The organism is Streptomyces sp. NPDC031497 (assembly GCF_055580905.1).
On record NZ_JBVIKO010000005.1, the window covers coordinates 114,578 to 170,993 of the forward strand.

The window sequence follows — 56,416 nt, forward strand, 5'->3', positions numbered from 1 at the left end:
TCGCTCCTGGTCGGCAACGCGGACGCGGCGGCGGCCGACGCGGACACCCTGTGGGAGGCGCTGGACGGACTGCCCCTGATCGCCGTCCCGACCACCTCCGGCACCGGCGCGGAGACCAACGGCTTCGGTGTCATCGAGGACACCGGAGCACGCCGCAAGGTGTACATCGGCCACCCCTCGGTCAAGCCGCGGATCGCACTGCTCGACCCGGAGCTGACGCTCGGACTGCCGGCCCGGATCACGGCCGCCACCGGCATCGACGCCCTGGTGCACGGCATCGAGTCGCTGGCCTCGCGCGGCGCGAACCCGGTCTCGGTGGCGTACGCGACGCAGGCGGTGGCCATGGTCGGCCGCTGGCTGCCGGCCGCCCACCGGAACGGCTCCGATCTGGAGGCGCGTGCCCAGCTGATGCTCGGCGCCCATCTGGCGGGCCAGGCGCTGACCATCTCCGGGCTGGGTCTCGTGCACGGCATCGGGCACGCGCTGACCGCCCACACCGGTACCCCGCACGGTATCGCGCTCGCCGCCGTCCTGGAGGAGGTCCTGGAGTTCAGTGCCCCGGCGGCCGGCGACGCCTACGAGCAGACGGCCCGCGCACTGCGCCTGGACCCGCCCGCCGACGGCGACTGGGCCCGCGCCACGGTCGGCGCCGTCCGCGAGATCTCAGGCGCCCTCGGTATCAAGCAGCCCCTGCGCGACCTCGGCGTCCGCCCGGACCTGCTGCGCCCCGTCGCCGCGGGCGCCCTCGCGGACGCGGTCACCAAGAACGCCCCGCGGCAGCCGACCGAGGAGCAGATCCTCGGGATCCTGGAGGCGGTGTACTAGGTGGTCAGGAGCAGCCGTGCGCGTGCGGCGGGACCGTCACCACCGCACGTACAGGCTGGGCGGCTTGCGGAACACCAGTCCGTAGGGCGCGGCGGGGCGCTCCGGGTCGAGGCGCAGCGCGGGGAGGCGTTCGAGCAGGCGCTGGAGGGCGATACGGGTCTCCAGGCGGGCGAGATGGGCGGCCAGGCAGTGGTGCGGGCCGTGTGCGAAGGCCAGTTGGAGGCGGGCGTTGCCCCGGCGGACGTCGAAACGGTCCGGGTCGGGGAAGACGGCCGGGTCACGGTTGGCGCCGGTCAGGGAGACGGTGACCAGGTCACCGCGGCGGACGGCGGCCGGGCCGAGGGCTGTGTCACGGGTGGCGTAGCGATCCACCACCGCCGCGCCGGGCTCCAGGCGCAGCGACTCCTCGACCGCACCGTCCAGCAGGGTCGGATCGGCCCGGACGAGGGCGAGTTGGCCGGGGTCTTCGAGCAGGTGGAGCAGCGCGTTGGTGATCATGGCCTCGGTGGTCTCGATGCCGCCGAACATCAGAACCGCCGCGTTGGAGGCCACTTCGGGCGGTGTCAGCCGGCCGGCGGCGGAGACGAGGAGCGAGGACGCGTGCCGGTCGGCGACCGTGGCCTCGACGGCGGCCCGCAGCTCCGCGTAGGCGGCGGCGCCCGCCGGACCCGCCTCCAGTCCTTCGGTGATGTCGGAGACGGACCGTACGATCGCGTCGTACCAGGAGAGGACCGTGTCCGTGGTCGCCCCGACCAGTCCGAGCGCCTCGGTGACGACGGCGACGGCGAGCGGTCCGGCGAAGGTCCGACGCAATTCGGCGGCGCCGGACGGTTCCAGTGCGGTGATGAGGCGGTCGGTCTCCCGCTCGATGAACGCGGCGAACCCGTCGTGCACCTCGCGGGGCCGGAAGGGTGCGGCGAAGGGCTCCCGGTGGCGGGTGTGTGCGGTGCCGTCCAGGGAGAGCATGCTGGGCCCGACGACCTGGGCGGTGGAGAAGCGGGGGTCGTCGACGGTGAAGGTGACGGAGTCCCGCATCACGTCGAGCGCGAGATCGCGCCGGGTGACCAGCCAGCCGTTCAACTCGGGCAGCCAGGACACCGGTTCGTGGGCGCGCAGCCGGGCCAGGCGCGGGTGCGGGTCGCGGGCGAGTTCGGCGAGCGTGGTCGAGGCGCCGAGCGGGAACGCGTCGACGGTGCTCATCGCGTGGTCCGGCCGGCGAGAGGGAATCCGTTCACCTCCCCACCTAAGCACGGCACCCCGGCGCCCGGTTCGGCGCCCCGGACCTGACGAACCACCGGCACAGCGCCCACGGGGATCAGTCGTCCTCGACCGAGACGGCGATGGGCGTCCCGGCCTCGATCGTGCGGCTGACCGTGCACAGCCGGTCGTGCGAGACGGCGACCGCCCGGGGCAGGATGGCGCGGGCCCGGTCTCCCGAGGGGCCGTCCGGAAAGGTGACCGAGAAGGCGACCGCGAGGTCCGTCATCCGGTTGCCGCCCTCGTCGACGGCCTTGTGGCCGCTGACGGTGACGGTGAAGGCGGCCGGCTCGGTGTGACGGCTGGTGGCGACGTCGACGTCGGCCGCGGTGCAACCGCCGATCGCGGCGAGCAGGAGCTCGACCGGGGTGAACTCGGTGCCGTCGGCGGTACCGAAGACGATCGTGCCGCCGCGTGCGTTCGTCGCCGTGAAACGGCCGGTGGCGGTGCGCTCGACCGTGACCAGGCGCAGGGAGTCTTCGCTCATGCCGACGAACCTATGGCAGCCCGGCCGTCAGTGCAGGATGTTCACGGCCCGCGCCACCACCAGGACCACGGTCACCAGGGAGACGGAGGACTGCAGCGTCATCGGCATCCTGGCCCAGCGCGACAAGGGCATCACGTCGGTCGGGCTGAAGGCGGTGGAGTTGGTGAAGGACAGGTAGGACGCCGGACCGCTGCCGCTGACCGGTGGCGTTCCCGGCACCGCTCACGCGGTCGTTCATGGTGACGACGGTCCCCGAGACCACTCGCCGACCGGTCGGCCGGCACGGGAGGTCTCCCCCGGCCCAGGACTCGCCGGGAGCAGGGGCTGGGCCCGGGCGATGAGCAGGGCGACGTCGTCCTCGCCGCCGGGCGGCCGCAGCGTCTCCAGGATGCGTTCGCAGGTCTCTTCGAGATCACGGCCGCGGGTCGCGGTGAGGGCGTCGAGCAGGGTGTCCAGGCGGGCGTCGATGGGTTCGCTGCGGGTCTCGACCAGGCCGTCGGTGTAGAGGACCAGTTCGTCGCCGGGCCGGAAGGCGATGGTGGCGGCCTCGAAGGGCACCCCGCCGACGCCCAGCGGTACGCCGGCCGGCAGGTCGAGCAGCCGCGCCGGGTGGCCGGCCCGCAGCAGGGCCGGGGGCAGGTGGCCGGCGAGGCACATCCGGCACTTGCCCCGGTGCGGGTCGCAGACGCAGTACAGGCAGGTGGTGATGGCCTGCTCGCCCCCTTCGGTGAGGTGGTCGAGGTGGTACAGGGCCTCGTCCGGGGCGAGGTCGAGTTCGGCGAAGGCGCGGGCGGCGCTGCGGAGTTGCCCCATGGTGGCGGCTGCGTTGATGCCGCTGCCCATGACGTCGCCGACGACCAGGGCGGTCTTGTCGCCCCGCAGGGGTATGGCGTCGTACCAGTCGCCGCCGATCTCGCTCGTGGCGCCGGCGGGCTGGTAGCGGCAGGCCACCTCCAGGCCCGGCAGGTTCGTGGGGAGCTGCGGGAGCAGACTGCGCTGGAGGGTGAGGGCCGCATGGCGCTGGGCCTGGTAGCCGCGGGCGTTGTCGATGCAGACCGCGGCCCGGGCGGCCAGTTCACAGGCGAGGAACACATCGTCGTCGTCGAAGGGCGCGGGGTTGTGCCGGGTGCGGGCGAGGGCCAGGGCACCGAGGACCTCGCCCCGGGCCGGCAGCGGTACGGCCAGGTAGGAGTGGACGCCGACCGCCGCGAGGAGGGCGGCTGCCGTGTCGTCGCGGGCGATGCGGCCCAGGTCCCGCTGCGTGGTGCGGGGCAGCAGGACCGGTTGACGGGTGCGCACGCACTGGGTGATCAGGCGGTCGCTGTCGTAGGCGGCGAGTCCCCCGGGCGGGTCGGCCACACAGGCCGCCTCGCCGGCGTGGAACGCGCTGACGGCGAGGGTGCGGAAGCACGCCGGGCCCTCGTGCGGCGCGGTCCGGCCGTCGAGCGCGCTGTCGAGCACGTCCACGGCGGCCACGTCGGCCAGGTCCGGTACGACGACGTCGGCCAGCTCGCATGCCGTCGTCTCCAGATCGAGGGTGGTACCCACGGAGGCCGAGGCCCGGGCGATCAGTGCCAGCCGTTGCCGGGCGTCGGCCGCCTCGGCGGCCGCCCGGTGGCGTTCGGTGACGTCGATGACGGAGTAGGCCAGGCCCAGCACCCGCCCGCCGGAGTCCTCCAGCCGGTAGTACGAGACGGACCAGGCGTGGTCGTGGTCCGGGTCGCCGGGCGGACGGCAGACGATGTCCCGGTCGACGACCGACTCGCCCGTCTCCAGGACCCGGCGCAGCCGTGCCTCGGGGCCCGTGTCCAGGTAGGTCAGGATCTCGCCGGCCGACCGGCCGAGACGCTCGGCGGCGGACTGACCCGTGATGCGTTCGAGGGCGGGATTGACGGCGAGGTACCGGAGGTCCGCGTCCAGGATGGCCAGCCCGACCGGGGACTGGGACACCAGCCGCATGGCCAGGGCGGCGTCCCGTTCGACCCGCTCCACCGCGGCCTGGTCGGCGGCGAGGCCCAGGGCGTAGAAGCCGCCGAGGTCGTCCAGGAGCCTCATGTTGCGGAACTCCACCAGGCGGGTGCTGCCGTCCTTGTGCCGGACCGGAAAGGCCCCCGCCCAGTCCTGGCCGGACTCCATGACCTGCGCGAACAGCTTGGCGACCTCGTCCCGGTGCTCCTCGTGGACCATCAGCTGAGCCGCGTACTGCCCCAGCGCCTCCGCCGCGCTGTGGCCGAAGAGTTCCTCGGCCTTCGGGCTCCAGAGGACCACCTGGCCCTCCGCGTTCAGCACCACCGCGGCGACGCTGAGGAGATCCAGCAGGCCGCTGGGCGGCGCGGCGGGACCGGCCGCCGACCGGCCGGCGACTGCTCGGGAGGAGTCCGTCGTGCCCATCCCTCATCTTCCCTCCCGCCCGGTGCCCTGGCTCGTGCAACATCGGCGGGCGTGCTTGTCTTCATCCATGGTCGCCCCAGACCGAGGCGGCCCACATCCGGACCAGCCCGCGCGAGCCTCTGTGCCAAGCTGGAGTCGATCACAGGCGCCGCAGGCGCCGCTTCCCCGTGCGTCCCGTCCGGGGCGGAGAACGGTGAGTACCGATGACCTCGAAGTCCGCCGATGCCCCCGATCCCCCACGGCCCGGATCAGCCGTCACCGGCGACGGGCCCGCGGTCTCCCGTCGGGAGTTCGACGCGCTCTTCGAGGCGGTCCGTACCTGGGGGCGCTGGGACCCGGCCGACCGCGGTGCCTGGAACCGCGTGACCGCCGACCGGACACGGCGGGCCGCCGCGGGCGTGCGGTCCGGGGTGGTCGTCCCGTTGGCACTGCCCTGGAACACCCGGCCCGGCCCCGACAACCGCAGTCCCGCGCTGCACCACATGACCGACCTCGGTGACGTGGAGAGTCCGGAGCCCACCGCCCACAAGGACTTCATCGCCGCCGACTACCACGGCAAGGGCGTCACGCATCTCGACACCCTGTGCCATGTCGCCTACCGGGGGCGGCTCTACGACGGCCGGACGGCCGCCGACGTCGTCGGCGCGGCGGGCGCCCGCTTCGGAGCGGTGTCGGCGCTCGGGCCCCTCGTCACCCGGGGTGTGCTCCTCGACCTCCCCGCCGTCCTCGGGACCCGCTGGCTGGAGCCGGGACGAGCGGTGCACGCGCAGGACGTCACCGACACGGAGCGGGCGCTCGGGGTGACGATCGGCGAGGGCGACGCGGTGCTGCTGCGGTCCGGGCACGTCCGCCGCCGTACGGAGCTGGGCGCCTGGGACCCGGACACGGCGAGCGCGGGCTTCCATGTGGACGCCGTACCGCTGCTGGCGGAGCGCGGCATCGCGCTGCTCGGGGGTGACGGCGACAGCGACGTACGGCCCTCGCCCGTCGAGGGTGTCCACTCGCCGGTCCATGCCCTGGCCCTGGCCGCGATGGGCGTCCCCCTGCTGGACAACCTCGACCTGGAAGCCCTCTCGGCCGCCACCGCGGAGGCCGGACGGTATGAGTTCCTGCTGGTCGTGGCGCCGCTGAACGTTCCGGGCGGGACGGGCTCGCCCGTCAACCCGGTGGCGGTCCTGTGACGACCGACCCAACGGCTTGCGCATGACAAAAGCACCTTCCTCGCGACGTGCGCCCGCAATGTCCGTATTGTTATAAATGCCAGATTGTTTAATGGACAGTGGACTCTCGCTAGTGAGGCGAAGCGTGGTGCTGTTCGGCGGGGCACCGACGTCCACGGGGCGTGCGACAGGCGGCACAGGGCCCGCGCGTTCGCGTGAGCGTTTCCTGGGGGGCGAACCCGTCGCAGCGGACGTGCGCACCTCGATCCTGAACTCCTGGCAGCGCTGTCGGTCCCTGGGGCTCTCGGCGGACCGGTCCGACCTCCCCTTCCGGGACGATTTCGAGCCGGACGCCCGGATCGTCCGCGCGGCCGTGCCGGTGCTGGACCGGCTGCAGTACAGGTTCGCCGGCAGTCGGCTGAACATCGCCGTCGCCGATGCGAACGGCACCGTCCTGCTGCGCCGTTTCGGCGAGGTCTCCCTGGCCAGAAGCCTCCCGGCGATCCAGCGCGTGCCGGGGTTCGTGTTCGCCGAGCAGGTCGCCGGCACCAACGGCATCGGTCTGGCACTGGCGGAGCGGCAGCTCATCCGGGTCTATGGCGCCGAGCACTTCGCCGAGCGTGCCCAGACGAGCGCCTGCCGTGCGGTCCCGGTCCGCGACCCGCTCAGCGGCCGTATCGAGGGCGTGCTGTGCTTCGGCTATCCACGCGCCTTCGACGACCCCCGGCTGGCCACCGTGATCCGCAAGGCGGCGCGCGCCATCGAACGGCGGCTGCTGAGGCAGAGTTCCGCGCGCGAGCGGGCGCTGCTGCGGGCGTACGCGGAGACCGAGGCCGATGCCGCCGTCGGCCGTCACCACACCATCGGACTGGATGAACTGGCCCTCGGACAGCACCCGCAGGACCGTGCGATCCTCATGGAGCAGGCCACCGAACTGCTGTCCCGCGCGCAGCGGGCCGCTCTCCACGTCCGTCTGTCCGACGGCCGGCGTGTCACGCTGCTCAGCCGTCCGATGACAAGTGCCACCGGCGTCGAGGGCGTGGTCATCGAGGCCGTCCTGCCCGGCCCCGCACCACGCGATCCCCTCGTCGCCCCATGGCAGTTCGACGAGTTGCCCGACTTCCCCGCCGAGCCCGCCTCCCCCGGCATCGTGCTGCCGTCCGGGGCCGTCACCGCACCCGGCCGGGTCGCCTCGGGCGGCAGGGGCGTCACGGTCGTGGCGGCACCTGGCGGTCGCCGTGCCGCCGCGCCCCCGTCGAGAGGACTGCTGCTGGTGGGTGAGCCGGAGGTCGGACGGTACGCCCTCGCCGCACGACACCGGCTGGAGCTGCTGTCCGAGGCCAGTACCCGCATAGGCACCACCCTGGACGTGCGCCGCACCGCCCAGGAACTGGCCCGGACGGCGGTGCCGCGCCTCGCCGACTACGTCACCATCGACCTGCCCGAGGCCGTCCTGCGCGGCGAGGAGTCCGCCCACCCGCACGGCGATCTGCGCCGTACGGTGGTCCACGGCATCCGCGACGACTGTCCCTTCCATCCGGTCGGCAAACAGGTCGACTACGGCCCGGCCACTCCGCAGCTGCGCTGCCTGACCGGCGGGGAGCCGGTGCTGGAACCGGATCTGGAGGCCGCCGCGGGCTGGCTCGCCCACGACCCCGAGCACACCGCGGAACTGCTCACCCACGTCCACTCCCTGATCGCGGTCCCGCTGGTGGCCCGCGGTGTCGTCCTGGGCGTCGCCGCCTTCTACCGCGGACAGGACCCCGCGCCCTTCGGCGACGACGACCGTTCGCTGGCCCAGGAACTCGCCGCCCGCGCCGCCCTGTCCATCGACAACGCCCGGCGCTACACCCGCGAACGCACCATGGTCCTGGCCCTCCAGCGCAGCCTGCTCCCCCAGGGCCTGCCCGACCAGGACGCGGTCGAGGTCGCCCATCGCTATCTGCCGGCCGAGTCCGACGTGGGCGGCGACTGGTACGACGTCATCCCCCTCTCCGGGACCCGGGTCGGCCTCATGGTGGGGGACGTCGTCGGCCACGGCATGCTCTCCGCCGCCACCATGGGGCGGCTGCGTACCGCCGCCCGCAGCTTCGCCGAACTCGACTTCCCCCCGGACGAAGTCCTCACCCACCTCGACAACCTGGTGGGACGCCTGGACCGGGAGGAGGACTTCGCCGCCGAGGCGGACATCCTCGGCGCGACCTGCCTGTACGCCGTCTACGACCCGACCACCCAGCGGTGCACCATGGCCCGTGCCGGGCATCCCCCGCCCGCGCTGGTCCGCCCCGACGGCACGGTGTCCTTCCCCGAGCTGCCCGCCGGACCTCCGCTCGGCCTGGGCGGCCTGCCCTTCGAAGCCGTCGACGTCGACCTCCCCGAGGGCAGCCGCCTGGTCCTCTACACCGACGGGCTCATCGAGGACCGGTACCACGACGTCGACGTCACCCTCGGCCGGCTCCGCGAGGTCCTGGCGCAACCGGGGCGCACACCGGACGAGACCTGCCAGGTGATCCTGAACAGCGTGGCGCCCGTCCACCCGGGCGACGACATCGCCCTGCTCGTCGCCCGCACCCGTGCCCTGCCCGCGGACCGGATCGCCGCCTGGGACCTGGAACCCGACCCGGCGCTCGTCGGCGAGGTCCGGGCCGACGCCATGCGGCAGCTGGCCGACTGGGGACTCGACGAAGCCGCGTTCGCCGCGGAACTGATGCTGAGCGAGCTGGTCACCAACGCCATCCGCCACGGCTCCGGCCCGATCCGGGTACGGCTGCTGTTCGACCGCAGCCTGATCTGCGAGGTCTCCGACACCAGCAACACCGCCCCGCATCTGCGCCGGGCGGCCAGCACCGACGAGGGCGGCAGGGGCCTGTTCCTCGTCGCCCAGCTGGCACAGAGCTGGGGGACGCGCTATCTGCCCCAGGGCAAGGTCATCTGGGCCGAGTGCGGCCTCGGGGGCGGCCTCGGAGGCGGCATCGGAGGCGGCCTCGGGGGCGGCTGAGACCGGCGACGCCACTGACCCGTTGGTGTCACACAGCACGACAGATGCCCGAAATGATGTAGACAGCCGCATTAGGATCGCTGGCGACAGTCGGGAAGAACTCGTCAGGCCGACCCCCGGAGATGTCCGTGCACGACCCTCCCGACACCTCTGCGCACCCGCTGGTCCGCATCCGCGGGCTCACCAAACGGTTCGGCGGGACCCTCGCGCTGGACAGGGTCGACCTCGACGTCCACGCGGGCGGCGTCCTCGCCCTCCTCGGCCCCAACGGAGCCGGGAAGTCCACCCTCATCAAGGTGCTCGCCGGCATCCACCACGCCGAGGCGGGACAGGTCACGGTGGACGGGCACCCGCTCGGCAGCGACGCCGCCTCCGGCTCCATGTCCTTCATCCACCAGGACCTCGGTCTGGTGGAGTGGATGACGGTCGCCGAGAACATCGCCCTGAGCACCGGATACCCGCGCCGCGCCGGACTGATCTCCTGGCGGCGCACCCGGGAGCGGTGCGCCGACGCCCTGCGGACGGTCGCCGGACACCTCGACCCCACCACGCCCGTCGCCCGGCTCTCCCCCGCCGAGCGGTCGCTGGTCGCCATCGCCCGGGCGCTGGCCACCCGGGCGAGGCTCGTCGTCCTCGACGAGCCGACCGCCCGGCTGCCCGCCGCGGACTGCGCCCGGCTGTTCCGGGTCCTGCACACCCTGCGCGACCAGGGACACGGCCTGCTCTACGTCACCCACCGGCTGGACGAGGTGTACGAGGTCGCCGACGCCTTCGCCGTCCTGCGTGACGGCCGGCTCGTGAGCCACGGCGACCTGGCGGCCCACAGCCCCGCCCGTCTGGTCCGCGACATCGTCGGCGCGGAACTCACCCGCTACCGCCCCGCCACCGTCCCCGCGGACGATCCGGCCGTCCTGGCCCTCGACGGCGTACGGACCACCGGTGCGGGACCGGTCGGCCTGGACCTCAGGGCCGGCGAGGTCCTCGGCCTGGTCGGCCTGTCCGGCGCCGGGCACGTGGAACTGGGCCGGGCCCTGGCCGGTGCCCGGCCCCTCCTCGACGGCCGGGTGCTGCTCGGCGGCCGGCCGTACCGCCCCCGCACGGTCGCCGACGCCGTCCGCCTCGGGGTCGGCCTGGTGCCCGGCGACCGGCAGCGGGAGGGCTGCGCCGCCGAACTGACCGTGCGGGAGAACCTCCTGGCCAACCCGCGCGCCGCGGGCGTGCCGGCGCTGCGCTGGATCGCCCCCCGCCGGGAACGCGCGGTGGCCGCCGGCCTGATCGAACGGTTCTCGGTGCAGCCCCGGGACGGCGAGGCCCCGATCGGCACGCTGTCCGGCGGGAACCAGCAGAAGGTCATGATCGGCCGCTGGCACCCGGTGGACCTGCGCCTGCTGATCCTGGAGGAGCCGACCGCGAGCGTGGACGTCGGCGCCAAGGCCGCCGTCTACCGGCTGCTCGACGAGGCGCTGGCCGCCGGGCTCGCGGTGCTGCTCGTCTCCACGGACTTCGAGGAGGTCGCGGGCGTGTGCCGGCGGGCCCTGGTGTTCGTCCGCGGCGCCGTCACGGCCGAGTTGAGCGGTCCGGCCCTCACGGTCGCCGGACTCACCCGGGCGGCCTCGGCCAGACCGCCCGCCGGAACCGCGACGGCCTCATGACCGCCTCGCCCAGGTCCCCGTACCGGCCGCGCCGGGGCCCCGCCGGACATCACGTCGGCGCCTACGGCCTGCTCGCCCTCACCGCGCTGCTCTTCCTGGTCTTCTCGCTCACGCTGCCCCGCACGTTTCCCACGCGGGACACGGTGGACTCGATCCTGTTCAACCAGTCCATCCCGGCCGTCCTCGCGCTCGCCGCCACGGTCCCCATCGTGACCGGCGCGTTCGACCTCTCCCTCGGCTACGGCCTCGGCCTGGCGCACGTGATGGCGATACACCTCGTGGTCGACGAGCGGTGGCCCTGGCCGTGGGCCTGCCTGGTGGTGGTCGCCAGCGGGGCGGTCGTGGGCGTCCTCAACGGTGTGGTCGTCGAGTTCGGCCGGATCGACTCCTTCATCGCCACCCTCGGGACCGGCAGCATGATGTACGCCGTGACCGGCTGGATCACCGACGGCGGCCGGATCGTCCCCGGCCCGCAGGGGCTCCCCGCCGCCTTCACCGATCTCTACAACTCCAGGTTCCTCGCGCTTCCGGTTCCCGCCTTCTACGTGCTGGCCCTCGCCGTCGTCCTCTGGCTGGTGCTGGAGCGGCTGCCGCTCGGCCGCTACCTCTACGTCGTCGGCTCGAACCCGCGCGCGGCCGAGCTCGTCGGGATCCCGACCCGCAGGTACACCGTCTACGCGTTCGCCGCATCGGGGCTGCTGGTCGGTTTCGCCGGTGTCCTGCTCGCGGCCCAGCAGCAGATCGGCAATCCCAGTGTCGGTCTCGACTACCTGCTGCCCGCCTTCGCCGGCGCCCTGCTCGGCTCCACCGCGATCAGGCCCGGCCGCCCCAACGCCCTGGGCACGCTGGTCGCCGTCGCCGTGCTCGCGGTCGGCCTCACCGGCATCAGCCAGCTGGGCGCGGACTTCTGGACGATCCCGCTGTTCTACGGCGGCACGCTGCTGCTCGCCGTCGGACTGGCCGGCTACTCCGCCCGCCGTCTGCGCACCGGGACCGACGCCTCCGCCGAACCCCCCGAGCCACACCCCTCGGCCCGGGACGGTGACACGGCGGGCCCCACGCCATGAGTCCCCCGCGTCCTTCTCCCGCGCCTTCTCCCGCGTCCTTCTCCCCCGCCTTCTCCTCCGTGAGGAGCCCCCGTGCACCGCAGCCGCAAGGTCTCCCCCGCCCGATGCGTCTCCCTCGCCCTGCTGGCGGCGGCGACCGCCCTCGCGGGCTGCGAACGCGGCCAGCCGCACGGCCCCGCGGCCTCCGCCACCGGCCCGAGCGGCTGCCCCGCGGTCCAGGCACGGGCCCAGGCCGCCGTCACCCGGGCGGAGCGGACCGACGTCCCCTGGAACGGGCCGACCAGCGGCCCCTCGGCGGTGTCCGGCAAGACGATCGTCTTCGTCGCGCAGACCATGACCAACCCCGGAGTCGCGGGCGTCGCCAGAGGCCTGCGGGAGGCCGCGAAGGTCATCGGCTGGAACGTCCGGGTGATCGACGGCGAGGGCACCCCCGCCGGTATCCAGGCGGCGCTGAGCGAGGCCGTGGCCCTCCGGCCCCCGGGCATCGTCATCGGCGGCTTCGACCCCGACTCGACCGCGCAGCAGGTCCAGCGGGCCAACGCGGCGGGCATCCCCCTCATCGGCTGGCACGCGGTCACCTCCCCCGGTCCCAGTGCGAAGCCCAAGCTCTTCACCAACGTCACCACCGACGTCGGCGACGTCGCGGCGATCAGCGCGCAGTGGGTCGTCGCGCACTCCCGGGGCAACGCCGGGGTCGTCCTCTTCACCGACGCCTCGATCCCGTTCGCCCACCACAAGTCCGAGCTGATCAGGAAGGGGCTGGCCGCCTGTGCGGGCGTGCGGCTGCTGGCGTACGAGAACATCCCGATCCCGGACGCGAGCAGCCGTACCGCCAGGGAGGTCTCCACCCTCCTCGCCCGCTTCGGAAGCCGGTGGAGCTACTCCGTCGCGATCAACGACCTGTACTTCGCCGACGCCGCCCCCGCCTTCCGCTCGGCCGGCGAGAGCGGCGCGGGGCCGCCCTTCAACATCGGCGCCGGCGACGGCGACCCGTCCGCCTTCCAGCGCATCAACGGCGACCAGTACCAGGCGGCCACCGTCCCCGAACCGCTGTCGCTGCAGGGCTGGCAGATCGCCGACGAGTTCAACCGCGCCTTCTCCGGCCGTCCGGCCAGCGGCTACGTCGCACCTGTGCACGTCTCCACGGCGGCCAACAGCGAAGGGGCCTCGTCCTGGGACCCGTCGGGCTACCGGCAGGCGTACCGGAAGATCTGGGGCAGGTGACAACCGCGCAACGCCTCGCCGCGCATCGCATCATCGGCCGGCGGTGGCGGTAGCGGTGGCGGTGGCGGTGGCGGTGGCCAGGATCTCGGTGGTCTGCTGGATCACGGTCGGGGAGGGGGCGTTGAGGCATGCGTAGCCGGTGCGCGCCGCATGCCCGTCCTCGGCCGGAGCCACGATGCGCATCAGTTCCTGTGAGCCGCCCGCCCGCTCGCACCAACCCTCGACCCGGTCCAGTCGGCGTACGGCGGAACGCGGGATCGCGGTCTCGGTCTGGACGTAGAACACCAGCGCCCCGCCCTCGGCGACGGGGGTCAGCGGGACGGCTGAGGCTTTCGGGCTGAACACGGCGACGACCTCCGTTCCCGGCTTTCGGTCCGGACGCAGCACGGTGTGCCACCCGGCGGACGGGCCTGCGGACAGGCCGGACAGGGGAAGTCCGGTGAAGCCGGGGGGTGCCCAGGACACCTCGGGCGTCGCCGCGGTCCGGTCCCTGGCGGGGGGCGAATCCCCGACCTGCGTCGTGACCGCCACCGCCAGCGCGAGAGCGGCGGCGCCCGTCACCGCGACACGGCGCCGTCGCCGGGCCACCACACGCCGCCGGATCTCCTGCAGGCGCCGGGGATTCCAGCCCGACGGAGTGATCTGGCCCAGCACCACACGCAGTTCCTCTTCCGCGTGCCCCTCCGCGTCCTCTGTCATGTGTGTCACGGCTGCTCCCCCACCTCCAGTACGTGCGACGGCCCCAGGTGCTGACGCAGGATCCGCAGTGCCTTGGCGGCCTGGCTCTTCACCGTGCCGGGGCGGCAGCCCAGCACCTGCGCGGTCTCCTCGACGCTGAGGTCCTCGAAGTAGCGCAGGACGACGACCGCCCGTTGCCTCGGCGGCAGCCGCCGGACCGCAGCGGCCAGTGACTGCTCCAGGTCGACCTCGGCGAAGACGTCCCGGACCGCGGTGACGTCCGGCAGTTCGGGGGTGGGGGTCTCGCCACGCCAGCGCCGACGCCACCACGAGGCATGGGTGTTGACCAGTGCCCGGCGTGCGTACGCCTCGGGGTTGTCGCCGGCGATGCGCGGCCATTTGGGCCACACCTTGGCCAGCGCGGTCTGCAACAGGTCCTCGGCCGCGTGGGCGTCGCCCGTCAGCAGCCACGCGGCCCGGTAGAGACGGTCTCCGCGGGCGGCGACGAACTCCTCGAAACTCCACTCGGTATCCGCCGCCTCCACCTGGTTCACTGCGTTTTGCCCCCGCCGTATTCATGGGTCCCATACTCAGGGAACTAGGTGGAGGGCCACGCGGGTTGCCCGACCACCGGCAGCCGCAGGGACGTGTGGGCCAGATCGAGGGTGATCGTCGGCCGGTCGGCCGCATGGTAGGCGATGCCCCGGTCGGTCCCCGCGACGATCAGGGCGAGCCGGTGGCCGGCCGGGACGACGTGGTCGGTGCTCGCGAGGGTGAGGGTGAGGGTGTACGGCGTGCCGGGCGTGAGCGGCTGGACCTTGTGCGCGTCGGCGGCGGTGCCGAGCGCGGCCCAGCCCTGGCTGAAGACGGTGCTCGTGACGTGCATGGTGTCGGTCGCCGTCTTCTGGTAACAGGCGCTGTCCTGTGCCGTGCTCTCACCCCAGCAGGACGTTCCGGAGACCGTGGAGATGCCCAGGCCGGCCCGGCGGTAGTCGCGGATGGTGGCCGGACCCAGGTCCACGAGGACCGCCGACAGGTTCGCGGTCACGGTCGTCGAGGTGGCGGTGACGGTGACCTTCGAGGCCCCGGAGACACGGAGGGCTTTCGCCAGCGGCTTGGTGACGAAGCCGGCCTTCTCCCCGGTCGGCTGGTCGATGTGCGCGGCCCAGTCGGTCTCGCCCTTGTCCGGATCGTCGGTGAGGGTCTCGGTCCCGCTTCCGGCGTGGGTGCCGAGCGTGCCCACGCCCGGCTGCGTGCCCTGGCCGGGACCGAGGGCCACGGTGGCCGTCGACTTCGGCGGCCAGACGGCGTCCGTGGTCCAGTGGCCGGGGGTGCGTTCGATGTCGGCCGTCGGTTCGCGGTCGATGCCGTTGTCGTAGCCGAGGAGTTCGTGGTCGAACCAGTGGTGCAGGGTGTCGACCCAGTCGGCGCGGCGGTAGTCGAAGGGGTCGACGTGGCCGGTCTGGGAGAGCCAGATCTTGCGCTCGACGCCGTTCTTGGCGAGCGCGTCCCACCACTGGCCGAACTCCTTGGTGCGGATCGTGAGGTCCTGCCGGCCGTGCACGACGAAGACGCTCGCCTTGACCTTGTCCGCGTCCGCCACGTAATCCCGCTCGGCCCATATCGAGGACCAGGCACCGGACTTGACTACGGCCGGGTCTTCGAGCGGCTTGTTCACGGCGGTGCAGCGCTTGCCGGCGGCCTCGCTCTCGACCATGCGGATCAGCGCACCGGGCGTGGGCGCGCTTCCGACCAGCCAGGCTCCTTGGGAGAAGTAGGCGTCGTACCAGTTGGAGATGGAACTGATCGGGACGATCGTCTTCAGTCCCTCGACGCCGGTGGCGGCGACCCCGTTGGCGATGCTGCCGTCCCAGCTCTTGCCGATCATCCCGGTGGCGCCGTCGGTCCAGGTGGCGTGCGCGCGGGTGGTGCCCGTACGACTGGTGTAGCCGTGGGCGCGCCCGTTCAGCCAGTCGACGACGGATTTCGTGGACTGGATGTCGATGGGCCCGCCTGCGTCCGTGCAGCCGTCGGAGCGGCCGGTGCCGGGGAGATCGACCGCGACGAAGGCATAGCCGCGCGGGACGAAGTAGTTGTCGTAGAAGAGCGGGAAGCGGACCGGCTGTCCGCCCGCGTCGTAGGACTTCTTCTGGTTCTCGTTGCCACGGCCGCAGCAGGAGTAATAGGGGCTGGCCTCCATGATGACCGGTATCTTGCGGCCCTGGGCGGCGGGTTCACCGGGGCGCACGATGTCGACGGCCACCCGGTCGTTCTTCCCGTCCTGGTCCTCGTCGCGCCCGGTGTCGACCCATACGGTCTCCCGGACGGCCTTCTTGTAGGAGTAGACCGGCTTGCTCTCTCCGGAAGGGCCCGCCGCACCGGCGGTCGTCGGGGCCGGGCCGCCCGCCCCCGGGACCGAAGCACTCGTCGAGGAGGAGCAGCCGGCCAGGGCGATGACGACGGTCGCGATGAGGGCCACCGTAGTGAGCGGCAGCGGGCGTCGGTGTCGGCGTTCGCGAGGTGACGCCACAGAAGGGTTGGGATGCACGAACGGGTAACCGTCTGGCCCCCGTGGGAGGTTGCCATGGCGCGGGAACGAACTTCTCCCCGTGCGGCCGCGCCCCGGCCCGTCGCGGTCTCCGGCTCTTCTTCCGGCCCCCGTGCGGCGGGCGCTCCGAGTGGCGGCCGGGCGTCGCGGCTCGGGATCGGAACTCGCCCGAAGCCAGCCGCCACCGCGTCGGCCGCGCGCGGGCGGCACGTCGGCCTGCTTGCGGTGTACATGTTCCTGGTCGGCTGCGGTGTCGGTACGGCCATGCGGAACCTGGTCCTGGCGGGCAGCGGACGCTGGTGTCGGCACAGTCCGAACTCATCACCACAGCCGCGCAGTTGAGGATCGGTTCGATGGCGCGGCTGCCGTGAATTGTGTTGATCCATGCATCTGGCATGTGGATGCTTCATACCGACCGACACACCGAGTACGGAGGCACATCCATGAGACCGACCCGCGCCGCGATGCTGGTCGCCGCGATTGTTCTGACGCCCGCCCTCCTCTTCACCGCACCGGCCTTCGCGGCCGACGCGTCCACGACCGCCACGTCCACCACGCCCGTCACACCCACGCCTGCCACGGCCTGCCCGGACATCTCGCCCGACACCGGGACCCCCGTCGATGAGCTGACGGACGACCAAGTCAGGGCCGCGATCCAGGACATCCTCACGGACGACAACGCCGGGACGGGCGTTCTGCGCGAGGCCAACGAGGCGCTGAGCGGTACGGCGGACGACATGCGTGCCTTCCTGGAGACGGGATGCCGCCTCGCCCAGGCCGAGGACGACTCCGTCACGGTCGCCCGGATCCTCGCCGTGGCCACCCGGAACGGCGACAAGAGGGTGATCAGGGAGGCCAACGCCGCCCTCGACGCCAACACCCCGGAATCGCTGCGCGCCTTCCTGGAAAAGGGGTACGCCCAGGCCCAGGCCGAGGACGACTCCGTGGCCGTGGCCCACATCCTCTTCGTGGCCACGCAGAACGGTGACAAGAGGGTGATCAAGGAGGCCAACGCCGCCCTCGACGCCGGTACCGCCGAAGCCCTGAGCTACTTCCGGTGGACCGGATACCGGCTCGCGCAGGCCGAGGACGACTCCGTGTACATCGTCCACATGCTCACGGACCCGAACATCAGCGACGCCATGTTCGACGCGATCCAGGCGGTCCTCGACGACGGCAGCCCGGAGGCCCTCCGGTACTTCCGGACGGTCGGCCAGTACGAGATCGACGGCTGAGCACAGCCGCAGAAACCCGACTTACCAGGCCGGGCCGGGCCGCCCCCGGCCCGGCAACGCCGCAGGCGGGCCCGCGCAGCCCCGCGTCCGCGGCAAGATCCGCCGGACAGGCCTCGGTCGCGGTTCGCCCATGGATACCGGCGGTACGTGCAGACCGAGTTGAAGCACGACCGCAGTGTGTCCGGCGTCGTGGACGGATACGGCCTGATGTTCCGTGTCACGGTCGAGTTCCAGGCCGTCGATCCGGCAGCGGACGATGCGGCCAGGCGGACGGCGGCGGGAGGGACCGTCGCCGCACCGCCGGTGTTCCGCGAGGTCCGTTGGCATGGCGACATGGTGAGCCTGTTCCATCCCCAGTCTGGGGTGGGTCAGGTTCATGGCAATGGGCAGGGGAAGTCGGCCGGAGCCGTGTGGTCGCCCACTGTCTCATCTCGTGGACGCCGCTTCATCGCACGATCTCTCCTCGGGGATTCAACCTGCACGTTGACCCCTGACGCACGATCACGCATGCGGCGCGCCACCGTCCGCCGCCAGGCGCGTGAGCCACTCACGCAGCAGGCACTGCTCGGCGTCGCTCAGGACATCGGCGTCGTCGGGGAGGGCGGCGCGCAGCGCGCGGGCCGCCGCGGCGGCACCGGACTCCGCGGCGAGGACCACCGGCTCGGCACGAGTGACGGCCGCGACCATGGACTCGCGCAGGACGGTCAGCAGCACCGGATTGCGGCGGTCCGCGGGGGTGGAGTGCCAGACGGTGACCGCTCCCTGGCCGGTCGCCTGGATGATCTGGGCTGCCAGCTCCTCGTCGACCCGCAACCAACCCCCGGCCGCCAGCCGACGCACCCGCCCATGGAGGATCTCCAAGCCCGCGCGGTGTGCCGCGTCCGGTCCCTGGCCGACGGCCCGGTTCATCACCGCGAACAACTCGGGGCGGGAGACCCCGAACTCGACCACCATGTCCCAGCCGCGGCGCAGTTCCTCCACGGGGTCCTGCGGGGCGGGGTCGAGCTGCGCGTGCTTCCTCTCCAGGAACTGCGCGTAGCCGTGCTCCGCGACGGCTTCGAGGAGCCCCTCCTTGTCGCCGAAGAGGCGGTAGATCGCCGGCGGCTGCATTCCGGCCGCGGCGGCGACCGCGCGGGTGCTCACCGCGTCGGGGCCGCCGTTCTCCAGCAGCGCGACGGCTGCCTCGACGATGCGGTGCCGAGGGCTGCCGGCTGAGTCACGCGTATCCATGAACCGATGATACCGAGGATCTATTTCCATCGGAAATTCCAGTGTTACCGTTGAAATGATTCCATCGGAAGCATTGTCGGGAGAAGCCAATGATCATCGTCACCGGAGCCACCGGAAAGCTCGGCCGCCGCACCGTCGAGCACCTCCTGGAGCGCGTACCCGCCCACCGCGTCGGCGTCAGCGTCCGCGACCCCCGCAAGGCCCAGGACCTCGCCGGCCGCGGCGTCCGCGTCCGGCAGGGCAGCTTCGACGACCCCGCCTCGCTCGTGCACTCCTTCGAGGGCGCCGAGCAACTGCTCCTCGTCTCCCTCGACCGCACGGGCCAGGAGTGCGTCAGCGGCCACCGCGCGGCCATCGACGCGGCCGTCCAGGCCGGCGCAGGCCGCATTCTCTACACCAGCCAGATGGGCGCCGCCGACGACGCCCGCTTCCAGGCATGCCGCGACCACGCCCAGACCGAGGACCTGCTGCGCGCCACCGGCCTGCCCTGGACCGCGCTGCGCAACGGCTTCTACGCCTCCAGCGCCCTGCACTTCCTGGAGTCCACCCGCCACACCGGCGACATCGCCCTGCCCGCCGACGGCCCCGTCGCCTGGACCGGCCACGACGACCTCGCCGAGGCCACCGCGGTGATCCTCGCCGAGGAGGCCCGCTTCGAGGGGCCCACCCCGCCGCTCACCGGCCCGGCAGCGCTCGACTTCGACACCGTCGCCGAGATCGCGTCCGAGACCACCGGAAGGCCCTTCACCCGCACCGTCGTTCCCGACGACGTCTTCCGCGAGCAGGTCCTGGCGCACGGCGCCCCGGCCCCGATCGCCGACCTGATGCTGAGCATCTTCGCCGCGGCGCGCAATGGCGAGTTCGCCGCCGTCGACTCGACGCTGGCCGAGCTGATCGGGCGAAAGCCCGCCACCTTCCGCACCCAGCTGGAGCGTGCCTGGGCCGAATAGATCCAGTGGGGCACGACACCGCACCGAACCCCTGCAGATGTCGAGAACTGCAGCTGCGAGCCACGACGCGAACGCAAGCCCGGCCCTGCACGGATCGGCCCGATCATGGGCATGCCCAGCTCGACGGTCCACCGCCTCAACGCCCGTTCGACGTAAGGCCGTTCCTGACCTCGCGGGCGTCGAGCATGGCTTCCCCGGGTGCGGCGCCGGCTGAACCTCCGGGGCTGTCCCTGCGTATGAATTCCACAGGGACAGCCCCGGTCTCCGCCACGGGACGGAAGGAAGAGCACCGTGCCCACACCGCCCGCGTCCGACGCACCGGACGACCGCACCGCGCTGGAGCCGATTCGCGTGCTGCGCCCGCGCAACACCGACGCGCTGGCGCAACTGCTCGACGACATACGCCAGGACAAGGACTACCGCGGCCACCCAACCGTGGCCGCACCCGTCCCCCTCACCCCGACCGACGGCGAGACAGAGGAACTCCCGCCTGTCCCCAGCGGCAGGACGCGGGAACTCCCCGCACACGCCGGCCACACCCGCCCGCCGCGTCCCGTGGACCGCCCGCGCCTGGGACCGGGGCAGCGCCGCGCGGCCGTGGCGATCGCGGTCGCCGCGGCGGCCGTCGTCGGCTTCGGCTGCTCTCTCCTGATCCCCAGCCCCAGCGAGGCCACCCCGACCGCCCCCTCGGCGAGCGCGTCGGCCGCCCCGGCAACGGCCGCCCCGACGTCGGCGGCCCCGAGCGCGGTCGGAGCCGCCGACGTCCTGACCAACCCAGGCTTCGAGTCGGGCGGTCTCCCGCCGTGGAACTGCGCCGGCGACCCGGGCTCGATCGTCTCCTCCCCCGTCCACGGGGGCTCCAAGGCCCTCCAGGGGAAGGTGAGTTCGAGCGACACCGGGCAGTGCGACCAGACCGTCGCGGTACGGCCGAACACCACCTACTCACTCAGCGGCTGGGTCCGCGGCTCCTACGTCTACCTGGGCGTGAACGGCGGCGCCTCCACCTGGACCACATCCCCGACCGGATACAGCCGACTGGCCGTCTCCTTCACCACAGGCGCCTCCCAGACCAGCGCGACGATCTACGTGCACGGCTGGTACGCACAGGGCGGCTACTACGCCGACGACATCACCCTGAACGGGCGCGGCGGCGGGGGTGGGACCTGAGGGCTCACAGAGAATCAACATGCTGATGTGATCTCCGTGGGACTGCTGTGCGCGAGGAACGCGGTGACGTCGGCGGGTGTGCGGAACCTTGCTGTCGAGGGTGGAACGGTGTGGCCGTGCTCGGCCGGGAGCGGCCGGACTCGGCACACGGCCCTGGTGAGGGTGCTGCCGTTGACTCCGAAGAGCTGGGCGAGCAGGTCTCGTGTGCCGACTTCGCGCAGGTGGAGCCGGCCCGCGATGGTCTCGGCGGCGGCCCGCAGGCTGAAGCCCTCCGCACGCGGCGGGTCCCCGACCGTGACCACGCTCACCCCACATCTCACGACCGATGGCCGACGGTCCGGTCAGACGGCCTTGACGACGGTGCCAGTGCCTTCGAGTGCGGTGACCTCGTCGACGGGTGCCGCGGTGTCGGTGACGAGGGTGTGCAGGAGTGTGGAGGGACCGACGTAGGCGTAGGCGGTGTGACCGAGCTTGCTGCCGTCGGCGGCGACGATGACGCGGCGCGTGGAGGCGATGCCGGCCTTCTTCACAGCCGCGTCGTCGAGGTCGTAGGCGGTCAGGCCCTGGGCCGCACTGAGACCGCAGCAGCCCATGACGGCGGTGTCGAAGCGCAGTGCCGCCAGGGACGCGAGGGTGAGGGGACCGGTGAGGGCTCCCTCGGCTGCCCGAGGCTGCCCGCCGGGCACCATCAGTGTGGCCGGGCCCGGGCCCTCGCCGAGTACGTGGATGGCCTGCAAGGACAGGGGCATCACCGTGACCGGCCGCCGGCGCAGCAGGTGGGCGATCTCCAGACAGGTGGTGCCGCTGTCGAGGAGGACGGTCTCGCCGTCGGCGATGAGCGAGGACACCTCGGCGGCGATGCGGCGCTTGGCGTCGACGGCCTCGTGGGCACGCAGCGCGAAGGGCGGTTCCTCGCCCCTGAGCAGCAGGGTGCGCGCCCCGCCGCGGACCCGCTCCAGGACGCCCTGCGCGGCCAGCGCGTCGAGGTCGCGCCGGATGGTCATCTCGGAGGCGCCGGTCAGTTCGGCGAGTTCCTGGACCGTGGTCCTTCCCGTCTCCCGGACGGCCTGCGCGATCATCCCGTGCCGGTCTGCGTTGCTCATACCGCGATTGAACACCCCACGAAACGAACATTCAATGTGTGCGAAGAGACAGTATTCAACCGCCCAAGGTGTTCGTTACGGTCACTGTCATGAATAGTTCGCTCCGAGCCGCCCGAATAGCGACCTTTGTCTACTTCAGCCTGTGCGGCACTCTGATGGGCACCTGGGTGGTGAACATCCCCGCCGTCGAGGAACGCGTGGGCATCAGTCACGCGACGCTCGGTGGACTGCTGGTGCTGCTGGGGCTGGGAGCCTTCATCGGTATGCAGGTGGCCGGGCGTCTGACCGACTCCCTCGGGGCGCGCCTCGTCGTCCCCGCCACCGGCGTGCTGTGCAGCGCGGCCCTGGTACTGCCCGGCCTTCCCCGGGAGCCATGGACGCTGGCAGGTGCCCTGCTGGTCTTCGGATTCTGCAACGGCTGCCTGGACGTGAGCATGAACGCCCACGCCGTGCACGTGGAGAAGGCGTACGGCCGGCCCGTCATGTCGGCCTTCCACGCCACGTTCTCGGTCGGCGGCGTCCTCGCGGCCCTCGTCGGAGCGGCCACGGCGAGTGCCGGCCTGAGCCCGGCCGCGGGCATGGCCGCCATGGGAGCCCTGGGTATCGCGATCGCCCTGATATCGGCGCGCGCCCTGCTGCCGGCCGCACCCACCACTGCCGACACCGGCCCTGCGGGGGAGACCGGGCAACCGTCGGCCGCCGAGCGCCACGGCACCAGCAGGCGCATCTGGATCCTCGCCGCCCTGGCTCTCATGGTCATGCTGTGCGAGGGAGCCGCCAACGACTGGAGCGCGCTGCACCTGAAGGACGTCCTCGGCGCACCCACGAGCATCGCCGCCTTCGCGTACGGCACCTTCGCGGCGACCATGACCATCGGCCGGCTGCTCGCCGACCGCCTCGTCGCCCGGTTCGGGTCCATGGCGATCCTGCGCTACGGCGCGGCGACGGCCGCCGTCGGGATCACGATCGTGACCGTCTCCCCGTGGACAGGGGCCGCGTTCGCGGGGTGGGCGCTGTTCGGTCTGGGGCTGTCCGGCTGCGTCCCGCAGTTGTTCAGCGCGGCCGGGCACGCCGACCCCTCCGCCGCGGGGGCCAATGTCTCGCGTGTCGCCGGGCTCGGCTACGTCGGCATGCTCGCCGGCCCCGCCGCCATCGGCTGGCTGACCCACCTCGTCGCCCTGAACCACGCCTTCGTCCTGCTGATCCTGCTGTGTGCGATCACCGCCGTGGCCGCCGGGATCCTGCGCACCGGATCCGACCGCCCGCGCGAGACCGCACAGAGCAGCCACTGACCGCCTGTGCGGCACGGCTCACTCCGTGCCGCACAGGCTTCTCCTCCCGCCCCGGCCGCCAGAACCCGGAGGAAGCCTCACCATGCCCACCGGCCGCAGCATCGTGCTGTTCGACCTCTTCGGGGTCATCGCCCGCCACCAACGCCCGGGCGCCCTGGGAAAGATGGCCGCCCGCTGTCACACACCCACCGACGCCTTCACCACGGCATACTGGGCCTGCCGGCCGCCCTACGACGCCGGTCGGCAGTCCGCGCCCGCATACTGGACCGCCGTACTGCGACAGCTGTCCCTGTCGGTCGACGCGGACACCATCGAGGAACTGCGCCTCACGGACATCGACAGCTGGTCACGCGTCGACGACCGGATGGTCACCTACGCCCAGTCGCTCCGCGACGTCGCCGAGGTCGCCCTGCTGTCCAACATCCCCTCGGACCACGCGGACGCCTTCCTTGCCGCGCAGCCCTGGCTGCACCATCTGGACCACGTCGCCTTCTCCGGGAAGATCAAGGCGGCGAAGCCGGCCCCGGCCGCCTTCCAGCACTGCGTCGTCGCCATGCGGGCCGCCCCGACCGACTTCCTCTTCGTCGACGATCGCGAGGAGAACGTACGCGCCGCGCAGGCCATGGGTATGAACGGACACGTCTTCACCGATCGCGAGGAGCTGGCAGCCGTCATCGACAGCTGGTTGCCGACTCGAGGACACACGTGAAATTGACACACCCGCCACCACCTGACTCCTGGACCAACTGGCCTGGTACTGGTCGGATGAGCAACGGTGGCCCGGCTACCGGAAGAAGAGGTTGCTGTTGACGACCGCCGTCGCCAACCTGTCCGTCATGCTGGCCACGAGCCTGTGCCGCCAAGCGGGGTCAAGCAGGGCGGATCGGTACGCGCCGTCTTCGGCGAGACGCAGCCGCACTCTCAGGCCAACGTTTGGTTCCCCCCAGGCATTCGGGACCGGAAGGGCTTCACGGGCAGGGGCAGGGAGTAGCTCCGGGACGCGCGCGGGTACTTCCCTGTCGGGAGTCTCGTCCGTGCTGGCGTCCGCGGTCATGTCCTTCCGCTGGTCGCCCTGCTCGCGGTCCTCGATGTCCGCCAGGAACCAGAGGTTGTCGAACATGATGCTGACCTTGTCGATCGTCTCCGGCTCGACGTTGCGGATCCGTGCCGACAGGTCGACGGCGAGGGCGTCGACGAGGTCGACCCGTGGCAGCCGCGTGCTGGAGAAGGCGTTGTGAATGGTGGCCCGCGAGGCAAGGCGCACGCCGTTGCCCTGCAGAGCCTCTTCCATCGACGTCAGCGTCGGATACTTCGCGTAGGCGTGCAGTTGATGCAGGGCGTCGTTCAGTGCCCGATGGGCCTCTCCGGTCAGTACCGGCTTCTTCAGCCGTCCGGCACGCGCCATGCTCCACCCCCGCGTCCAACTACGTCCAACGACGTCTCAAAATAGTGCAGAACAACAGGTCGCGGCTGGTGTCTTCGAGGAATGTGACGGCACGGCAGATCGCCCGCGAGACGGGTGGATGCTCCTTCTCTCACACGGTGAGGACCGCACGGTTCTCCCGCCGGCTTCGTGGAAGAAGGACGCCCGTCACCATGATCGCTCTGATACTCCTGGCCCTCCTCGTCGTGGCGCTGGTCATCTGGCGCGCCATGGACAAGGCCAAGGAGGACGAGGTCGCCAAGATCGCCAGGTTCGCCCTGACGGTGATCGTGGTCCTCGTGCTTACCTACGTGGCCATCCGCGTCGTGCCGCCCGACGCGGTACCCGAGCTCCTACGTCTCGCGCTGAAGGCTCTCAAGGCCTGACGATCGCGACTGCCGTTTCCTGAGGCGCGCCCGCAGCACCGGTGTCTGACCGCGGGCGCCCCTCATGCATGCCGTGGAGGCCGCTCATCCGGTGCGCTGTGCACGCACGGGCCTGCTCGGCCTCCATGCCGACGTGACACCCCCTGGACCCGGAGGCCACTGGCAGGCCGCACGCAAGCGTCGCCCCTGGTCAACGCCCGTTCTGCGCACCGTCGGTGGCGTGCTCGGCGCACGGTTCGCCGCCGCGGTCGTCGCTGGCGCCGCGGCCGAACGGGCCGTGCGGGTCGCCGATTCCGGCTACACCGCCGCCTTCGCGCTCTCCGGCGCCGTCGCCTCCTCCGCCGTGATCGCGGCGGTCAGCCCAGCCCACTCCGCCGTACCCCGGTGAATCGGCGTCTCCGAGCCGGTCAGCGGTGCGCCCGTCCCGCCCCGCCGGATCGCGACGATCTCCGCCGCGATGGACAGCGCCGTCTCCTCGGGCGTACGGGCGCCGAGGTCGAGGCCGATGGGCGACCGGAGCCTGGCCAACTCCGCGTCTTCCAGACCGACTTCACGAAGCCTGCGCTCCCGGTCGGCGTGCGTGCGGCGGGAGCCCATCGCGCCGACGTAGGCGACCGGCAACCGTAGGGCCGCCTCCAGCAGGGGTACGTCGAACTTGGCGTCGTGGGTCAGCACGCACAGGACCGTGCGCGCGTCGGTCTCCGTACTCCGGAGGTAGCGGTCCGGCCAGTCGACCACGACCTCGTCCGCATCGGGGAAACGGGCCCGGGTGGCGAAGACGGGGCGGGCGTCGCACACGGTCACGTGATAGCCGAGGAGTTTTCCGGCGCGCACGAGTGCGGCGGCGAAGTCGATCGCACCGAAGACGATCATGCGGGGTGGTGGGACACGGGTCTCGATGAACAGAGTGAGGCCGCCGGGGCAGTGGGTGCCGTCCTCCGAGATTTCGAGGGTGCGGGTGCCTCCGGCGGTCAGCATGGCCAGGGCCTCGGCGGTGATGCGATCCACGGGGGTCACGGCCTCACGCCCCTGGGCGGGTGCGTGCACAGCTGTGCCGAGAAGCTCAGCGGGTCCACGGATCACCCTGGCCAGTGCCGTCGGCTCCCCCCGGGCCGCGGACGCCAGCGCCGCCTCGTACCGTTCTCTGTCCGGTGCGTCCCGCGTCACCGGAGTGACCAGGATCTGGATCACTCCCCCGCACGTCAGACCCACCGCGAAAGCGTCCTCGTCGCTGTAGCCGAACGTCTCCAGGACCGGCTCGCCGTCATCGAGAACCTGCACGCACAGGTCGTACACCGCCCCTTCCACACAGCCGCCGGAGACCGAGCCGATCGCCGTGCCCGCGCTGTCGACCGCGAGGGCGGCGCCGGGAGGGCGCGGCGCGCTGCCGCCGACGGACACCACCGTGGCGACGGCGAAGTCGCGGCCCTCCTCGGCCCACCTGCTCAGCTCCGCGGCGAGGTCAAGCATCCCGGCCCGCCAGCAGGACGCGGTCGGGGCGGATGGGCAGGCTGCGATGGCGTACGCCGGTCGCGTGCCAGACCGCGTTGCCGACCGCCGCCGCGGCGCCCACGATGCCGATCTCGCCGATGCCTTTGACGACGAGGGGGTCGTCGTCGTCCGGGTCCTCGGGCAGCCAGTCCGCCTCGATGAGTGGGACGTCGGCGTTGGCCGCGAAGTGGTAGCCCGCGAGGTCGGCTCCGATGTGGGCGCCCGAAGCCCGGTCCCGGACCGCCTCCTCGTGCAGGGCCATGGAGATGCCCCAGATCATGCCGCCGACGAACTGGTTGCGGGCGGTCAGCGGGTTGATGATCCGGCCCGGCGCGAAAATGCCGAGCATCCGGCGGACCCGTACCTCGCCGGTCATGACGTCGACGGCGGCTTCGGCGAAGTGGGCACCGTAGGAGTGCCGTTCCTTCTGCGGGAGTGCTGCGATGGCCTCCGCCGTGTTCGAGCGGACGGTGATGCCCTCCGGAGGGATGCCGCCGCCCAGGGCGAGTCGCTCGCGCAGTTCGTCGGCGGCCGCGGTGACCGCCCAGGACCAGGAGCTGGTGCCCATCGAGCCGCCCGCGATCATCGCCGGACCGAAGTCGCTGTCCCCGATCAGGACCTGGACGCGGTCCGGTGTCACCTCCAGCGCGTCGGCGGCGATCAGGGTGAGGGCCGTACGTGCGCCGGTGCCGATGTCCGCCGCGGAGATACGGACGGTGAAGCCGCCGTCGGCCTCGGCGGTCACGGCCGCCGTGGACGGAACGGCTCCGGCGTGGAAGCTCGCCGCCGCCGTTCCGGTGCCGAGCAGCCAGCGGCCGTCGCGGCGCAGACCGGGACGCGGATCGCGGTCCGCCCAGCCGAACCGCCGGGCGCCCTCCCGGAAGCAGGCGGTCAGACCGCGGCCGGCGAAGGGCAGCCCGGAGACGGGCCCCCTCTCGGGCTCGTTGCGGGCGCGCAGCTCGATCGGGTCGACCCCGCACTTCTCGGCCAGTTCGTCGAGCGCCGACTCCAGCGCGAACGACCCCGGTGCCTCGCCCGGCGCGCGCATCCAGGTCGGGGTCGGCACGTCGAGCCGTACGATCCGGTGGGCCGTGTGGTGGGCCGGGGCGTCGTACAGCACCCGGGCGGGCATGGCGCTGGGTTCCAGGAACTCGTGCACCGTCGAGGAGAGGTTCAGCGACCGGTGCTCCAGCGCGCGCAGCCGTCCGTCGGGGTCGGCGCCGAGCCTGACGCGCTGTGCCGTGGGGCTGCGGTAGCCGACCAGGGAGAACATCTGACGGCGGGTCAGCACGACGCGGACGGGGCGGCGCAGGAGGGTCGCGGCCATGACGGCGGCCACCTGGTGGGCGCGGACGCCCTTGGACCCGAAGCCGCCGCCGATGTGTTCGGAGCGTACGCGCACGGAGGCCGGGTCGAGCGAGAACAGGTTGGCGAGTTCGCCCTTCACCCAGATGGCGCCCTGGTTGGAGTCGACGACCTCGAGGCGGCCGCCGTCCCAGTGGGCGGTCGCCGCGTGGGGCTCCATCGGGTTGTGGTGTTCCTCGGGCGTGGTGTATTCGGCGTCCACGACGACGGCGGAGCGGGCGAGTTCGGCCTCAAGGTCGCCCTTCGCGGTCACGGCCGCGGCGTTGGGCACGTACGCCGCGGTGTACGCGTCCGGGCGTCCGTCGGCGAACGCTATGTCGTGCGGCTCCCGGTCGTAGTGCACCACGAGCGCCTCCGCGGCCTCCCTGGCCTGCTCGGAGGTCTCGGCGACGACCAGCGCCACGGGCCAGCCCGCGTGCGGCACCCGGTCGTGCTGGAAGAGCGCGATGGACGGGTCGGGCTTGTTCCCCATGAGCCCGTCGTAGTCGGTGTCGAGGTGCGGGGCGTTCCCGTGGTGCAGGACGGTGAGGACGCCGGGCATGGCCAGGACGGCGTCGGTCTCCACGGCGCGGATGCGACCGCGGGCGACCGTGGACAACACCAGCCAGCCATGGGCGAGTTCGGCGAAGGGGATCTCTGCCGCGTAACGGGCGGCGCCGGTGACCTTGTCGCGTCCCTCCACGCGGGTGTGCGCCGTGCCGACGGAGCCCTTCAGGGGGGTGACGGTGGTCATCGGGCTGCCTCCTCGGCGAGTTCGGTCAGCACGGCCACCACGAGGTTGCGCATCAGGGTCACCTTGTATCCGTTGTGCGGCAGGGGCCGGGCCGCGGCGAGTTCGGCGTCCGCGGCGGCGGCGAAGGTGCGGGCATCGGCCGGCGCGCCCTTGAGCACCCGCTCGGCCTCCAGGGCCCGCCAGGGCCTCGACGCGACCGCGCCCAGCGCCAGCCGCACCTCGCGTACCATTCCCGCCTCGACGTCGAGCGCGGCGGCGACCGACCCGATCGCGAACGCGTACGAGGCCCGCTCCCGCACCTTCCGGTAGCGCGAGGTGGCGGCGACCGGCGCGGGCGGCAGGGTGACGCCGGTGATCAGCGCGCCGGGCGGCAGGGCGGTCTCCCGGTGCGGGGTGTCGCCTACCGGCGGATAGAACTCGGCGAGCGGCAGTTCGCCGTGGGTGTCGGCCGTTTCGTAGGACACGACGGCGTCGAAGGCGGTGAGCGCCACGCCCATGTCCGACGGGTGTACGGCCACGCAGTGGTCGGAGGCGCCGAGGATCGCGGCGTTGTGGTGCTCGCCCGCGACGGCGGGGCAACCGCTGCCGGGGGTGCGCTTGTTGCACGGCTGGGTCACGTCGGCGAAGTAGCCGCAGCGGGTGCGCTGGAGCAGGTTCCCGCCGACCGTGGCCATGTTGCGCAGCTGCCCGGAGGCGCCGGCCAGCACCGCCTGCGTCAACGCCGGGTAGCGGCGCCGCACTTCGGGGTGGGCGGCGAGGTCGCTGTTGGTGACGGTGGCGCCGATCCGCAGGCCGCCGTCGGGTGTCGACTCGACGCGGTCCAGCGGGAGTTCACGTATGTCGACGAGCCGGGCGGGCCGCTCGACACCGGTCTTCATGAGATCGACGAGGTTGGTGCCGCCGCCGAGGAACCTCGCGTCCGGATCGGCTCCGAGCAGCGCGACCGCGCCGGAGACGTCGAGCGCACGCTGGTAGCCGAACTCCCTCACGCCGCCGCCTCCGTGGTCTCCGTCTCGGCCGCTGCCGCCCGGGCGACCGCCTGGACGATCGACACATACGCACCGCAGCGGCACAGGTTGCCGCTCATCCGCTCGCGGATCTCCTCGGCGGTCAGCGGCGGCGGTCCCGCCTCGGGCCGTACGTCGCCGGTGACGGCGCTCGGCCAGCCGGCCGCGTGCTCCTCGATCACCGCGACGGCCGAACAGATCTGGCCAGGTGTGCAGTAACCGCACTGGTAGCCGTCGAGGTCGAGGAAGGCCTGCTGCACGGGGTGCAGCCGTTCGCCGTCGGCCAGCCCTTCGACGGTGGTGATCTCCCGCCCCTCGGCGGCCACCGCCAGTTGCAGACAGGCCACGGCCCGCCGGCCGTCGACCAGGACCGTGCAGGCCCCGCACTGTCCCTGGTCGCAGCCCTTCTTGGTACCGGTGAGAGCAAGCCGCTCACGCAGGGCGTCGAGGAGGGTGGTCCGATGGTCGACGGACAGGGAGTGTTTCTCGCCGTTGATGTTCAGGGTGATGGCGCTGTGCGTCGACGGACCGGCCAAAGCCATGATCAGCCTTCTTTCGCAGGTCCGGAACACGCCCAGAAGACGGTCCGGCACTCAGGCGTAATGGAAAATCGGATGCACCGGGAGACAAAGAGGCAGCTCAGTACGTGGCTGGATCAGCTCGGCCAGGGCTATGATGGATCCAACCGGACAACTGTCCGCTACCAGGGAACGTACCGGACAGTTGTCCGCTTCGCAAGGCCGGGCCCCTCCGCGAGCCCGTGAGGAGGGCACGAGTGCCGGAGAAGAAGGACGCACCGTTGCGCTCCGACGCGCAGCGCAACCGCGAACGCATCCTGGAAGTGGCACTGGCCGAACTGACCCGCTGCGCCGACGCCCCGCTGAGCGCGATCGCCAAGAAGGCGGGCGTCGGCCAGGGCACGTTCTACCGCAACTTCCCCAACCGCGAGGCGCTCGTCCTGGAGATCTACCGCCACGAGATGCAGCAGGTCGCCGACTGCGCGGCCCACCTGCTCGAGACCCGGGAACCCGACCGGGCCCTGCGCGAGTGGATGGACCGACTCGCCCGGTTCGCCATGGCCAAGGCCGGTCTGGCCGACGCGATCCGTCAGGTCACGGGTACGGCGGCGAAGCCCGAGTACACCCCGGTGACCGCCGCGTCCGAACTCCTGCTCCGCGCCGCCGAGAAGGCCGGCACCATCCGCCCCGGCGTCACCGCGGACGACTTCTTCCTCGCCATCGTCGGCCTCTTCACGATCGATCCGCAGGGCGACTGGGAAGCGCGCGCCGCCCGCCTCTTCGACCTGGTCATGGACGGACTGCGGGTGGGAGCGCCCGGGGCGAAGGCCGACCGGACAGGACGCGAGCCCCTGTAGACGGGGCGGCACAGGAAGTCCCCGGCACGGAAGCTCACCCCTTCGGTCGACGGGGCCGAAGGGCCGACCCCCCTCCGTCGTGCGATCACGGGCACCAGGTGAACGCACCGATCGCGCCCGGTCACGTCGAGACACCCACGCGCGGGAGGTCCCGGACACGACGGGTGTGTCCGGGACCTCCCGCATACAGGATTGCGGCGACGGAACTCAGTCGAGGTGCTCGCCCACCGATTCGAACTGCCTCGCCATGGCCGACAGCGACCGGCCGTCGAGATGGTCCATGACCCGCTTCCGGGCGCTCGCCAGGTGGACCGGATAGGCCGCCTGAAGTCGCTTCAGCCCTTCCGGGGTGAGAGTCGTGACATTCCCCCGGGCGTCACCCTCGTAGCGCCGTTTGACGACCTGACCGCGACGCTGCAGCGCATCCACGACACGGGTGATACGACTCGCGGACAGCGCGGTCGCCGAGGCGAGATCGGTCATGCGCAGTTCCTGCCTCTCGGCCTCGGATAGGTTCATGAGCACGAGGTACTCGGTGAGTGACAGCCCCGTGGAGCGCAGCAGATCGTCGTCCAGCGAGCGCGGCAGCGCGACGATGACGCGCATCAGGGCGCGCCAGAAGTGCTCTTCCTGAGCGCCCAGGGGACCTTCGACGGTCATCCCCACACATTAGCGTGCTCAAGCAACGAATCTCAACAACCGGCCACCGGTCAAAGGCCGGGGCAGTGCTGCGCGACGGCAGGTGTGCACCGTCCGCGGCGTCCTGGAGCAGCGGGCCATCGCGGTCCGCCTCTCGTCGTCGCCCGGCGGGATGGGCACCGAGTTGACAGCCCAAGCCTCATGACTGAAGGTTCATTCACCTGGTGCCGACTGAGGCCGGGCGGTACATCCTCTTTGCTTCCGTGGAGTTCAAATGCGGTTTACCGCAACGAAGTTCGACTACGTGATCGTGGGGGCCGGCAGCGCGGGGTGCGTGCTCGCGGCAAGGCTGTCGGAGGAGGAAGGCGCACGGGTCCTCCTCCTGGAAGCGGGGGCGGAACCGCCGCCCGAGTCGGCGATTCCCGCCGCATGGCCCGTGTTGCTCGCCGGCGAGACGAGTTGGCCCGACGCGACCGTGGTGCAGCAGGCGCTCGGTGTGTCGCTGCCCTGGCCCCACGGCCGGGCCGTCGGAGGGTCGTCGGCGATCAACGCGATGCTGCACCTTCGGGGCCACCGCTCGGGGTACGACGCCTGGTCGGCGGCCGGTGCCAAGGGGTGGGGCTTCGACGAGCTGCTGCCCTACTTCCGTCGCACGGAGTCCGCACCTCACCGGGACGCCGCGCTCCGCGGCACGTCCGGCCCGTTGGCGGTCTCCCCCGCGGCCTCGCCGAGCCCGCTCGCCGTCTCCGTACTCGAAGCGGCCCAACAGGCCGGATACGCGCGGGCGGACGACGTCAGCGGCGGGCTGGAGGAGGGGTTCGGTTTTCCCGACCTCGCCATCGTGGAGGGACGTCGTCTGAGTGCGGCCGACGCCTATCTCACCCCTGCGCGGCGGCGGCCGAACCTGCGGGTGGTGACGGGGGCGCTCGTCCACCGGGTGCTCGTGCGCGGTGACCGTTGCGTCGGCGTCGAGTACTCCATCGGCTCGGAGCTCGTCAGGGTGTCGTGCGAACGGGAGGTCGTGCTGTGCGCGGGTGCCGTGGGCACACCGCAGGTGCTGCTGCGGTCGGGCATCGGACCGGCGTCCCACCTCTCCGAACTCGGCATCGATCCCGTGGCGGACCTTCCCGGCGTCGGGGAGAACCTGCACGACCACGCCACCGCCGGCGTCACCTACGCCACCGCCGAGCCGCCGCCCGACAGCATCAACCACAGCGAACTGATCGGCCTCGTACGCAGTCACCCCGCAGTGGCCGTGCCGGATCTCCAGGTCTTCCTCATCAGCGTGCCGCTCAACGCGCCGACGCTCCCGCTCCCCGAACAGGGCTACTCCATCGGGGTCGGCCTGATGACGCCCCACAGCCGTGGCACGCTGCGCCTGAGCAGTGCCGATCCGAGCAGCCCGGCGCTGATCGACCCGGGCTATCTCCGCGACCCGCGCGACCGGGACACGCTCGAAGCGGGCCTGCGCATCGTCCGGAGCATCGGCCGGGCGCCCGCGATGGCGGTCTGGCAGGGGGAAGAGGTCCTGCCGGGTCAGGACGTCCCCGACGCGTCCCTCGGCGACCATCTGCGGGACGGCGTGGCGACGTACTTCCACTACGTCGGCACCTGCCGCCTGGGCACGGACGAACTCGCGGTGGTCGACACGGAGTTGCGGGTCCACGGGGTCATCGGTCTGCGCGCGGCGGACGCCTCCGTGATCCCGGCGGTCCCCACGGCCAACACCCAGGCCACCGTCCTCGCCATCGCGGAACGCGCGGCAGCACTGATCCGGGAGCAGCGCGCCTGACGGTGTGACCGGTCCGCGGCACCCACCACTCCCCCTGGACGCAGGACCGCGGGCCCCTTCTGCCGGCCGCACCCGCAGTTCGCGACCGCCGAAGGGGCCCTCGGCCTCCCGCGTCCGTCGTGCTCGCGGAGAGCCCGAACTCCCGCTGCGACAGGGCGACGTCAGTCCTGGCGGCGGACCTCGAGGAGGAGTGCCTGCGCGGGGTTGAGAGTGGGCATCGGCAGGCCGGCGGTGGTCAGGACGGCGCCGGGCAGGGTGAGCCGGTCGTCCAGGGCTGCCGTCAGCCACTGAGGTGGTGCCACCTGGTGGAACGAGGGCAGGCCGAGCTCGGTGCGGACGCGGAGTCGGTAGCGGGCGTCGGGGTCCAGGCCGGGAAAGGGAGTGCGGCCGGACTGGCCTTCGGGGGAAGTGGCCACCCGCGCCCAGGAGTAGAGCGCCCTCGATCCGTCCTGGGCCACCACTCCGTGCAGTACGCGGGACTCGTCCTCCAGGTCGGCGCGGACCGTGCGACCGGTGTGGAGGAGGGGGCGCAGTTCGCGGTAGAGGGCGCCCCAGGCGGTCAGCCTGGTCAGCTCCTCCGCCGAGCACTCGTTCAGGTCCTGCTCGATGCCCGCGTGCCCGAACAACGCGGTGATCAGGCGGAACGTGTCGGAGGTGACGCGGTCCGTCGTGTGGCTGCGGGCGGCGCCCACGTGGGAGCCGACCAGTTCGGGCGGGAGGAGTTGGCCGGTCCAGTTCTGGATCGCCTGGCGTTCGACGGGGTCGTTGCAGTCCGAGGGCCACACCCGGTCGGTGCGGGCGAGAATGCCCAGGTCGACCCGGCCGCCGCCACTGGCGCAGCTCTCGATCTCCAGGGCCGGGTGCTGCTGCTTGACCGCGTCCAGCAGCCGGTACAGCGCCTCGACCTGGGCGTGGGCCGCGGGCCGGTCGCCGGGAGCGTGCACGGCTTCGTGGAGTTCCCGGTTGTGGTCCCACTTCAGGTAGGCGATGCCGTAGCTGCCGACGAGTGCGTCCAGTGACTTCAGGAGGTAGTCGAAGACCTCGGGGCGGGACAGGTCCAGGACGTGCTGATGGCGTGCGGACGGGCCGAGGCCGGCGGCGGGACCCAGGATCCAGTCGGGGTGGGTGCGGGCCAGGTGGGAGTCGAGGTTCACCATCTCCGGCTCGACCCAGAGTCCGAAGTCCATGCCCAGTGCCCGGACATGGTCGGCGAGCGGGTTGAGTCCCTCGGGCCAGACGGTCGGGTCGGCGAGCCAGTCGCCGAGCCCCGCGGTGTCGGCGCGGCGGCCGCTGAACCAGCCGTCGTCGAGCACGAAGCGCTCGACCCCGACCGCGGCGGCACGCTCGGCCAGGGCCTTGAGCCGGCCGAGGTCGTGGTCGAAGTAGACCCCCTCCCAGCTGTTGAGGACCAGCGGCCGGGGGCCACGCGGATGCTGGGGGCGTGCCCGCAGGTGCCGGTGGAAGCGGTCCGCGATGCCGTCCAGACCGTCCGCCGACCACGCGAAGTGGCAGCGCGGGGTGCGGTAGGAGTCGCCGGGCGCCAGGCGGATCTCGCCCGCCCGCAGGAGTTCGCCGCCGCCGAGCGCCGAGGCGTGTACGCCTGCTCCTTCGGGGAGTTGCTCGACCAGGTAGCGCTGGTCGCCGCTCCAGGCCACGTGCACGGCCCACACTTCGCCGGTGCGGAATCCGAAGCCGGGCACTCCCACCGTCAGGAGGTAGGGAGAGTCGACGCCGGGTTTGCCGCGTCGCACGTCACGGACATGGGACCCCTGGTGCAGCGGGCGCCGCTGCGGGGAGCGCTCCCGGCTCCACTTTCCGGTGAAATCAAGGATCTCGGTGGCCCGGCGCGGCAGGGGCAGCAGGGTCAGCGCGCCGGACAGGTCGTACGGCGCCGGATCGGTGCCGTCGGCGCTGTCGGCGCCTTCGGCGCGGGAGAGGACGGCGTCGGCGGTGAGGATCCCGTGGGTGTCCAGGGCGTAGGTGAGCGTGATGTCCAGTCCGGAGGCCGCCTCGTTGAGCCGCAGTTCGAGCTCGCCGCCGCCCTCGGGGTCGGCGCGGTGGGTGGCTCCGGTCAGGGTCGGACGGGGAGCGCCGGCGGTGCCGGACAGGTGGCCGTGGTGGGCCGGGGTGCCCGACCAGCCGTCCGCCTCGGTGGGCCAGACGGTGAAGCGGCGCGGGAGGTCCAGGGCGTTGTTGAGGATCGCGGGTTCGGCGGTCAGGCTCAGCGCCGTCAGGTCCTCGGTGGTCAGCTCGCCCAGGTCGGGTCCCCAGTGCAGGACTCGGGGCACCGGTTCGGTGAGTTCCACGGCGAAGCAGGTGCCGGCCGCGCGCAGGCTGACGATTCGCGCGGGGGTGGTGGGCATACGGTCTCTTTTCAGGGAGGGCGGCAGGACGCGCCGTACGGGCCGCGTCCCGGTCGCGGTGCGCCGAAGAGGCGGCGGTCACTTCTTGGTCAGGATGTCCTTCGTCTTGGCCTGCATGTCGGCGAAGACGCCGTCGTCCTTCTGCCCACCGAAGTATGCCTCGATCAGCGGCTCGATCGCGTCCTGCAGCTCCGCGCCGTTGTTGAAGTCCGGCGAGGGGTAGAGCTCCTTGTTCTTGAGCATGTCGGTGAAGACCGTGAGGTCGACGCCCTGCGCCTTGAGCGCCTTGGCGGAGGCGTCCATCGAGGCGGGGATGGACGGGAAGAAGGTGCCGGTCGCCGACGCCTTCGTCTGGCAGGCCTCGGAGCCCATGTAGGAGACCCACTTCCAGGCCAGGTCCGGGTTCTTCGTGCCGGCCCAGATGGTGTTCCCGTTGGAGTTGCTGAAGACGGCACGGGTCTTGCCGTCGGGGCCGAGGACCGTGGGACCGATGCCGACCTTGACGTTGGGGATCTTGGCGAAGGTGGACGCCGACCACGATCCGCCGGTCTCCATCGCGACCTTGCCCGAGGAGAGCAGGTCGACGTCGGAGACGGTGTTGGTGAACGTACCGATCTTGGGTGCGTACCCCTTCGCGACCAGGGTGCGGATCCAGTCCATGGTCTTCACCAGGCGCGGGTCGTTGTAGTTCAGCTCGGTCGGCCAGTTGGCCTTGTTGCCGAGCCGCCAGCCCGTCGTGGAGACGAAGGAGCTCCAGGTGGACTGGCCCAGGAAGTCCTTGGCGGCGAGCTGGCCGAAGCCGTAGGTCTTGATGTGCGCCTTGTCGAAGCCCGGCTGGTCACCGCGTCGGCCCTTGGTGTCGAGGGTCAGATGGGCGATCATCTTGCCGATCGTGCCGCCGTTGTCGGGGTTCCAGTTCAGGTTCTGGACGTCCTTGGCGCTGTATCCGGCCTTGGTGAGCATGTCGCTGTTGTAGTAGAGGCCGGTGGCCGCCCAGTCCAGGGGCAGGCCGTACTGCTTGCCGTCGGTGTACTTCCAGGAGTCGACGCCGACGGAGAAGCGCGACAGGTCGAAGCTGTCCTTCTTGATGTAGTCGTCCAGCGGGAGCAGCTGGTGCTGGTCGGCGTACTGCGGGAAGAACTGGACGCTGTTCTGGAACGCGTCGGGGGCCTTGTTGGCCACGAAGCCGGCGGTGAGCTTGGTGAAGTAGTCCACGACGTTGTACTGGGTGATCTTCACCGTGACGCCCGGGTTGGCCTTCTCGAAGTCCTTGGCACAGACCTTGTAGGCGGCCGCCTGCTTGTCGTCCCAGGTCCACCAGTTCAGGGTTCCGGAGCCGGAGCCGCTGTCGGAGTTGGAGGAGCAGGCGGAGAGGAGGGCCGCCAGGGTGAGCGAGGCTCCCAGGGCCACAGCCTTGCGAACTCTCATGGTTCCTTCTTTCATCTTTCACTGGTCACTTGAGGCCGGAGAAGCCGATGGAGTTGACGATGCGTTTGCCGAAGGCGACGAAGAGCAGCAGCATCGGCAGCGCCGCGATGAGGGCGGCCGCCATCAGGCCCGCCCAGTCCGGGGCGGCCTGGGGCGAGGACTGCTTGAAGACGCCGAGTGCGAGGGTGAGCGGTTGGACGTTCTGGTCGTTGGCGATCAGCAGCGGCCAGAAGTAGTCGTTCCAGGCGTTGACGAACATCAGCAGCGACACGGTGGCGATCGGCGCGGACGACATCGGCAGGATGATCCGGAAGAAGATCCGCAGCGGGCCGGCGCCGTCGATGATGGCGGCCTCCTCGACCTCGCTGCTCAGGCTGAGCATGAACTGCCGCAGGAAGAACAGCGTGAAAGCCTGGAAAAGGCCGCCGGGCAGGATGAGTCCGGCGAAGGTGTCGGTGAGTCCGAGGTCCTTCACGAGGACGAAGTTGGGCAACAGCGTGAACACGGTGGGCACCATGAGGGCGCTGATCAGGATGTTGAACACCAGGTCGCGGCCACGCCAGTGCAACCGGGAGAACGCGTAGGCGGCGGCCGCGGAGATCAGCACGACCAGCGCCGTCTGCACCGATGCGTAGATCACCGAGTTGCGCAGATAGAGCGCGATGTCGAGGTTGGCGCCGGAGCCGCCCTGGGCCTGGGCCTCCGCGGTGGAGGCGAGACCCAGGACCCGCTCGAAGGCGCCCCAGGTGAACCCCACCGGCAGCGGCGATGACGGATCGGTCGCCAGCTTGTAGTTGTTCGACAGCGCGGTGCGCAGGATCCAGTAGAACGGGAAGAGCGTGACGAGGACGATGACGCCGAGGTAGATCCAGGCCACGGCCCTGCCGGGTGAGAACCGGCGGGTGCTGGTGCGGGGCGAGCGCTCGGGAAGGGTCGCCCGGCCGGGTGCGATGGTGACAGCCATGGCGGTCTCCTTCAGTTCAGGTCGGATTCGTTGGCGCGGGCGAGCCGCAGTTGGGTGAAGGTGACCGCGATGAGCAGGGCGAACAGGGCCAGCGACATGGTGGCGGCGTAACCGAAGTCGAACTGCCGGAAGGCCTTGCGGTAGATGTACATCTGCAGCACGTTCGAGGCGTTGGCCGGGCCGCCCTCGGTGGTGACCTGCACGATGTCGAACACCTGGAAGGAGTTGATCACCGTCAGGACGACCACCATGACGAGGATCGGCCGCAGCAGGGGCACGGTGAGCCGGCGGAACATCTGTATCTCGCTCGCGCCGTCGACGCGGCCGGCCTCGTAGATGGTCGGCGGGATGGTCTGCAGGCCGGCGAAGATCAGCAGGGCGTAGTAGCCCATCCACTTCCAGACGCTGATCGCGGCGAGCGAGGGGATCGCCCATCCCCCGCTGCCGAAGAACAGGATGGAGTGGCCGGTCACGTGCTTGAGGGCGATGTTGACGATGCCGAGGGTCGGATCGAGCATCCACTGCCACACCAGGGCCGCGATGACGTTGGAGATCAGGAACGGCAGCAGGATCACGCCGCGCAGTGCCGACGAGCGGGTCACCCGGTCCAGCACCACCGCCGTCACCAGGGAGATCAGGGTGCCGAAGACGACGGACAGCAGGACGAAGTAGGCGGTGACGAGCAGTGAGTGCCAGAAGACGTCGTCCCCGAACAGCTGCCGGAAGTTGGCCAGTCCCACCCACTGCGGCGGGCTCAGGACGTGGAAGTCGGTGAAGCTGAGGTAGATGCCGCGCAGGGTCGGATAGGCGTAGAAGGTCGCGAAGCCGATCACGGTGGGGAGGATGAGCAGCAGGGCGACCGGCAGGTCCCGGCGGCGTGCCGCCGCCGACCTGGTCGCGCTGGGCCGCCGTCCCTTTCTCGGTGTGGTCTTCTTCTTGACCGGCGAGGCGGCCGTGGTGGCCACCGCGCCCGGTTCACCGGACCGCGGTTTCACCGGCGTTGCGTGGTTGCCCTGTGATGTGACCACCACAGCACCCTCCTTCGTGCGGTACGAGCGTGCGATACGAGCGGTATGAGCGATAGGAGCTGGTGGATCAGACGGTGATCTTGTCGATGTCGGGTGCGTAGTCGGTGGCGTTGCCGAAGCTGAGCGTGTTGTCTCCGGCCTTCAGCGGTACGGGGACGGTGAGCGACTGCGGGGCACCCCAGCTGTTGTCGTTGGTGCCCGGCACCGGGACATGGAGGGTGGTGCCGCCGACGGTGAGGTCGATGACGCGACTCGAGTCGCCGTCCACGTAGTCGAGCTTCAGCAGGTACGTGCCGTCCTTCGGGGCGCTGACGTGGGTGATGGCCACCTCGCCGCCGCCGAGGTTGCCGATCTTCTGCCCACCGGAGCAGCCGTCGCAGCCGGCGACGGTGGCGTTGCCGGTCAGGGGGTTGCCGGGGGCCTCGGCCTCGTAGGCGGTGGGACCGGTGGACGCGGGTGTGGTGACCGAAAGGGCCTTGCTCGGAGCCGAGTTGTGCCCCTTGGCATCACGGGCGACGACGGTGAAGGTGTGCGCGTCGGCGGCGCTCAGTCCGTTGACCGTGGCCGTGGTGCCGGTGGTGGTGGTCGCCGGCCGGCCGTCGGCGTAGACGGTGTACCGGGTGACGGGTGAGGCACCGGTGTTCACCTTGTCCCAGGCCAGCGAGACGCTCGTCGCGGTGGCGGCGGTGCCGTGCACGCCGAGCGGGGTGCCGGGCTGGTCGCCGTGCCGGGTCGGGGTGAAGGTGAAGAGCCGCGAGCCGTGCGGCGGCAGGTTCTGCGTGAGGTGACCCGAGACCCGGCCGAGGTTCTTGTGCTGCCACAGGTCGCGGACCGCGGCCGTGCCGTCGATGCCCAGATCGGCGAAGTCGGCGGTGACGTCGGCGGCGCCGGAACCCAGGTTGAACAACGCGACGGTGTAACTCCCGTCGGGATTACGGGCATACCAGGTCTGCTGGTCGGTGGTCTGGCTGACCGGCCGCGCCGGACGGCCGGCCTGGTCGACGGCGATCACCTCGTCGTTGGTGAGCAGCTTCAGCCCGTAGGAGTCGAGCTTGGTGAGGTCGTCACCCGAGTACAGCGGCGCCGACTCGATGGCCCACAGGGTCATGTAGCTCTGCCGCTCGGCCTCGGTGAGGCCGTCCATGGCGCCGACTCCGACGTTCAGCGAGTCGAGGTTGTTCCAGTGGCCGGGCCCCGCGTCGTCGATCCACTGCACGACGTCGTTCCAGCGGCCCTTGACGGAGTTGTTCCAGGTCACCAGCGTGCTGCAGTAGCACTCGACGTCCGTGTCGATCCGCCAGCCGTTGGAGTTGGCCTTCCAGGTCTCGGCCTTCGTGTGGCTGAGCGACCAGGACAGCGTCAACTGGATCGGGCGGCCGGTCTGTCGGAGCGCGGTGTGCCAGGCCCGCACGTCCGAGGTGTTGTCGTGGTCCGCGTCGCCCTGCCAGGAGCCCGGGCCCACGCCGTCGACCTTGAGGAAGTCCACGCCGTACCCGGCCAGTTGGTCGGCCAGGGAGTCGATGTACTTCTGCGAGCAGGGGTTGGCGAAGTCCATCTTGTAGCCGGAGTTCCACCCGTTGGTCTTGCGCAGGTCGGAGTAGACGAGGTCCGAGGTGGTGCAGCCGGGCGCGTGGTAGATCGGGGTCTTTCCGTCACCGTACGCGGCGGGGTCCAGGCCCACGGCCAGGTACAGCCCGAACTTGAGCCCCTTGTGGTGGAGGTAGTCGCCCAGCGACTTCATGCCGTGCGGGAACGTGGTGGGGTTGGCGGTCGGGCGGGCGTACTGGTCGAAGCCGTTCGCCCAGCCGGCGTCGACGTTGATGTACTCGTAGCCGTGGGACTTGAGCTTCTCGGCGACGACGTCGGCCTGCTGCTTGACGTGCGCCTCGGTGAGCCAGTTCACCCCGCCGTAGCCGGGGAAACTGGTGGCCTCCAGGCTCCAACTGCTCCAGCCCATGTACGGCTTGGCCGCCAGGAGGGCCTGTTGGTGACCTGCACCCGACGGCGAGGCGCTCGACGCCGGTGAGGAGGTGTCCGCTGTCGACGGGGAGGAGTCGGCCGCCGTCGCGGCGGCCGGCGCGGCGAGGGACACCACCAGGGCGGTGGCGGCCAGGACGGGCAGGCGACGCAGGCGCACACCGCCCGTGCGGAGTCTGTGACGTACGGATGCAGCGGGTCCTGCTGGACGAGCCATGTGATTACTCCATCTCGGCGCGAAAGGCACGGCGAAGCCCTCGGAAGGCCCGGAAGTGCCCCTGCACGGTCAGCCGCATGGGGAATTGGTTGAGTGGGCGTTCGGGTCGCCCAAGTGGCCGTAAGGCGACGCCCGTTCGGGAGCGCAGCCCGCGATGACTCACGCGGCCGGTCCAGGAGGAAACCGGCCGCCACCTGCACCGGTGGACGTCCCATCCACCTGTCGTGAGGTGCCGCGAATGTAGCCAGGCTTTTCTTCCAGCGTCAACATATTGCGCGGCCCGAATCAACGACATTCGCGGAAAGAATGGAGCAGGATTCGGGCGACGAGCGGGGAAGACGGACACTGACCGGCGGCGAACATCTTCTATCTTCTTTTCCAATAGAAATGTATGGTCGGCCGCATGACGCTCGCCGATCAGCCACCCGCGGCCGCTCTGCTGTTCCAGACCCTGCTCGCGCACGGACCGCTCACCCGCGCCGAGATCGGCCGCCGCACCGGTCTGTCACCCGGCGCGATCACCAAGGTCGCCACTCCCCTGCTGACCGACGGCTGGATCACCGAGCTGGGCCGCTCGGCCGAGCGCACCGCCGGCCGGCCGGCCACGCTGATCGCGGTGCGGGCCGACCGCGCCCGCTTCGTGGGCGTGAAGGTCACCGGTGACGAACTCATCGGTGTGCTGGCCGACCTCACCGCACGGACCCTGGCCACCGCCCGCGCCTCTCTCGCCTCCCGCGACGTCGGTACGGTCGTCCTGGCCATCGCCCGGCTCGTCGACCGGCTGATCTCGAAGGCACCGCCCCGTGCGGCGGGCGCCCTGCACGGCATCGGCGTCACCATCTCCGGGGACGTCGACGGCCACACCGGTACCGTCCAGTACTCCCCCTTCCTGAACTGGCGCCGCGTTCCCCTCGCCCAACTCGTCCAGACCGCCACGGACACACCGACGGTGATCGAGAACGACGTACGCGCCCTGACCGTCGCGGAACAGTGGTTCGGCGTGGGGGTCGGGCTGTCGTCCTTCGCCCTGGTCACCGTCGGCGCGGGCATCGGCTGCGGGATCTCCCTCGGCGGCCGGGTCGTCTCCGGAGCCCACGGTGTCTCGGGGGAAGTGGGGCACCTTCCCGTGGGCGGTACCGACCGGGTGTGCACGTGCGGCAACACCGGCTGCGTCGAGGCCGTCGCCTCCACCCAGGCCATCACGGAGCAGGCCCGCCAGGCGACGGGCGATCCGGTGCTGACGATGGACCAGGCGGTCCGCCTCGCCCATGCCGGCAACGCCGACGTCCGCGCCGTCTTCGCCCGGGCCGGCCACGCCCTGGGCCTGGCACTGGCTTCCGTGGCCAACCTCATCGGGCCCGAACGCATCATCATCTCGGGCGAGGGCGTGGCCACCTACGATCTCTACGAGGAGCAGATCCGTGCCACCTTCGCGGCCCGTGCCTTCGGTGCCGCGGCCGACTGCGACCTCGTCGTCCGACCCCTGCCGTTCGAGGAATGGGCCCGCGGGGGCGCCGCCGTCGCCGCACAGCGCATCTTCGCCCCCGCCAAGTAGTCCGTGAGCACCCGCGAGCACCTCTTCGGGCCGCCCGGTCACCCCGCGAGCACCTCTCCGCCGCGCCGCGTACGCCTTGCGTGAGCCGTCCTCCATCCGAAACCCCGTCTCGAAAGCGCATGCCATGCTGAAAGCTTTCTCCGCCCAGGAGTTCCGCGATGTCCGCCGCCCACCCGGGACGCTCTGGTACGACCGTCCCGCCACCCGCTGGCTCGAAGCGCTGCCCCTCGGCAACGGCCGCCTGGGCGGCATGGTCCACGGCGGCACCGACCGCGAACGGATCCAGCTCTCCGAGTCCACCGCGTGGTCGGGCGGTCCGTCCGCAACGGACCTGAGTCCGACTGCCCGGGCGCAGGTGCCGCGTATCCGCGAACTCCTCTTCGCCGGAGAACACGCCGAGGCCCAGCGGCTCGCGGCGGAGCATCTGCTGGGCAGGCCAAGGTCGTTCGGGACCAACCTGCCTCTGCCCGAGGTCCGGCTCGCCTTCCCCGACGGGCCTCCGGCCCAGGACTACCAGCGGGCTCTCGACCTGGACACGGGCCTCGCCTCGGTCGCCTACCAGCAGGACGGCGTCCGCGTCACCCGCGAGGTGTTCGCCTCGAACCCGCACGGCCTGATCGCGATCCGTCTCACCACCGACCGCCCCGGTTCGCTCGCCTTCACCCTGTCCGTCCAGGACGGAGTACTCCCCGGGACCACGGCCACCACGGACTCCTCCGTCGTCTTCAGCGGCCACGCCTGGGAGAGCCTGCACAGCGACGGGCACCAGGGCGTCGCCCTGGAGATCCACGCCCGCCTCCAAGCCGACGGCGGCACCGTGCACCGCACCGGCTCCGCGCTCCGTCTGGAGGGCGCCGACAGCGCGGTCGTCTACGTCGTCGTCGGCACCGACTGGGCAGGCGCGGACCCGCGTGCGCGGGCGGAATCACTCCTGTCCGCCGGGCTGGAAGCCGGATACGAAGCCGTCCGGGCGGCACACGTCGCGGACCACCAGGCGCTGATGCGGCGGGTCTCCCTGGATCTCGGATCGGCACCGCCCGACGTCGCGGCCCTGCCCACCGACACCCGCCGCGACCGGCTCGCCTCCGGCAAGGCCGACGACGCTCTCCTGGCGCTCTACTTCCAGTACGGCCGTTACCTGACCGTGGCCGGCTCCCGCCACGACTCCCCACTGCCGCTCGCCTTGCAGGGGCTGTGGAACGACGGCCTGGCCAGCAGCGCGGCCTGGACGAACGACTTCCACCTCGACATGAACACCCAGCAGAACTACTGGGCCGCCGAACCGACCAACCTGGCCGAGTGCCAGGAGCCGCTGTTCGGCCTCCTGGAACTCCTGGCGGACCAGGGCCGGGCCACCGCCGAGCAGATGTACGGCGCACCGGGCTGGGTCGCCCACACGGTGACCAACGCCTGGGGGTACACGGCGCCCGGATCCGGCATCGGCTGGGGCATGAACGTGACCGGCGGGGCCTGGCTCGCCCTCCAGTTGTGGGAGCACTTCGAGTACGGCCGTGACGAGACGTTCCTCCGGCAGCGCGCGTACCCGGTCCTGCGCGGGGCCGCCGAGTTCCTCCTCGCCTACGCGGTCCAGGAGCCGGAGCACGGTCTGCTCGTCACCGGACCGTCGGAGTCGCCGGAGAACTGGTATCTCGCGCCCGACGGCAGCCGGTGTTCGGTGTCCATGGGGGCCACCGCGGACCGGGTGTTCATGGAGGCCGTGCTGCGGATCTGCGCGGAGAGTGCCGAACTGCTCGGTGTCGACGCCGACCTGAGGTCCAGGATCGCCGCCGCGCGCCGACGGCTGCCGCCGCTGCGGATCGGGCGGCACGGGCAACTGCAGGAGTGGCTGCACGACTACGAGGAGGCCGAGCCGAGCCACCGGCACACGTCCCATCTCAGCGCCCTGTTCCCGGAGCGCCAGATCACCCCGCGCGGCACACCGGAGCTCGCCCGCGCCGCCGAGGTCACCATCGAGCGCAGGCAGCAGGCACCGGGCTGGGAGCAGACCGAGTGGGTCGAGGCCAACTTCACGGTCTACTTCGCCCGTCTCCTCGACGGCGACTCGGCCCTCAAACACCTCACCAGCCTGGTCGCGGACGCCAGCGAGGCGAACCTGATGACGTTCTCCGCCGGCGGGGTGGCGGGCGCGGCGCAGAACATCTACTCCTTCGACGGCAACGCCGGCGGCACGGCGGGAGTCGCCGAGATGCTCCTGCAGTCCGACGGCCGGGAGGTCGAACTGCTGCCCGCGCTGCCGTCCGGCTGGCCCGACGGAAGCGTGTGCGGACTGCGCGCCCGCGGCGGCCTCACCGTGGACGTCCGGTGGCAGGACGGGCAGTTGGAAGCCGCGCGGATCCAGGCGTCCCGGGCCACGGACGTCCGGGTGCGGTACGGCGCCGGCCTCCTCGACGTACGGCTCGCCGAGGGAGAGACGCTTGCCCTCGGCCTCGGCTGAGGGCAAGCGCCGGTGACGTCGTCACTGGGCGATCTGGCCGCCGTCGACGAGCAGGGTCTGCCCGGTCATCGCGGTGCCGTCGAGCGCCACGAACGCCACGGCCGTCGCGATCTCCTCGGCCTCCAGCAGCCGCCCCATCGGGATCTGGCCGATCCACTGCGTCATCCGCAGCGGATCGTCCATCCCGACGGTGTCGAGGATGGGGGTGCGGGTCCGGCCGGGCGCGACCGCGTTGACCCGCACCCCGTACGGCGCCCACTCGACCGCGAGGGAGCGCGCCAGCTGGGCCACTCCGGCCTTCGCCACGTCGTAGGCGACGTGGTACTCGGGATTGGAGCCGATGAAGGCGGCGATGGAGGAGATGTTCACGATCGATCCGGAGCGTCGGCTCACGAAGTGCCGGCCGAACTCGCGGCAGGCCACGAAGGTGCCGGTCAGGTCGACGGCGAGGATGCGGTTCCAGACGTCGTCCGACACGTCGAGGGCCGCGTCCTCGTGGGCGATACCGGCGTTGTTGACCAGGACGTCGACGCGGTCGAACCGCCGTACGACCTCATCGGCCGTCTCCGCGACGGCCCGGGGGTCGGAGACGTCCAGGGGCAGGAAGTCGCCGCCCACCTCCTTGGCCACGGCGGTGCCGGTCTCCGCGTTGCGGTCGGTGACGACGACCCGTACGCCACGGGCCGCGAGCGCCACGGCGATGGCACGCCCGATTCCCTGGCCCGCGCCGGTCACGACGGCCACTCGCTCGTCGGTGTGCCTCAGGGGCGACTCGGACATCTCGTTCCTTCCGTCGGTGGATGCGTGGGGCGGCTTCACAGGGTCCTGGCTGATCCCACTTCGGGGATCTGCCAGCGGACGCGCGCGGCCGGATCGATCGCGGTCGAGGCGCCCGGCCCCTGCGGACGCTCCATGAGCCCTTCTCGTACGACGCTGCGCTCGACGAAGGCCTCCTGCGTCCAGGGAATGAACTCCACCAACGGCGGCACCTCGGACAGGACCGTCCCCACCAGGTGCTGGTGCACCTGCATCATGTCGCCGGCGTGCGGCGCGAACCGCAGTCCGCGCGCCGCCGCGTGGGAGGCGATCTGCAGGAACTCGGTCACCCCGCCGACCCGGGTGACGTCGGCCTGGACGACCCGGATGGCGTCGGCCGCCATGAAGGAGGCGAACTGGTGGTAGGAGTAGATGCTCTCCCCGGCCGCCACGTCCAGCCGCGTCGACGCCTGGAGGCGGGCGTGCGCCTGGAGGTCGTCGGCGTGGAAGGGTTCCTCGACCCAGTCCATCGCCGCCTCCTCCAGGACGGGCATGATCTGGTTCGCCGTCGACAGGTCCCAGCGCTGGTTGGCGTCGCACATCAGGGTCACGTCGTCGCCGAGCGCCCGGCGGACCGCGCGCACCCGGCGGGCGTCCTCGCGCCAGTCGGACCGGCCCACCTTGATCTTCACCCGGGACCAGCCGTGGTCGACCAGCGCGGTGAGGTCCCGGACGAGTTCGCCGTCGGAGAGGTTGAGCCAGCCTCCGTCGGTGTTGTACGCCTCGACGCTCTCCTGTGTGCCGCCGAGGAGGCGCCACAGGGGCATGCCGGCCCGCTGCGCGGCGAGGTCCCACAGGGCGATGTCGACCATGGCCAGCGCCATGTGGACGACGCCCGCCCGGCCCATCCAGTGCGTGGGCAGCCAGTACAGACGCTTCCAGGTGCCCAGGATGTCCTCCGACGAGGTGTCCAGAAGGGCATCGGCATAGTAGGAGAGGATCACGTCGGAGAGGAGTTCGGGAGCGCAGTGCACGCCGGAGATACCCGTGCCGATACGGCCGTCGGCGGTGCGGATCTCGACCACGGGTACCGTCCAGTGCGCCATGGCGGCGGTGGAGTCGGCGATGGGCCGCTTCAGGGGCACGGCGAGGGCGTAGGTCTCCACGGAGGTGATCACCGCACCGTCGTCGCCGCGCAGGAGGTCCGCGCCGTGCGCGGACAACAGGCCGCGGGCGGTGCCGAAGGAAGTCTGATCGGTCATTGTTCCAGTCGGCCATGGCCGCCGGAACTCGTCAACGGCGAAATGCGAATACACATGATCTGCCGCGCAGATGCCCTGCCGCCGGAAGGAATTCCGCACCGGTGGACGTCGGACTGCGGGGCGAGGAGGTTCGGTCAATGACTCTCGAACTGGCCTGGTTGCGAACCTGGGTCGAGGTCGTGGATACCGGCGGCTTTACCAGAGCGGCCGAAAAGTTGCATTTGTCGCAACCACGCGTCTCGGCGCACATCGCGAATCTGGAACGAGAACTCGGCTGCCTGCTTATCGAGCGCCGTATCCGGCCGCTCACCCTCACCGACGACGGGCGCGCTCTGCTGGCCCGGGCGCGGGCGGTGCTCGCGGCGGCGGACGAACTGGTCACCGCCCGCCAGACCGACCGGGGCGACATCACGGGAACCGTCACCGTCGCGAGCTTCGCCAGCGGGAGTTCGGAGTTCCTCCCGGGGGTCATCACGACACTGCAGCAGGAACACCCGGGGATCCGGGTGGCGGTCCTGGACGGTGACGTGGACTTCATCGAGGCCGCGCTGTCCGAGCGCCGGGTCTCGGTGGCCCTGCGCACGGTCCGGCCGGAACCGCACGACCACGCCTTCACCATGCGTCCGTTGTGGCGGGAGCCCTTCGTCATGCTCGCCCCGACCGGGCATCCCCTGCTGAAGAAGAGCGAGGTCGATCTCGCGGACTTCACGGGCCAGCGCGTCATCACGATCGGCGACCCGCTCGCCAACACGGTGGTCGGTTACGAGGCCGAGGTCGAATTGAGCATCAAGGACCTGGTCGCGCCGACCGGAATCGTGTCCCATCAGCCGACCACGCTCGGTGCCATGGTGCGGGCCGGGCACGGAATCGGCATCATCAACTACCTGGGCGGGGTGATGGTCCTGCGCGAGGGAATGGAAATGCGCCCCATTCGCCATCTCAACCGGTACCGGGACGTGGGAATCTGGTGGCACTCGGAGCGCCCCCTCGGCGCGGCCGCACAGGCGTTCATCCGAGCGGCGATAAAGGCCCCGCGGCCCGAAGGGACGACCGCCATTCCGCCTCTTTGACGAGGCGGGGATTCATTCGCGGGGCGAATGCACCCCATCCGTGAATCGCCGTTGACGATCTCGGGCTGACCGGGGTGAGGTTGGTCGAAAAGCCGCAAGGATCGGAGTCGCGATGGCCACTGTCCGTACGTACTCGAATCTCGATGTGGCGGTGCGCAGCGACACGTCGGACGTGGGTGAGGGGCCGGTGTTCGACCCGCGTACCGGGCACCTCCTCTGGGTCGACATCTACGGCTGCAAGGTCTACGACGACGATCTGTCCACCGGGAGGCAGACCGTCACGGAGGTCGGCACGATGGTCGGCGCCGTCGCGCCCCGTGCCGCGCAGGAGGGCTTCGCCGCGGCCGTTGCGGACGGGTTCGGTTTCGTCACCGCCGACGGGCTGACACTGGTCGACCCGGTGCTGCCCGAGCCGAACCTGCGCATGAACGACGGCAAGGTGGACTCCCACGGCCGGTTCTGGGCCGGCAGCAACGACATGGAGTTCGCGCCGGGCCAGGGCCGGCTGCACCGGTGGGACGGCGACGGGCCGAGCGTCGTCGTCGCGGACGGTCTCGTCCTGCCCAACGGCCTCGGCTGGAACGCCGAGGACACCGTCCTGTACCTGGCCGACAGTTACGCCAATCTCCTCTACCGGGCCGACTTCCACGCCGAGCCGGGAGAGCTCGGCCGCCTGGAGGTGCTGGCCAAGACCGAGGGAGCCGGCGTTCCCGACGGGCTCGCCGTCGATGTGGAGGGGTGTTTCTGGGTGGCCATGCACGGGGGCCGCGAGGTGCGGCGGTACGACCCGGCCGGGCGGGTCGTCGGGGTCGTTCCGGTGCCCGTCCTCCAGCCGACCAGCTGCGCCTTCGGTCCGGACGGCCGCCTGTACATCACCTCCGCCCGCAACGGCCTGTCCGCCGAGGAGTTGGACAGGTCCCCGCTGTCCGGTTCCGTCTTCGTCATCGAGACCGGCACGCAGGGGGTCCCCGTCCGGCCGTTCCGGGCCTGACGGAACCGCCCCGGGAACACGGGGCATTCGCATTCCGGATGAATGACCATCGATAACCGTCTTTCCCTTGTGCGGCATTGGGGCCATACGGTCGATCGCATGGACAGTGAACGTCGTGACACAGAGGCGGCGGGCCCGGTGGCGGCCGTCAGGCCACTGGTGCCACGCCCGGGTCGGGACGACATCGGGCTGCTCCTCGGGGATGTGTCCCGGGGAACGCCCGTCGAACTCGCCGACGGCACGGCACCGGTCGTCGAGGACATCGCCGCCGGCCACAAGGTCGCGTTGCGCGACATCCCGAAGGGTGCGCCGGTCCGCAAGTACGGCGAGGTGATCGGCGTGGCCCTGGCCGACATCCCGGCGGGCGGCCACGTGCATGTGCACAACCTGGGCATCGGCGGGTGGGAGGAGCCGGCGGCGCGTCCGTCGCCGGCCCCCACACGGCCCGCCTCCGCCGCCCCCACCCGCGACCACTTCCTCGGATACCGCAGGGCGGACGGGCGGGCGGCCACCCGGAACTACATCGTCGTGGTGCCGACCGTGAACTGCTCGGCCACGGTGGCCCGGATGATCGCCCAGCGGGCCGACGACCGGCACAAGGGGACTCCGGGGCTCGACGGCGTCATCGCGCTCCCGCACGACCTCGGCTGCGGTATGGCGGAGGGCACCCCCGGGGACACCATCCTGCGGCGCACCCTGCGCGGCTACCTCGGCCACGCCAACGTGGCGGCGGCCCTCCTGATCAGCCTCGGCTGCGAGGTCAACCAGCCGGAGAACCTCCTCGGCGACGACGCCGGAACCGAGACCCTCACCATCCAGGACCTCGGCGGCACCGCGGCGACGGTCAACGCGGCCCTGGACCGCATCGAGCGCCTGGTTCCGGGGATCGCGGCATCGCGCCGCACTCCGATCCCCCTCGCGGAACTGACGCTGGGCCTCCAGTGCGGCGGCAGCGACGCCTACTCCGGACTGACCGCCAACCCCACCCTCGGCGTCGCGGCCGACCTGCTCGTCGCGGCCGGCGGGAAGGTCGTCCTCGGCGAGACCCCCGAGATCTACGGTGCCCACCACCTGCTGCGGGACCGGGCGTCGAACCCCGGGGCGGCGGCCCGTATCGACGAACTCATCGCCTGGTGGCAGCAGTACACGGCCGCGAGCGGCGCCACGCTCGACAACAATCCGTCACGCGGAAACCGGGCCGGCGGCATCACCACCATCTGGGAGAAGTCCCTGGGCGCCGTACTCAAGTCCGGGACCAGCCCGCTGAACGACGTCGTCGGATACGGCGAGCCGGTCACCGCGCCGGGCCTCACGTTCATGGACACACCCGGCTACGACCCCGTGTCGGCCACCGGCATGGTCGCCGGCGGCGCCAACCTGCTCGCCTTCACGACCGGACGCGGCTCGCTGTTCGGCTCCCGTCCGGTCCCCTGCCTGAAGATCAGCACCACCAGCGGGCTGTACGAGCGGATGCGCGGCGACATCGACTTCGACGCCGGCCCGGCCATGAGCCACGCCGACCAGGTCACCTACGGCGCCGCCCTGTTCGAGGCCCTCGTGGACATGGCGTCGGGCGTCGAGAGCAAGTCCGAGGCACTCGGCTTCGGGACGGAGGAGATCGTCCCCTGGCGAATGGGAGCGGTCCTGTGACGCGAACAGGACCTCTTCGGCCTACGGCGCATCGACGCGGGACGTCCGCACACTACGAAAGGTCACGGCATGACGCTTCAGCACAGGACCGCCCTCGTCACCGGAGCCGCCTCGGGGATCGGCCGGGCGACCGCCCTGCGGCTGGCCGGTGACGGTTTCGCGGTGGCCCTGCTGGACCTCGACCGGGCCGGCCTGTCCCGGACCCGCACCCTGATCGAACAGGAGGGCGGCACGGCTCGGGAGACTCCCCTGGACCTGCGCCGGCCCGAGGAGGTCGCCGCGGCGGTGGACACCACCGTCAGCCTGCTGGGATCCCCGGCCGTCCTGGTGAACGTGGCGGGAGTCGGGGTGGCGGCGAACGTACTGGAGACCAGCGACGGTGACTGGGACCTGGTGCTGGGCGTGAATCTCACCGGGCCGTTCTTCATGACGCGGGCCGTCCTGCCCCACATGATCTCGGGCGGTGCGGGTGTGATCGTGAACATCGCTTCCGTGGGCGGACAGGTGGGCCTCGCACGACGTGCCGCGTACTGCGCGTCGAAGGCCGGGCTGGTCGGGCTGACGCGTGCCGTCGCGGTGGATCACGCCAGGGAAGGTGTGCGCTGTGTGGCGATATGCCCGGGGACGGTCGAGACGGAGTGGATCGACAAGATCCTCTCCGACGCCCCCGATCCCCGCGCGGCCCGTGCGGCGATGGCGGCCCGGCAGCTTGACGGCCGGCTCGGTACCCCCGAGGAGGTCGCCGCACTCGTCGCCTTCGTGGCAGGAGACCAGGGCCGGTTCATCAACGGGGCCGCCCTGACGATCGACGGCGGGATGACCGCGGCCTGACCGGCCCGACGCCCCCGGGACGCCCTCCAACCGCCCCGGCAGCGCTGTACAGCTCTCCGCAGTCAACCAGCCGCCCTCACCGACAAGTTGGCACGCGCTCGATGTGGACTCGCGCTGACGAGGTCCAGCCTTATCCCATCCGGCTGGTGAACTGGTTCATGTCGAAATAGTCGCGCCAGGCTTTGATCTTGCCGTCAGTGACCTCGAAGGTCCCCATGACCGGCAGTTCGAACGATTTGTCAGGGAGCTTGAAGACGTCCACCCGCTCGGTCATCACGATCGGTCCGTCGGCTGCGATGTTGATGACGCGGAACTCGATGTGCTCAATGCCTGGCGGGCCAGGGCGGATGAACGAGGTGATGGTGTCGGCGATGGCCTCCCGGCCGGTGATCGGCGCCAGCGGGATGTTGTGGTAGACGGCGTCGTCGGTGAAAAACGCCGCCAGTTCGGCGGCCCCGGCGTTGTTCGACCATGCCGCGCAAAACCTGCGTACTACCTCGATCGGGCTCTCCATGTGGCTCCTCCGGCGGTTGATCTGAACAGTGCACCGCGACAGGCCGCTAAGCGGTGAGGATGAGCTTTTCGTGCGCTGTGCCCGCTTCGAGAAGGGCGTGCGCCTGCGCGGCGTCCCGCATCGGCAGCAGCCGCTGGGCACGCAGGCGGAGTTGCCCGGAAGCGAGTAGTGGCATGGTCTGCTCGACCGCGTCGGGGGCACGGTCCGGGGTGGGGGCGGAGAGGGTGACGCCGAAGTCGGCCGCGTGCTCGTCCGCGAGGGTGATCACGCGCGCGGGGCCGCCCGCGAGTTCGACAGCGTCGCGGAGGCCGCCTCTGCCTCCGGCGTCGAAGACGGCGTCCACCGTGCCGACGTGCGCGCGCATCTGCGCAAGGAGCGCCGATCCGTAGCGGACCGGGATTGCGCCGAGATCCTTGGCGAACTGCTCGTCGCTCGGGCCGGTGGCACTGAAGACTGTGAGGCCCTGGGATACGGCCAGCTGGGTGGCGATCACGCCGACCGAGCCGCCGCCCCCGAGAACGAGCAGCGTCTCGCCGGAAGTGACGCCGAGCTGACGCAGGACGCCGACGGCGGCTTCGGCGGAGGCGGGCAGCGCCGCGGCGTCGGCCCAGCTGACGGTCGCTGGTTTGACGGTCCAGGAGGAGGCGAGGGCGTATTCGCCGTACCCGCCGAGCGTGGGCAGCTGGGCGGCGACCTCGTTACCCAGCGACACGCCGGTCACGCCCGGGCCGAGGGCGTCGACGGTGCCGGCGGCCTCGAAGCCGAGAACGGCGGGGTCGGGCAGCGGGAAGACCTCTTGGAGGTCGCCGCGCCGGATCTTCAGGTCGGTCGGGCCGACTCCCGCCGCGTGTACGCGCATCCTGATCTGGCCAGGTCCGGGTGCGGGCAGGGCGACTTCCGACCACACGAGCGTCTCGGGCGATCCGTATCCGGTGAGCACTGCCGCGTATGGCATCGGTACCTCCTGCTCCTGGCGGTCCGCGCGAGATGATGCGGGAGCGGCACGCCTCGACGGTGGTGCTGGACAGAAAGTATAGGTGACATGTCACGCAATGCCAACAGCGGTGCGCCGGAGCCCGAGGGCGGCTGGCTCGACGGCGAACAGCAACGGGCCTGGCTGGCGTACATCCGGACTCAGCTGCGGCTGACCTACGAGATGAATCGCCAGCTGCAGTCCGACAGCGATCTGTCCCTGCCGGATTACGACGTCCTGACGGCCCTGAGCGTCGCCGACGGGGGCCTGATGCCGATCACGGTGCTGGCCGCGCAGATCGGCTGGGAGCGCAGCCGGGTCTCGCACCACGTGCGGCGGATGGCCAAGCGGGAACTGGTGAGCTGCAGCCTGTCCGCGAACGACCGGCGCGTGACCGAGGTGAGTCTGACCCGACACGGCCGGAAGGTGCTCGAGGCCGCGGCTCTGGGACACGTGGAACTCGTGCGTCGCCTGTTCTTCGACGGCATGCCGCGCGAGCTTGTCGGGCCGCTCAGCCAGGCGCTGGAGAGCGTCTACGCGAACATAATCGCGCAGGGCACGCTGCCGCCGCCGGTGGACTGGCACCCGCCCGGGGGCGAGTGACCGGCGGTGGGCGAGTGCCATACCAGCCGCCCACCAGCAGCTTCAAGGTGGCATGCGCTCACTGGCCTACCGGGACATCCGCCGTCGCCGCCATGCTCGGTCCGGCCAGTCCGGACCGAGGCGAATGCAGGGACCCACCGGGTGGGTTCCTGAGGAAAAGGCCGGCAACCCACCGGCCACCGTGACGCGGCTCAAGGCCCTCCGCGGGTAACGGCCGGGGCCGGTGAGCTGGTCGTCGGTGAGGGTGAGGTGTTACCGCCGGTTGTGCCGCCGAGCAGCCCGCCGCCGGTGCCTCCGGTCGTGCCGGCGGTCGTGCCGGCGGTGTCGGTCGGACTTGGGCCGACGCAGTGCTTCCCATGCCCGCGGCACGGTGTGGTGGTGCGGGTGGGGGCGGCCGGTGCGGTCGGGGTGGCCGTGGGTGTGCTCTGGGGCGCGGTGGCGGAGGGTGTGGGCGAGGGTGCGCCGTATTCGTCCGTGCCCTGGCCCAGTTGGGGTGCGGGCGGGAACTGCTGGACGGGTTGTCCCTGGAGGGCGGCGGTCATGTAGCCGGTCCACACCTCGGTGGGCATGTCGGCGCCGAAGACCTTGGCGTAGCCGCCGACGCCCTGCATGGACCGCAGGCCGGCGTTCTTCGGGTCCTCCTTGAACATGCTCACAGCCGTGGTCAGTTGCGGGGTGTAGCCGATGAACCAGGCGGACTTGTAGTCGTCGGTCGTGCCGGTCTTGCCGGCCACCGGGCGGCCCAGGGCCTGGGCGTTGGTACCGGTGCCGTTCTTGACGACGTCCCGCAGGACGTCAGTGACGGTGTCGGCGGTCGAGGCGGGCATGGCCGTGGTGCCCTTGGGCTTGTCGAAGCCGGGCAGCTGCCGGCCGTCGGCGACGACCTTGGTCACCGAGTACGGCTCGTGCTGGACCCCGCCGTCGTCGAAGGTGGCGTAAGCGTCTGCCATGCGGATCGCCGACGGTGTGGAGGTACCGATGTAGAAGCCCGGGGTGTCGTACTGCAGGCTCGTGCGCAGGAGCCCCGCTTTCAGGGCCTCGCTCTCCACGTTGCCGTAGCCGACGTACTCGCCGAGCTGGACGTAGGGGGTGTTGACCGACTGCTCCATCGCCTTGCGCAGGGTGATGTAACCCCACTTGGTGGACACGTCGTTGCGCTGGTGCAGGAGCCCCGTGGGGTCGTTCGAGTCCGACAGCTCCCGGCCCTGCTGGTTCTTGATGGTGATGCCGTCGTCGCCGTCGAACTTCGAGGCCGGGGTGATCGGTGAGGCCGGCTGCCCGGGAGAGAGGACGGCGCCGTGGTCGAGGGCGGCGGCCAGGTCGACGGGTTTGAAGGTGGAGCCGACCGGCACGCCGGTCGCGTCCGCGTTGTCCGTCCAGTGCCCCTTGTTCCAGCCGGCCCCGCCGTACAGCGCCACGATCGCGCCGGTGGACGGACTGATCGACGCCGCACCGACCTGGACGTCCTTGTCGGCCGAGCGGTGCTGCGGGTCGAGGTGCCGGTGCTCCATCGCCGCGACGGACGCCGCCAGCGCGTTCACCTTCTTCTTGTCGAAGGTCGTGTAGATCTGGTAGCCACCGCGCCCCAGCTGCTGGTCCGTGAGGGAGGCGTGGGCTTCGACGTACTTCTCCGCGGCCTGCACCAGGTAACCGGTCTGCCCGGACATTCCGGCCGACGGCGAGTACGGCTTGGGCGTGGGGAACCCCGACGCCAGGTAGTGCTGTTCCTGAGCGCCGGTGATCTGGTGGATCTTGGCCATCCGGTCCAGCACGTACTTCCAGCGTTCCGTGGCCTGGGCCTTGGCCTGCGGGTCGGTGTCGGCGTGCATCAGCAGGCTCGGCTCGTTGACCGTGGCGGCGATGAAGGCCCCCTGGCTCACGTTCAGCTGGAAGGCGTGCACGTGGTAGTAGGTACGGGCCGCGGCCTCGATCCCGTAGGCGTCCCGGCCGTAGTAGCAGGTGTTGAGGTAGCCCTGCAGTATCTGCTGCTTGGTCATCTGGTCACCGATCTTCAGGGAGATCATGATCTCCCTGAGCTTGCGGCTGACCGACTGGTCCTGGCTGAGGTAGGTGTTCTTCACGAACTGCTGGGTGATGGTGGACCCCGACTGCACCTCACCGCCCGTGGCCATGTGATAGACGGCGCGGAGCATGCCTCGCGTGTCGATGCCCGGATCGGTGTAGAAGGTGGCGTTCTCCGCGGCGAGGAAGTCCCACTGGACCAGTTTCGGGACCTGCGCGAGATCGACGTTCTGCCGGTTGGTCGACCCCTGGGTGGCCATGACCGAGCCGTCCGACCAGTAG

45 protein-coding genes and 3 pseudogenes (2 of these 48 cut by a window edge) are annotated in these 56,416 nt (G+C 71.2%); 23 read left to right on the top strand and 25 right to left on the bottom strand.

Features of this window, described 5'->3' with window-relative positions; translation table 11 throughout:
• Window positions 1–825 carry the 3' portion of an iron-containing alcohol dehydrogenase family protein gene (locus ACZ5K7_RS11895; protein WP_468912755.1) on the top strand. It extends 336 nt beyond the left edge of the window, so 825 of the gene's 1,161 nt are visible here — the last part of the coding sequence; its start codon lies beyond the left edge, outside the window; the stop codon is at window positions 823–825.
• Between the two features lie 36 nt (window positions 826–861).
• Here ACZ5K7_RS11895 and ACZ5K7_RS11900 read toward each other — a convergent pair whose 3' ends face one another.
• Together ACZ5K7_RS11900 and ACZ5K7_RS11905 are read right to left on the bottom strand one after the other, a co-directional pair.
• Complete coding sequence (locus ACZ5K7_RS11900) at window positions 862–2,025, bottom strand: cytochrome P450 (protein WP_468912758.1); 1,164 nt, start codon at window positions 2,023–2,025, stop codon at window positions 862–864.
• A 115-nt stretch (window positions 2,026–2,140) separates the two neighbouring features.
• Complete coding sequence (locus ACZ5K7_RS11905; RefSeq protein ID WP_351703354.1) at window positions 2,141–2,569, bottom strand: OsmC family protein; 429 nt, start codon at window positions 2,567–2,569, stop codon at window positions 2,141–2,143.
• Here ACZ5K7_RS11905 and ACZ5K7_RS11910 point away from each other — a divergent pair.
• Complete coding sequence (locus tag ACZ5K7_RS11910) at window positions 2,568–2,747, top strand: hypothetical protein (protein WP_468913264.1); 180 nt, start codon at window positions 2,568–2,570, stop codon at window positions 2,745–2,747. The two genes, ACZ5K7_RS11905 and ACZ5K7_RS11910, sit on opposite strands and share 2 nt — an antisense overlap.
• Before the next feature lie 56 nt (window positions 2,748–2,803).
• Here the strand turns inward: ACZ5K7_RS11910 and ACZ5K7_RS11915 are convergent, their stop codons facing one another.
• Window positions 2,804–4,960 carry a SpoIIE family protein phosphatase gene (locus ACZ5K7_RS11915; RefSeq protein ID WP_468912760.1) on the bottom strand — a complete coding sequence of 719 codons (2,157 nt, stop codon included), beginning with the start codon at window positions 4,958–4,960 and terminating at the stop codon, window positions 2,804–2,806.
• Between the two features lie 203 nt (window positions 4,961–5,163).
• Between ACZ5K7_RS11915 and ACZ5K7_RS11920 the strand changes: the two genes are divergently transcribed.
• The 5 genes from ACZ5K7_RS11920 (at window position 5,164) to ACZ5K7_RS11940 (ending at window position 13,061) form a co-directional block, all read left to right on the top strand.
• Window positions 5,164–6,141, top strand: coding sequence for a cyclase family protein (locus ACZ5K7_RS11920; protein WP_468912762.1), 978 nt, complete (start codon window positions 5,164–5,166; stop codon window positions 6,139–6,141).
• Window positions 6,142–6,232: 91 nt separating this feature from the next.
• A complete protein-coding gene (locus ACZ5K7_RS11925; protein ID WP_468912764.1) occupies window positions 6,233–9,118 on the top strand; it encodes a SpoIIE family protein phosphatase in 2,886 nt (961 codons plus the stop codon).
• 122 nt (window positions 9,119–9,240) lie between these two features.
• Window positions 9,241–10,770 carry a sugar ABC transporter ATP-binding protein gene (locus tag ACZ5K7_RS11930; protein WP_468912767.1) on the top strand — a complete coding sequence of 510 codons (1,530 nt, stop codon included), beginning with the start codon at window positions 9,241–9,243 and terminating at the stop codon, window positions 10,768–10,770.
• The gene (locus ACZ5K7_RS11935; RefSeq protein ID WP_468912769.1) at window positions 10,767–11,837 is read left to right on the top strand and encodes an ABC transporter permease; all 1,071 of its coding nucleotides are present in this window, start codon (window positions 10,767–10,769) and stop codon (window positions 11,835–11,837) included. The genes ACZ5K7_RS11930 and ACZ5K7_RS11935 overlap by 4 nt, the downstream gene beginning before the upstream one ends.
• 72 nt (window positions 11,838–11,909) lie before the next feature.
• On the top strand, window positions 11,910–13,061 hold the full coding sequence (locus ACZ5K7_RS11940) for a substrate-binding domain-containing protein (RefSeq protein WP_468912771.1): 1,152 nt from the start codon (window positions 11,910–11,912) through the stop codon (window positions 13,059–13,061).
• Between the two features lie 30 nt (window positions 13,062–13,091).
• On the opposite strand, the gene ACZ5K7_RS11945 is transcribed toward ACZ5K7_RS11940, so the two are convergent.
• The 3 genes from ACZ5K7_RS11945 to ACZ5K7_RS11955 are packed head-to-tail and all read right to left on the bottom strand — an operon-like array spanning window position 13,092 to window position 16,218.
• Entirely contained in the window at window positions 13,092–13,769 is a 678-nt protein-coding gene (locus ACZ5K7_RS11945) for a hypothetical protein (protein WP_468912773.1), read from the bottom strand.
• Window positions 13,766–14,293 carry a SigE family RNA polymerase sigma factor gene (locus ACZ5K7_RS11950; RefSeq protein ID WP_351703330.1) on the bottom strand — a complete coding sequence of 176 codons (528 nt, stop codon included), beginning with the start codon at window positions 14,291–14,293 and terminating at the stop codon, window positions 13,766–13,768. The genes ACZ5K7_RS11945 and ACZ5K7_RS11950 overlap by 4 nt, the downstream gene beginning before the upstream one ends.
• 44 nt (window positions 14,294–14,337) lie before the next feature.
• Complete coding sequence (locus ACZ5K7_RS11955; RefSeq protein ID WP_468912776.1) at window positions 14,338–16,218, bottom strand: Xaa-Pro dipeptidyl-peptidase; 1,881 nt, start codon at window positions 16,216–16,218, stop codon at window positions 14,338–14,340.
• 512 nt (window positions 16,219–16,730) lie between these two features.
• Here ACZ5K7_RS11955 and ACZ5K7_RS11960 point away from each other — a divergent pair.
• Window positions 16,731–17,522 carry an ALF repeat-containing protein gene (locus ACZ5K7_RS11960; protein ID WP_468912778.1) on the top strand — a complete coding sequence of 264 codons (792 nt, stop codon included), beginning with the start codon at window positions 16,731–16,733 and terminating at the stop codon, window positions 17,520–17,522.
• Window positions 17,523–18,023: 501 nt separating this feature from the next.
• On the opposite strand, the gene ACZ5K7_RS11965 is transcribed toward ACZ5K7_RS11960, so the two are convergent.
• On the bottom strand, window positions 18,024–18,752 hold the full coding sequence (locus ACZ5K7_RS11965) for a TetR/AcrR family transcriptional regulator (RefSeq protein WP_468912780.1): 729 nt from the start codon (window positions 18,750–18,752) through the stop codon (window positions 18,024–18,026).
• Between the two features lie 89 nt (window positions 18,753–18,841).
• Here ACZ5K7_RS11965 and ACZ5K7_RS11970 point away from each other — a divergent pair, with 89 nt between their 5' ends.
• From ACZ5K7_RS11970 to ACZ5K7_RS11980, 3 genes and pseudogenes are all read left to right on the top strand, one after another.
• Window positions 18,842–19,702 carry an SDR family oxidoreductase gene (locus ACZ5K7_RS11970; RefSeq protein WP_468912783.1) on the top strand — a complete coding sequence of 287 codons (861 nt, stop codon included), beginning with the start codon at window positions 18,842–18,844 and terminating at the stop codon, window positions 19,700–19,702.
• Window positions 19,703–19,714: 12 nt separating this feature from the next.
• Window positions 19,715–19,840: pseudogene (locus ACZ5K7_RS11975) on the top strand (IS481 family transposase); the annotation flags it as partial.
• Between the two features lie 510 nt (window positions 19,841–20,350).
• Window positions 20,351–20,863 (top strand): annotated as a pseudogene (locus tag ACZ5K7_RS11980) (carbohydrate binding domain-containing protein); the annotation flags it as partial.
• Window positions 20,864–20,883: 20 nt separating this feature from the next.
• Here the strand turns inward: ACZ5K7_RS11980 and ACZ5K7_RS11985 are convergent.
• Both ACZ5K7_RS11985 and ACZ5K7_RS11990 read right to left on the bottom strand, forming a co-directional pair.
• Window positions 20,884–21,129 (bottom strand): annotated as a pseudogene (locus ACZ5K7_RS11985) (ISAzo13 family transposase); the annotation flags it as partial.
• Window positions 21,130–21,210: 81 nt separating this feature from the next.
• The gene (locus tag ACZ5K7_RS11990) at window positions 21,211–21,972 is read right to left on the bottom strand and encodes a DeoR/GlpR family DNA-binding transcription regulator (protein ID WP_351703313.1); all 762 of its coding nucleotides are present in this window, start codon (window positions 21,970–21,972) and stop codon (window positions 21,211–21,213) included.
• 89 nt (window positions 21,973–22,061) lie between these two features.
• Between ACZ5K7_RS11990 and ACZ5K7_RS11995 the strand changes: the two genes are divergently transcribed.
• Together ACZ5K7_RS11995 and ACZ5K7_RS12000 are read left to right on the top strand one after the other, a co-directional pair.
• Window positions 22,062–23,264, top strand: coding sequence for an MFS transporter (locus ACZ5K7_RS11995; RefSeq protein ID WP_468912786.1), 1,203 nt, complete (start codon window positions 22,062–22,064; stop codon window positions 23,262–23,264).
• Between the two features lie 82 nt (window positions 23,265–23,346).
• Window positions 23,347–23,973 carry an HAD-IA family hydrolase gene (locus ACZ5K7_RS12000; protein ID WP_468912788.1) on the top strand — a complete coding sequence of 209 codons (627 nt, stop codon included), beginning with the start codon at window positions 23,347–23,349 and terminating at the stop codon, window positions 23,971–23,973.
• Window positions 23,974–24,048: 75 nt separating this feature from the next.
• Here the strand turns inward: ACZ5K7_RS12000 and ACZ5K7_RS12005 are convergent, their stop codons facing one another.
• Window positions 24,049–24,669, bottom strand: coding sequence for a hypothetical protein (locus tag ACZ5K7_RS12005; protein ID WP_468912790.1), 621 nt, complete (start codon window positions 24,667–24,669; stop codon window positions 24,049–24,051).
• 191 nt (window positions 24,670–24,860) lie between these two features.
• Between ACZ5K7_RS12005 and ACZ5K7_RS12010 the strand changes: the two genes are divergently transcribed.
• Window positions 24,861–25,073, top strand: a complete 213-nt coding sequence (locus ACZ5K7_RS12010) for a hypothetical protein (protein ID WP_351703301.1) — start codon at window positions 24,861–24,863, stop codon at window positions 25,071–25,073.
• 297 nt (window positions 25,074–25,370) lie between these two features.
• Here ACZ5K7_RS12010 and ACZ5K7_RS12015 read toward each other — a convergent pair whose 3' ends face one another.
• Genes ACZ5K7_RS12015 through ACZ5K7_RS12030 form a run of 4 tightly spaced genes read right to left on the bottom strand, consistent with a single transcriptional unit; the run spans window position 25,371 to window position 30,211 of the window.
• A complete protein-coding gene (locus tag ACZ5K7_RS12015; RefSeq protein WP_468912793.1) occupies window positions 25,371–26,543 on the bottom strand; it encodes an XdhC family protein in 1,173 nt (390 codons plus the stop codon).
• Window positions 26,536–28,662, bottom strand: coding sequence for a xanthine dehydrogenase family protein molybdopterin-binding subunit (locus tag ACZ5K7_RS12020; RefSeq protein WP_468912795.1), 2,127 nt, complete (start codon window positions 28,660–28,662; stop codon window positions 26,536–26,538). Before ACZ5K7_RS12020 ends, ACZ5K7_RS12015 begins: the two co-directional genes overlap by 8 nt.
• Window positions 28,659–29,651, bottom strand: a complete 993-nt coding sequence (locus ACZ5K7_RS12025; protein ID WP_468912797.1) for an FAD binding domain-containing protein — start codon at window positions 29,649–29,651, stop codon at window positions 28,659–28,661. Before ACZ5K7_RS12025 ends, ACZ5K7_RS12020 begins: the two co-directional genes overlap by 4 nt.
• Complete coding sequence (locus ACZ5K7_RS12030; protein WP_468912799.1) at window positions 29,648–30,211, bottom strand: (2Fe-2S)-binding protein; 564 nt, start codon at window positions 30,209–30,211, stop codon at window positions 29,648–29,650. Before ACZ5K7_RS12030 ends, ACZ5K7_RS12025 begins: the two co-directional genes overlap by 4 nt.
• 233 nt (window positions 30,212–30,444) lie before the next feature.
• Here ACZ5K7_RS12030 and ACZ5K7_RS12035 point away from each other — a divergent pair, with 233 nt between their 5' ends.
• Window positions 30,445–31,044, top strand: a complete 600-nt coding sequence (locus ACZ5K7_RS12035; RefSeq protein WP_351703286.1) for a TetR/AcrR family transcriptional regulator — start codon at window positions 30,445–30,447, stop codon at window positions 31,042–31,044.
• Window positions 31,045–31,251: 207 nt separating this feature from the next.
• On the opposite strand, the gene ACZ5K7_RS12040 is transcribed toward ACZ5K7_RS12035, so the two are convergent.
• Window positions 31,252–31,704: a MarR family winged helix-turn-helix transcriptional regulator gene (locus ACZ5K7_RS12040; protein WP_351703283.1), complete on the bottom strand. Its 453-nt coding sequence runs from the start codon at window positions 31,702–31,704 to the stop codon at window positions 31,252–31,254.
• A gap of 253 nt (window positions 31,705–31,957) precedes the next feature.
• Between ACZ5K7_RS12040 and ACZ5K7_RS12045 the strand changes: the two genes are divergently transcribed.
• The gene (locus ACZ5K7_RS12045; protein WP_468912802.1) at window positions 31,958–33,475 is read left to right on the top strand and encodes a GMC family oxidoreductase; all 1,518 of its coding nucleotides are present in this window, start codon (window positions 31,958–31,960) and stop codon (window positions 33,473–33,475) included.
• Between the two features lie 161 nt (window positions 33,476–33,636).
• Here ACZ5K7_RS12045 and ACZ5K7_RS12050 read toward each other — a convergent pair whose 3' ends face one another.
• The 5 genes from ACZ5K7_RS12050 to ACZ5K7_RS12070 form a co-directional block, all read right to left on the bottom strand.
• Window positions 33,637–35,838, bottom strand: coding sequence for an alpha-galactosidase (locus tag ACZ5K7_RS12050; RefSeq protein ID WP_468912804.1), 2,202 nt, complete (start codon window positions 35,836–35,838; stop codon window positions 33,637–33,639).
• Window positions 35,839–35,916: 78 nt separating this feature from the next.
• Window positions 35,917–37,266 (bottom strand): ABC transporter substrate-binding protein, encoded by a 1,350-nt coding sequence (locus tag ACZ5K7_RS12055; protein WP_351703274.1) that lies wholly within the window; start codon window positions 37,264–37,266, stop codon window positions 35,917–35,919.
• A 25-nt stretch (window positions 37,267–37,291) separates the two neighbouring features.
• The gene (locus ACZ5K7_RS12060) at window positions 37,292–38,230 is read right to left on the bottom strand and encodes a carbohydrate ABC transporter permease (protein WP_468912807.1); all 939 of its coding nucleotides are present in this window, start codon (window positions 38,228–38,230) and stop codon (window positions 37,292–37,294) included.
• Between the two features lie 11 nt (window positions 38,231–38,241).
• Window positions 38,242–39,261, bottom strand: a complete 1,020-nt coding sequence (locus ACZ5K7_RS12065; RefSeq protein ID WP_351703268.1) for a carbohydrate ABC transporter permease — start codon at window positions 39,259–39,261, stop codon at window positions 38,242–38,244.
• 64 nt (window positions 39,262–39,325) lie between these two features.
• Window positions 39,326–41,452: a fibronectin type III domain-containing protein gene (locus ACZ5K7_RS12070; RefSeq protein ID WP_468912810.1), complete on the bottom strand. Its 2,127-nt coding sequence runs from the start codon at window positions 41,450–41,452 to the stop codon at window positions 39,326–39,328.
• Between the two features lie 403 nt (window positions 41,453–41,855).
• On the opposite strand from ACZ5K7_RS12070, the gene ACZ5K7_RS12075 reads away from it, so the two are divergent.
• Entirely contained in the window at window positions 41,856–43,007 is a 1,152-nt protein-coding gene (locus tag ACZ5K7_RS12075) for an ROK family transcriptional regulator (RefSeq protein ID WP_351703262.1), read from the top strand.
• Window positions 43,008–43,131: 124 nt separating this feature from the next.
• Entirely contained in the window at window positions 43,132–45,462 is a 2,331-nt protein-coding gene (locus ACZ5K7_RS12080; RefSeq protein ID WP_468912812.1) for a glycoside hydrolase family 95 protein, read from the top strand.
• 21 nt (window positions 45,463–45,483) lie between these two features.
• Here ACZ5K7_RS12080 and ACZ5K7_RS12085 read toward each other — a convergent pair whose 3' ends face one another.
• Window positions 45,484–46,242 carry an SDR family NAD(P)-dependent oxidoreductase gene (locus ACZ5K7_RS12085; RefSeq protein WP_351703256.1) on the bottom strand — a complete coding sequence of 253 codons (759 nt, stop codon included), beginning with the start codon at window positions 46,240–46,242 and terminating at the stop codon, window positions 45,484–45,486.
• A 35-nt stretch (window positions 46,243–46,277) separates the two neighbouring features.
• Window positions 46,278–47,480 carry a mandelate racemase/muconate lactonizing enzyme family protein gene (locus ACZ5K7_RS12090; protein WP_351703253.1) on the bottom strand — a complete coding sequence of 401 codons (1,203 nt, stop codon included), beginning with the start codon at window positions 47,478–47,480 and terminating at the stop codon, window positions 46,278–46,280.
• A gap of 137 nt (window positions 47,481–47,617) precedes the next feature.
• Between ACZ5K7_RS12090 and ACZ5K7_RS12095 the strand changes: the two genes are divergently transcribed.
• The 4 genes from ACZ5K7_RS12095 to ACZ5K7_RS12110 all read left to right on the top strand — a co-directional run bounded on the left by ACZ5K7_RS12095 (window position 47,618) and on the right by ACZ5K7_RS12110 (window position 52,022).
• Complete coding sequence (locus ACZ5K7_RS12095; RefSeq protein ID WP_468912815.1) at window positions 47,618–48,550, top strand: LysR family transcriptional regulator; 933 nt, start codon at window positions 47,618–47,620, stop codon at window positions 48,548–48,550.
• 112 nt (window positions 48,551–48,662) lie between these two features.
• A complete protein-coding gene (locus ACZ5K7_RS12100; protein WP_351703247.1) occupies window positions 48,663–49,541 on the top strand; it encodes an SMP-30/gluconolactonase/LRE family protein in 879 nt (292 codons plus the stop codon).
• Between the two features lie 99 nt (window positions 49,542–49,640).
• Entirely contained in the window at window positions 49,641–51,191 is a 1,551-nt protein-coding gene (locus ACZ5K7_RS12105; RefSeq protein ID WP_468912818.1) for a UxaA family hydrolase, read from the top strand.
• 69 nt (window positions 51,192–51,260) lie between these two features.
• A complete protein-coding gene (locus ACZ5K7_RS12110; protein ID WP_468912820.1) occupies window positions 51,261–52,022 on the top strand; it encodes an SDR family NAD(P)-dependent oxidoreductase in 762 nt (253 codons plus the stop codon).
• Window positions 52,023–52,152: 130 nt separating this feature from the next.
• On the opposite strand, the gene ACZ5K7_RS12115 is transcribed toward ACZ5K7_RS12110, so the two are convergent.
• A complete protein-coding gene (locus ACZ5K7_RS12115; protein ID WP_468912821.1) occupies window positions 52,153–52,536 on the bottom strand; it encodes a limonene-1,2-epoxide hydrolase family protein in 384 nt (127 codons plus the stop codon).
• A gap of 46 nt (window positions 52,537–52,582) precedes the next feature.
• The gene (locus ACZ5K7_RS12120; RefSeq protein WP_468912823.1) at window positions 52,583–53,491 is read right to left on the bottom strand and encodes an alcohol dehydrogenase catalytic domain-containing protein; all 909 of its coding nucleotides are present in this window, start codon (window positions 53,489–53,491) and stop codon (window positions 52,583–52,585) included.
• An 87-nt stretch (window positions 53,492–53,578) separates the two neighbouring features.
• Between ACZ5K7_RS12120 and ACZ5K7_RS12125 the strand changes: the two genes are divergently transcribed.
• Window positions 53,579–54,112, top strand: coding sequence for a MarR family winged helix-turn-helix transcriptional regulator (locus ACZ5K7_RS12125; RefSeq protein WP_468912825.1), 534 nt, complete (start codon window positions 53,579–53,581; stop codon window positions 54,110–54,112).
• 191 nt (window positions 54,113–54,303) lie between these two features.
• Here ACZ5K7_RS12125 and ACZ5K7_RS12130 read toward each other — a convergent pair whose 3' ends face one another.
• A protein-coding gene (locus ACZ5K7_RS12130) for a transglycosylase domain-containing protein (RefSeq protein WP_468912827.1) crosses the window boundary here: on the bottom strand, window positions 54,304–56,416 show its 3' portion. The gene runs 362 nt beyond the window's last position; 2,113 of the gene's 2,475 nt are visible here — the last part of the coding sequence; the start codon falls outside the window, past its right edge; it ends in the stop codon at window positions 54,304–54,306.

Bases quoted from the DNA above. Each gene is read 5' to 3' on its own strand.
- ACZ5K7_RS12090 (WP_351703253.1), bottom strand. From the start codon at position 47,480: ATGACCGATCAGACTTCCTTCGGCACCGCCCGCGGCCTGTTGTCCGCG.
- ACZ5K7_RS12070 (WP_468912810.1), bottom strand. From the start codon at position 41,452: ATGGCTCGTCCAGCAGGACCCGCTGCATCCGTACGTCACAGACTCCGC.
- ACZ5K7_RS12085 (WP_351703256.1), bottom strand. From the start codon at position 46,242: ATGTCCGAGTCGCCCCTGAGGCACACCGACGAGCGAGTGGCCGTCGTG.
- ACZ5K7_RS12050 (WP_468912804.1), bottom strand. From the start codon at position 35,838: ATGCCCACCACCCCCGCGCGAATCGTCAGCCTGCGCGCGGCCGGCACC.
- ACZ5K7_RS12040 (WP_351703283.1), bottom strand. From the start codon at position 31,704: ATGACCGTCGAAGGTCCCCTGGGCGCTCAGGAAGAGCACTTCTGGCGC.
- ACZ5K7_RS12015 (WP_468912793.1), bottom strand. From the start codon at position 26,543: ATGCTTGACCTCGCCGCGGAGCTGAGCAGGTGGGCCGAGGAGGGCCGC.
- ACZ5K7_RS11930 (WP_468912767.1), top strand. From the start codon at position 9,241: ATGTCCGTGCACGACCCTCCCGACACCTCTGCGCACCCGCTGGTCCGC.
- ACZ5K7_RS12110 (WP_468912820.1), top strand. From the start codon at position 51,261: ATGACGCTTCAGCACAGGACCGCCCTCGTCACCGGAGCCGCCTCGGGG.
- ACZ5K7_RS12010 (WP_351703301.1), top strand. From the start codon at position 24,861: ATGATCGCTCTGATACTCCTGGCCCTCCTCGTCGTGGCGCTGGTCATC.
- ACZ5K7_RS11995 (WP_468912786.1), top strand. From the start codon at position 22,062: ATGAATAGTTCGCTCCGAGCCGCCCGAATAGCGACCTTTGTCTACTTC.
- ACZ5K7_RS12095 (WP_468912815.1), top strand. From the start codon at position 47,618: ATGACTCTCGAACTGGCCTGGTTGCGAACCTGGGTCGAGGTCGTGGAT.
- ACZ5K7_RS12120 (WP_468912823.1), bottom strand. From the start codon at position 53,491: ATGCCATACGCGGCAGTGCTCACCGGATACGGATCGCCCGAGACGCTC.
- ACZ5K7_RS11905 (WP_351703354.1), bottom strand. From the start codon at position 2,569: ATGAGCGAAGACTCCCTGCGCCTGGTCACGGTCGAGCGCACCGCCACC.
- ACZ5K7_RS11965 (WP_468912780.1), bottom strand. From the start codon at position 18,752: ATGGATACGCGTGACTCAGCCGGCAGCCCTCGGCACCGCATCGTCGAG.
- ACZ5K7_RS12055 (WP_351703274.1), bottom strand. From the start codon at position 37,266: ATGAGAGTTCGCAAGGCTGTGGCCCTGGGAGCCTCGCTCACCCTGGCG.
- ACZ5K7_RS11960 (WP_468912778.1), top strand. From the start codon at position 16,731: ATGAGACCGACCCGCGCCGCGATGCTGGTCGCCGCGATTGTTCTGACG.
- ACZ5K7_RS12030 (WP_468912799.1), bottom strand. From the start codon at position 30,211: ATGGCTTTGGCCGGTCCGTCGACGCACAGCGCCATCACCCTGAACATC.
- ACZ5K7_RS12105 (WP_468912818.1), top strand. From the start codon at position 49,641: ATGGACAGTGAACGTCGTGACACAGAGGCGGCGGGCCCGGTGGCGGCC.
- ACZ5K7_RS12100 (WP_351703247.1), top strand. From the start codon at position 48,663: ATGGCCACTGTCCGTACGTACTCGAATCTCGATGTGGCGGTGCGCAGC.
- ACZ5K7_RS12005 (WP_468912790.1), bottom strand. From the start codon at position 24,669: ATGGCGCGTGCCGGACGGCTGAAGAAGCCGGTACTGACCGGAGAGGCC.
- ACZ5K7_RS11935 (WP_468912769.1), top strand. From the start codon at position 10,767: ATGACCGCCTCGCCCAGGTCCCCGTACCGGCCGCGCCGGGGCCCCGCC.
- ACZ5K7_RS12125 (WP_468912825.1), top strand. From the start codon at position 53,579: ATGTCACGCAATGCCAACAGCGGTGCGCCGGAGCCCGAGGGCGGCTGG.
- ACZ5K7_RS12115 (WP_468912821.1), bottom strand. From the start codon at position 52,536: ATGGAGAGCCCGATCGAGGTAGTACGCAGGTTTTGCGCGGCATGGTCG.
- ACZ5K7_RS11990 (WP_351703313.1), bottom strand. From the start codon at position 21,972: ATGAGCAACGCAGACCGGCACGGGATGATCGCGCAGGCCGTCCGGGAG.
- ACZ5K7_RS12080 (WP_468912812.1), top strand. From the start codon at position 43,132: ATGCTGAAAGCTTTCTCCGCCCAGGAGTTCCGCGATGTCCGCCGCCCA.
- ACZ5K7_RS12045 (WP_468912802.1), top strand. From the start codon at position 31,958: ATGCGGTTTACCGCAACGAAGTTCGACTACGTGATCGTGGGGGCCGGC.
- ACZ5K7_RS12000 (WP_468912788.1), top strand. From the start codon at position 23,347: ATGCCCACCGGCCGCAGCATCGTGCTGTTCGACCTCTTCGGGGTCATC.
- ACZ5K7_RS11925 (WP_468912764.1), top strand. From the start codon at position 6,233: ATGGACAGTGGACTCTCGCTAGTGAGGCGAAGCGTGGTGCTGTTCGGC.
- ACZ5K7_RS12075 (WP_351703262.1), top strand. From the start codon at position 41,856: ATGACGCTCGCCGATCAGCCACCCGCGGCCGCTCTGCTGTTCCAGACC.
- ACZ5K7_RS11970 (WP_468912783.1), top strand. From the start codon at position 18,842: ATGATCATCGTCACCGGAGCCACCGGAAAGCTCGGCCGCCGCACCGTC.
- ACZ5K7_RS11910 (WP_468913264.1), top strand. From the start codon at position 2,568: ATGCCGACGAACCTATGGCAGCCCGGCCGTCAGTGCAGGATGTTCACG.
- ACZ5K7_RS11920 (WP_468912762.1), top strand. From the start codon at position 5,164: ATGACCTCGAAGTCCGCCGATGCCCCCGATCCCCCACGGCCCGGATCA.
- ACZ5K7_RS12060 (WP_468912807.1), bottom strand. From the start codon at position 38,230: ATGGCTGTCACCATCGCACCCGGCCGGGCGACCCTTCCCGAGCGCTCG.
- ACZ5K7_RS11900 (WP_468912758.1), bottom strand. From the start codon at position 2,025: ATGAGCACCGTCGACGCGTTCCCGCTCGGCGCCTCGACCACGCTCGCC.
- ACZ5K7_RS12020 (WP_468912795.1), bottom strand. From the start codon at position 28,662: ATGACCACCGTCACCCCCCTGAAGGGCTCCGTCGGCACGGCGCACACC.
- ACZ5K7_RS11915 (WP_468912760.1), bottom strand. From the start codon at position 4,960: ATGGGCACGACGGACTCCTCCCGAGCAGTCGCCGGCCGGTCGGCGGCC.